Source organism: Arthrobacter sp. 05L428 (assembly GCF_056397665.1).
Genome location: NZ_JBFTNW010000001.1, coordinates 849,973 through 907,643, shown reverse-complemented (window position 1 = coordinate 907,643; position 57,671 = coordinate 849,973). Strand labels below are relative to the sequence as shown.

Below are 57,671 nucleotides of genomic sequence, written 5' to 3'. Positions count from 1 at the left end.
CGGGAGTTGATAATTCCAGGGCCTACCAAGACTCTCAATCGCGTCGGTAACGCGTTTACTCGAATCGCTGTCCCAGAACCGGAAAGTTGCCCGCGTCCGTTCTTCATATGTTGGACTTCTTATGAACGCGTTCTTAGCCATGATCAAAAGTTCGGCAACGACGTCATCTGGCGCGGTTACGCGAGGGCCAAACCCGTCCAACTGGTAATCGAAGTAACCTTTTCGGTAAACATGTCCGCCCTTGAATATATCGTCCCCATCGAACTGAAAGTGAACAACATTGGAGCCGGCAAACGCAGCGTCGAAGACTAGTGACGAGAAGTCAGAAATTACCACAGCGGATTCAGCCAATTCATCCTGGATTCTGACGTCCGAGTAGTTTACACATGAGACAAACGCAGGAAGCTCGAGCAGGCCAATTATTGCCGCGAGATTTGGATGTCCCAAGAACTTGACGGCTAACCCGTTATCTCGCGCCAACTTCGCTAGGTCAGGGCTTCGCAGCAGCGCCAACCAATTCAATCCATATTCTGTTGACTCAAAGTAGGCGGATTTTTCTGACGGCGATGACAAACGTGACAGCGCTTCGGTCATGTACTGCCTCCAGGTCGGCGCGATCAGAATCGTCCGGCGTTGGCCTACCGGGAAAGAATTCGCCATTCTTCGCAGCCGATCGTGTCGAGGGAATCCAGTCAGTTTAACCTCATCGGCAGACCACTTATATGGGGTTTGGTCACCGACTATCGACCTGTGCTCGGCGTTCGTCGCCGTAATCATGAGGGAGAGTCGCTTGCCATTTATCCATCTAGAGAGATCGTCCTTCGTGACTCCGTGCTGGAGAAAAACAATCTTCGCGTCCCCCCGGCCGAACCGATCGGGATCAATGGGGTACTGAATACTTCGGTCAGCATGTGACGAAATTTTGTATGCGGCGTTTAGGACAAGTAAAACCGCTTCTTCGCTTCCGTACGCAACGAGGCGGAAACCCTCGTCCCTAAGCCTATTCCAATCCGGGCTGTCGGCAGCAAGCAGGAACCATGCGTTGATATCGGGCCGTTCATGCATCAGGTAGCGGTACAGGTGTTCAGCGTTGTCGTCAGCACGGTCGATCCTGTCCATCAGGACCCATGCGTCTCGATACAGGCTGCTGGACGGCTCTGACGCTGCCTTTGCGATTAGAGATTGGTCCAGGATGATAGGATCCCGGCCCGGCAATTTCCGCGCCTTGCGAACGGCGAGACGCCGGGCCACGCCCAAAGCGGCTCCGGGGACGGACGCCTGGCTGAGCATCGCGTGGAGCCTCAGTTTGCTCATCGCCTGCCCCGCTCTTGTCGTTAGCTCTTCCAGGTGTGGCCGCGCCGGCGCGCTGCTAGGACTTCTGTTTACTTTCGCTGAGCCGTTAGGCCGAGCGGTCAGTTCCGACTTGAGGCTGCTTTTCGCCAAGAAATTTCCCCGCTGTGGGACATTCCACTTGGCAGTGAGGCGCGCTCGTTCTCCGTTTAGATAAACGACGGCCCGTCCCAAGGGCAAGGTGAAAACGCGTTCCTGGACTAGGACTCTTCCGAAGAGTGCATGGTCTATGGTCTTCACGGCAATGGGCACCACAGTGCGACCATCCACTCGAAATTCCTCCAGAGGCTGTCCGCCACCAAACATATAGCTGAATTTCGTAGTCTTGCGACTCGAGTTGTCTCCCCAATTGATTACTACCGGGGTCGGCTCCATTGGCGTCTTATAGTGATGCAGCAAGATGTTGTGGAAGACCCAGCCTTGACTCACTGCGGCAAAATTCTCGATCGTCTCAACATCAATGAGCGACATAATCTGGTCGAGATTCGTGTGGATAAGGCGCTGGAGCTCCTTAGTGATGGTCCCGGTACCGCTGTGCATGGCCTTGTCTGCGATGTACATCCAGACCAAATCGTATAAAACCATGGATTGGGCCCAAGCAGGAACATTCCCTAGATTCTTTTGGACACCTTGGAGGAGCCCCAGATATCCGAGACGAGGGACCTCGTCATAGGCGCGGGGATCGCTCCATGTCCCTTGTACCAGCGACGTCCCGTTGGATCGTTTTCGGTAGAAGTATCGGGCGGTTGCAACAATTCCTACGATCGGCTTGGGCACCAGCGAAAGGTACAGGCCGATGAAATTTGCGTCTTCAAACTTGGGTCGTATTTCCTCATCGAATCGAAGCCCGTGTTTTTCAATTACGCTTCTCTTGAGAAAGACAGTCCCGCCAGACAGATGGACGTGGTTGGGATCTTCGTCTAAGTCGACCAACCGATTCCCATGTCTGAATTTCCAGTCAAGGGGATGCGTATTGGTTGTCCGAATAGTCCCGTCCGCATGTTCGACAAGTCTTGACGTCAACATTTCCGACAAGGAATTACTGTCACTTTCCAGGAAGTGCGATACTTCAGCAAAGTATTCAGGATGGAGGATGTCGTCGGGATCGCAAAAGGTGATCCAGGAGTTTTTGGCGTGGCTTAGACCCACATTACGCGCTGAACCCGGGCCCCCATTTGACTTGGCGAATACGCGGATAACATCCGGGTACCTGGACCTCCAGGATTCGGCAATGCTTCGAGAAGCATCTGACGATCCGTCGTCAACAACAATGATATCCAAATCCTGGATTGGATACGATTGAAGCCGTATAGACCTAAAAAATGCATCCACGTAATTTTCAACGTTGTAGAGCGCCACAATGAGTGAAAATATACCTTTTGCCATGGTGTCCTTCGAATGGATTACTTTTATCGTACGGTTCAACTCAGCTTCTCTTCCCCTGATCCGAACCGGCAGCCCCTAGGTCGGTCCAGCCGGACGGGGAGCCCGTCGAGATAGGCGTCAGGAACTGCGTCCGCCCTTTCGATGCGATTCCCGACGGATACCACTCAGCAATTAGTTTCAAAATCCGCTCCCCCGCAAATCCGTCATCCCGGGCGGCGAAGCTAAGCCTCAGCTGTCGCTCGGGTTGTCCGAAGGCTCCTGAGCTTTCAACTCCCGGATCGTGAGCCAGCTGAACGAGCAGACTCTTCATGTTTTGGTGGAGAGGCCGAGGCGCGACTTGGTCCAGCCCCATGTATAAGCCGCGGACTTTCTCACGGTAATCGGCCAGATCAGGGGCAAGGAGGTGAATCGGCTTACCTGTGAGGCTGTAATCGAACATGAGAGATGAGTAGTCGGTGACAAGGCAATCGGAGGCAACCATGAGCTCGTTGATTTCAGGATAATCAGTCACGTCGATCGCATTCGAACCAAACTCGTCCTTTCTCTCCGCAACGATGTTGTGATGCGATCTGATAAGGAAAACTACTGAGTGTCCCAAGCTTCTCCGTGCAAGCTCCAAGTCAAGATAACTGACCGTGGTGTTCCCGTCGCTAGCATTGCGGGCGTTGTCGCGCCAGGTCGGTGCGTAAAGCACCGCCTGCTGATCAAATTTGAGGCCGATCCTGTCGCGGATTTGGTCCCGTTTCTGGGACAGATGTGCGACCAGGGAATCATTGCGGGGGTAACCTTCCGAAGCGATTCTGCCGTCGTAACCAAAAGCGGAGGGGAAGACTCGCACTGCGTGTTCGTTCTGTGCCAGGAGCAGGTCCCATTGCTTCGCTTCGCGTGACATGAGACGCCGATAGCTGGGACTGATGGAGTGCTGCGGAGCGTCGAGTCCGATCTTCTTCAGAGGCGTTCCGTGCCACGTTTGGACGTAACGTTGCCCAGGTCTCTTCCGGAAAAAGTGGGGGAAGTTGTGGTTATTGACCAGTACCGAGGCAGTCTCCAAAGCGTGGAACCAGCGCGGTGAGCCGATGACCACTGGAATTGCGTAGGCAGGAACCGGTACGGAGTGGTCAATGATGGACCAATAGATCTTTCCCTCGAAAGCCGAGTCGTGAAGTGCATCCGAAATGCCCCGGGGGCTATCCGTGCAACTCTTTCCCCCGAAGCTCTCGAAGAACATGGCCTTCTCCAGACCGTGACCGCCGGCGGAATATCGTTTCCGGAGGATCTGCTGTCCGTACCGGCTGCGGTCCTCCGGCGCTATCGGCGGACCGATCCTAACCGCAAAATGGCCGGACTCAGTGCGGTATGCCCGGACAGCGGCGTGGCGCGTCAGGCTTTCACTGGGAAGTGCGCCCGCTGCCTCCAACGTGATCGGGATAGGCGAGCCATGGTCTCCGGCACCGCCTGCGCTCTTTACCGAGCGGAGACTATAAAAACCGGATGGCGGCGCCGGAGTAGAGTCACCCCAAAAGTCCCGGGCTAACGGAAAGACAACTGTGGCCGTGCCCTTCCGGTGGTCCACGTCCGATTCAAGATGCGTCAAAGTAAATTTTGTGGTCGCAAGACACACATCGGGGATGCTCTCCGCTTCCCGACGATTCGTTGGTGGAATCGCGAGCTCAACGAAGATCTTTTCCTGCTCGGCGTCGAGCCTAAAGCTGCTGACCCGCAACTTGGAATGAATCTCGGGCTCGTCCGCGGGGACGTCGACGATGATTGACCCCGCAAAGGATCCCTGGGTTACCAACAGACGCAATTTCAACGGTCGCCCGGCAGATGGCACTCCCACACTGAAGCCACAATCTGCATGGCTGGCGGTCGGGTCAGGGGCGGCAAAGTCTATTTGCTCGCAGCTCCACGGCCTGACTGCGTTCAGCTGAGTTTCCTGGCCGTCCCCATGAACCATGGAAACCGAAAGTTCTCTCGGAAACTCGCGGTGATTCAGCCCTTCGATAAAAGCGAACCCCTCGATAGCAAGGCCATCGTCGGCGCTCCGCCGTACGCGGCTGACGCTGCCCCGGATTTTCAGGTGATCTGGAGCTACTCCGAGTAAGTCATGACCGATCTTGGTGTGTAGCTGCTTCAGGACTTCTGGTCCGGCGAAATAGCCGGCCTCTTCTGCAAGAACGGGATAGATACTCCCGTGATCAACACGATCCAAGACGAGCGTCTCGACGTCTCGTCGATTGTTCGCAACCGCGCAGAGGATCAGTAGTCGTGGGTAAACCTCAAGCTCCCGAATTTGATATGGGGCGCACTGATTAGAGAGCCAGACGACACATGCACGTAGCAGTGACCAGTACTCTTCGTCCTTTCGCGGGACCATTTCAAAGTATTGAAGAAGATCTACACCGAGAGCCCGTAGAAACCATTGCCGTTGGACCGACTCCGGAGCGTGCTGGTTAAGGAGTTCCGTAACATCCTGAATTACTTGCACCCTGTCACGGAGGTCCTCAAGGCGTTGCTTTCCCTGTGTGATGGACGATCCATCCGCTCTAATACGCCACCGGTATACCTCCTCAGGCAACACGTCAAAGGAGGAAGCGCAAACGTACGCCCGCGCCGTCGTCTCCTGATCCTCGTAGAGGAGGTTTTCTGGGATCGGCTCTACTTTGGCGCGCCAGAACTCCAAGCGATATGTCTTGTTCCACAGAAATACGTCATGGATTATCTCGGGCATCTCGTGCAAGGAGATACCGATCCGCCGCTCCGCGTGCAGTGTGTCCGACATTGCCACCCTGAGGCGCCGGCCACCCTGGAGGCGCGTGTGGCCACCGACAACGAAATCAGAACCGCTGGCAGCAAGATTTCCTACCATGGTTTGGTAGGCACCTTGAGGAACGAAATCGTCGGCATCGGCAAAAGCCAGAAATTGGCCGGCCGCGTGTTTTACCGCAAAGTTGCGGGCCTTCCCGTTTCCCCCGTGCTGGAGCTCAAGGATGCGGACGCGTCGGTCGAACTGAGCATAGCGTCGGGCGATCGAGAGCGTCTCATCCGTCGAGCCGTCGTCGACTAGCAAAATCTCTAGATAGGGATAGCTTTGCGTAACGATGCTGTCCAGCAATGTAGGTAGGTATTCGGCCACGTTGTACATGGGCACGACAACGCTCAAAAGACCGTGGTTCTTGCTCCCGGAGCGACGGTTCATGAGCCGAAGGATCCGCGCTCTAACGGCCGGGTGGGACCGGGACGCGGTCTTCCGTAGCAGGTCTTTGAGGTTGTATGACTTGAATCTTTGGGCCATGGACAGATCCGATTTCACGTCAGCTCCAACTTGCTGAACCGCCATCGCGCCAGAAGCCGCGGGTATCAATAATCTTTTTGCCGGCAAGGCTCGCGCGATCAATCTCGCGGAATTTATCATGGTCCACCAGCAACACAACCACGTCGGCCGCTTCAATCGCAGCCTCAGCCTCCACGAGTCTGATGTTTTGGAGCGTCGTCAAGGCAGAGGGAATGCCATCCGAGTGCGGTGCTGCGACGAGGATCCTTGCTCCCGGGGCGGACTCCCCCAGCCGTCGAACAATGTCCAGCGCTGGAGACTCTCGCGTGTCATCAATGTTGGCCTTGAACGCTAATCCCAACGCCGCAATTGTTGGGCTGGATATACCCGATACGGCGTCCATTACCTGTGCAATGACATGGCCAGGTTTTGAGTCATTGACCTCACGTGCGGTGCGGATGAGCCTCGAGTTCGCCCTATCGGCGGCGACTATGAACCAGGGGTCTACTGCTATGCAGTGACCACCGACACCGGGTCCAGGGTTGAGGATGTCCACCCGCGGGTGGTGATTCGCGAGCTCAATGAGGTCCCACACATTAATGCCCAGATTGTCACTAATAACGGACAGCTCGTTGGCGAACGCGATGTTCACATCGCGGTAGGCGTTCTCGACCAGCTTGGCCATCTCTGCCGTTGCAGCGTCACTCAAATGAATCTTGCCCTGGCAAAATACGCTGTACAGTGCGGCTGCGGCCGAGGCGGCCTCGTCAGTCAGCCCTCCGACTATCCGGTCGTTGGTGACCAACTCGATCATGATCCGACCCGGCAGGACGCGTTCCGGGCAGTGGGCGAACATCACTGCCGGACGACCGGCCGCACCATCAAGGCTCAGATCCGGGCGCAGGTCCAACACGAAGTCGGCGAGCATGGCAGTAGTTCCGGGAGGCGATGTGGACTCCAGAATGATCAACTCACCGCCGCGCAGCATCGGGGCAATGCCCTGAGCCGCAGCCCGGACAAACCGCAGGTCCGCTGACTTGTCGTCCGCGAACGGCGTGGGAACTGCCACTATGTAGGCGTCAGCGGCGGGTGTCGTGGTTTGGGCGACCAGCGATCCTTGGCTGACAGCTCCGGCCACATGGATTCCGAGATCCGGCTCGACGAACGGGACCTTACCCGCGTTGACTGCGTCAACGACACGGGAGTTGAGGTCAACGCCAGTAACGGAGAGGCCGTTCGCGGCAAGGATGGCTGCCGTGGGAAGGCCGATGTAGCCCAAGCCAATCACGGCAACGTTCTTGATCGTGGAAACGGTGTCGCCAGGCTTAAATGTGGATGTGGTCATGTGGTTCCCCAAAAAATCGTAGGCTTCCGGAGGCCATCAACTGGGCGTCGCTGACTTGCCAGGTGTGTTGTGAGCCCCCGCGGACTTGGAGGTAGTTAAACCGGTCCGACGAATAGGTGGTCATGCCCTGCTGCTGGGCCGTTTGAAGAAATGCAGTGTCTTCACCGAGTGACAACGGGGCAAAGGGGTTGTCTAAGAAAACCCGCCGAGGCGCCATGATCGTGGGCCCCATGACAAAGTCTGTGTAACGGTGCTCCTTGTCAGCAAAACGGACGATGTTGGCCTGGGACTGCTGGAGGTGCACATAGTGCGCCTGCTTGCCAACGATGTCCGCGCCGGAGAAGTTGAGCGCGAAAAGCTGATCGCTGAGATACTCCGGCCCGTAGCTGTCGTCATCATCCATTTTCGTGAGCACCTCGCCGCCAGCGGCGGCCGCACAAAGGTTGAGGCACTCCCCCAGCGACACGTCACGAGGAGCGCTCAGGACGACAGCGTTCTGTAGACCAAAGGTCTCCCTCAGCTCTGAGAGCCGCTTCTCTGGAATCTCAAAACCGTGGGTCAGCATCACGAGTTCGGTCTGAACTCCCCGTTGTTCGGCCAGAGTTCGGAAGACGTGCTCAATTTGCTGGGGCCGTATGGTGGGGACGAGAGCCGAAATGCTGGGCCGGGATGGCGTCTTGGCGCGCATCGGCAGGACGTGGCCCAGGATGTGCTCGGCTCGGTGGGAATAGGTATGCGCCTGCCATATCTTGCGCTGTGCCAAATGCACCGTGCGGTCATTAAGTTCAGGATTGTTCACCAGTGCCCTGGTGAGCTCGGCAGCGTGCTCACGGTCCACGGCGACAGGTACTTCCCGTTCGCTAAAGAACTTTCCTATGGCCTGGCTCGGGGCAGTAATGACTGGTGTGCCGGCTGCACTGATCTCAAAGATCCTGCGGGCGCACATACTGTCCGAGTCCACGACGGAGTTGACGTTGAGGAAGACCTTGTAGGCCTTGTAAGCGTTGAGCATCTGGACGTAGCTCAGCGTTCCCACGACGCGGGTGCTCAGTGGCGCGGGAAATTGGTAGCGAACATCTCCGCCCAAGCGTCGCGAAAAAATCTCAAGTCCTAGCGGCATCCTGGCTGAGGCATCCATGGCGCCGCCAAGGAGGTAGTCCATTTGCTGTTGGCGTTCAGGGTACTTGTGCGAAAAGTACATGCCGGCGAAGGCAACGTCTCTGCTGTGCCACCCACGGCGCGGCCTCACCGGATTGTGTACCGTCGGCTGGGCGGCGAATGAGAGCACGTCGATCCGGTCATGACCCAGGTCCGCTTTGTACTGTTCCACGCGGCCGGAGTCCGACGTGAAGACGTGATCGAACAACTTTGCTGCTGGGAGGAAATCCTCGTAGTGCGGCGGATCTTCTTTGTTCCAGAAGACTGTGGGAATCCCTTGCTCCTTGCACCATTGAAGCAATTCCCTGAACGTCGTGGCGGGACCGTGGGGGCCGGCGATTTTTCCACGCCATAGACCGTTGTTGCCCGTCCAGGCTGACTCGACGAACAGGAAGTCAATAGTGAGTTCGCTAAGGTCCTGACGCCATGAATTGGGATGGACGGAGTGAGTCGACCATTCGTATCCGAAGGCAAGCATGGAAAAGTCGTCCAATATCACGGCGGCCTTGATGTCCCCGCGCCTTGGGTCCAGCCCGGGGGGTGCGGCCTCGGCAAACGACAGCCTGCGCCTACTCCCCCGACCGGTCCAGCCCCCTTCTACACCCTCAACGTTCCGAGGAGCAGCGAAACCGCGCTCGACCAATTGGCGTTTGCGCCAGGTAACCACCTGCTGCATGCCACCCTTACGGAAGTGCCAAACAGCGCTTCGTAGATCCTGCGTGACGCCCACTAGCCGCGGACCCTACGTGAGGTTCGTTCGCGGACCTCGGTTGCTACCAGAACGGCCTTGGCGTCGTCCAAGATTTTCGAGGCAGAGTTGTTATTTCCCTTTGAGAGGTGCCTAGTGAAGTCCTGGTAAGCCTTGATGGCCGCCGCTGGTTCCCCATCCATGATGAGATCCCCCTTATCAAGCCAGATAACGCGAGTGCACATATCGCTGATGGTCTCGAGGCTGTGGCTTACTAGGAAGACGCAGCCAGCCTGAGCCCGGAGTTCGTCCATACGGAGCTTGCTGCGGTCCGCAAACTGCGCGTCCCCAGTATTGAGGGCTTCGTCCACCAAGAGGATCTCGGGGTCCACAGCGGCGGCAATGGCAAAGCGAAGGCGCGATGCCATGCCCGAGGAATAGGACTTCATCGGCAGGTGAATGGACTTCTCGAGACCGGAAAGCTCCACGATGCTGTCAAACTTGTCATCCGCTTCGGCCCGGCTCATTCCCATGGCTAAGCAACCAAGAATGACGTTCTGGTCACCGGAAAGGTCTTGTACCAACGCTGCGTTGACACCGAGCATAATTGGAGTGCTTGAGGCGTACACACCGCCCGACGTCGGCTTCGATTGACCGCTGATGATCTTCATGAGCGTGCTCTTACCGGAGCCGTTTCGGCCAATAATGCCCACCGATTCACCACGCTCAACCACTAGGGACATCTCGTTCAGCGCATGAACGGTAACCAGACTGGACTTAGGCACAGCACTGCGCAGGAAGCGCGACCTAAATCCCTCCCGCGGCCGCTCCACGGACTCGCTTGACGCAACCCGATAGCGCATTTGCACGCTGTCGACGACGACGCAAGGATGGCCGTCGATGTAGATGGCCTGATCATCCGCGTCCATACGATTCCTCACCTTTCCAGAAATACACGAGGCCAACAGCCAGGGCGCCAAGAGCCCAAACGGCAAGAATTGCCCACGACTGCCATTGCGGAACCCTGGCGTAGAGCACACAGTCGCGAATGATGTCGATCACGTTGAAAAGCGGGTTGAGCTTGATGAGGCCCAATATCTGCGGGTGCGTGACAAAACGGTCGTAGGTGTAGAAGATCGCCGACAGGTACATCCAAGCCCTCAGGGCAAACGGAATGAGATGCGTGATGTCGTTGATCCGGGAGATCATGCGCGCGAGTATCAGCCCGACGCCTAGATTGAAGAGGGCCTGCAACAGGACTGCTGGAATGACCAGCAGCCAGAGCCATGTGATCTCCTCAGCCGGCGGAAGAACCACAGTGATCAGCAGCATAGCCAGGAACAAGGGCACCGCTGACAGCAATTCCCGAACATTCGCGCCGATCGGCAGGGCTGCCCTGGGAAAGTTGAACGCTTGTACTACTGACTTGTTGTTGCGGATGGACCGGGCGCCTGAAGTGATGGCTCCAGAGCTGAATTGAAAGGTGAAAATACCAATGACCAGGTACCCGACGAAATTCTTGATGCCGCCGCTGGTGTGCAACAAGAGTCCGAAGATCAAGTAGTACGTCAGCCCGTTGAAAATCGGGTTCAGCAGCAGCCAGGCGCTTCCGAGGCGGTCGCGCCGCGTGCCACTTTGAACCCGGGCCCGCGCATCGTAAAAGATGAACTGCCGGAAGTCCCACAGCTGTACGAGGTAGTCGAGGAACCCGGGCCGGGAACCGACGCGGGTAAGCCTGCGCATGTCCACGGACAGTGGCTGGACGGCCGTCTGGTCCTGCGCCGCTTCGGTATCGGTGGACACTACGTCGTTCTCCTCATTTTTCACTTAGCAGCCCACTGTAGGCTGCCGCCAGAGCTCGCGCGTTCGCTGCCCAAGTCCTGGTTCCAAGCACTTCTAGCCGTCCGGCACGCCCCATACTGCCACCGCGCGTTGGATCCGCCAGGAGGGACTCCAACGCCGCTGACAAGGCCGGCGCATCGCCAGCCTGAACCAGCGAGCCGCTGACGCCTTCCTGCACAATCTCCGCCAGCGCGGGCAGCCTGCTGGCCACCACCGGGCGGGCACACGCCAATGCCTCCACCGGTTTCAGGGGCGTCACGGACCGGGTCACTTCCAGATCCTTGCGTGGCACCACAAAGATGTCCAAAGCCTGGTGATAGCGCACCGCCTGATCGCGCGGTACCCGCCCGGTGAAGATGATGCGGTCGCCAAAGCCTGACTCGCGAGCTTGAACCTCGAGCGCGGGGCGGGAGACACCGTCTCCCACAATCAGCAGCTTGAGGTGCGGAAATTGAGGAGCCAGCAATACAAAGGCCTCAATAAGGCCGTCGAGGCCTTCATAGGCTACCAAACTGCTGACTGTACCGATGTACTGCCCGCTCTCGTTGAGCCCTAGCTCACGGCGGGCGCTGCCGGCATCGAGCGGCTCCTTAAGGAAGTCACCACCGACAGCGTTTGGCGCAATCAGCACCTTTGCTTCCGGGATTCCGGCGGCCACAATGTTGGCCTTCATGGCACCACCCAAGGTCACCACGAGGTCGGCATCCCGCATGACCTCGGCCTCCCGTTCCTGGAACAGCCGGTAGCGTTCGCTTTCCTTGGCCGCCGGGCCACGCGTCGAAGCCCAGGTGTCGGCAAGTTGCCCGCGCACCTCATACACCCAGGGAATGCCCACGGCCCGGGCCACGGCGCGGACCACTAGGGCGTTGACGTAGTGCGTGGTGGTATGCAGCACGCTGGGCTTGAATTCCAGCACGATGTCCAGCAGCTCTTCGGCCTGTTGCTGCAGCCGCGCATCCACGGTTGCTGCCAGCTTTGCCGGAAGCAACCGCCGGTATCGGACACCGTCCACCACATCGAACGGCTTCGCGAATATCTTGCCGACCTGGACCGGGTACCCCAGCCTGGTCACGGCCAGCACGTCCCAGCCCGCAGCCTGCTGAGCGGCAAGGATGGAGTGTGACCGCTGCGCGTACCCGCTGGCTGTGTGCGGCAGGGAGTTGGTTAGCAGGTGCAGCGCGCGGCCCGGGACGGGACTGTACTCCACGCCGTCGAGTACCGGTGCCGCGCCGTTGAGGACGCTCAGCTCGGCTGCCAGCCGGGACCGCTGACCACGGCGTGCCCGACCGTCACCCGCCAGGACCTCGACGGCGTCGCTGACTGCGCCGTCGTACCAGAAGCGGCGGGCACGGGAACCGTCCAGACCCGGCGCGCCTTCCGCGCGGCCGAGGAAAGCATCGGCCACGGCAGGCAGCTGGGCGGCGAGGGCGACGTCGGCGAGCCGGCGGGCGCGCTCCCCCGTCGCTGCGGTTGCTGCGGCGAGGGACAGCCGCCGCTCAACGTCGGCGCCGGCTCCGCTCAACAGGGCGGCGAGGAGGACCGGAATAGAGACGGAATCCCGAGGAGCGAGACGGGTGACCGCCGCGGAGAGCGGGGCCACCAGACGCGCCGACAGGCGCCTGCTCAGCTGCAACAGCAGTAGCAGTGGATCGTCGGTCAGGTGGCTGCTGGCCACCCCTGCGGCCAGTCGGAAATTGCGGTAGAGCTGGGTCATCGGGAAGAGACCGTCTCCCGGTTGAGCAGTTTCTCGATCAGTCCCATGTACCGGTCCGCCAGCATGGAATAGTCGGCGTGTTCCTTGACCCATTGCCGGCTGGTGTCGTCCCGCACCAGCCGGGAACGGTCTGCCGCCAACTCGCGCCACAGTTCGGCCACTGCCTCCGGACCGCTGGCCACAATGTCGCCCGCCTCTGCATCTGCGACAATTCGCGCGGCTTCGCCAATCACGATTGCCGTGACGTGGCGGCCAAGGGACAAGACCTCGTAGGTCTTAGACGGCACGGTCGTTTCGAACGACTTCCAGTCATCCCTGAGCGAGACGATGCAGGTATCGGCCGCGGCATAGCGCGCCATCACGGCCGGCCCGTGCAGGGACGGGTGGAAGGTCACCGGCGCGTTCAGCTCGCTGGCCAGCTTCTGGAGCGCCGGCTTTCGTGTCCCGTCACCCACCAGGTGCAGGTGCATGGAGTCCCCCACCAGCGCACTGGCACGGATCACCACCTCCAGCCGCTGACTCGCGCCATGGTTGCCTAGGTACAGGGCCTCAAAGGTCTCGCGTTCCGGCTCCGGTGGGGACAGCACCGGGATGGTGTCCACATGCAACCCGTTGCTGACCGTTGCGACGTTTTTGATGCCGCGTCCGCGCAGCGTTTCGGCGAATCCCTCGGTGACAGTTACTACAAGGTCGGCACGGTGCTGGATGAAATCAACGGCCACCTCAACCAGGCTCTTGACCCGGCCCTTCACCATGCGGGAGTCGCGGGCGAGGTCCGGCCACGCGTCGCGCATTTCGACGATCAGGGGAGCCCGGCGGAGGCGGGCCAGGAGATACCCGGCGGCGAGGATAGGCAGGCTCGGCGCGGTGGCGATGACGACGTCGGGCCGCGGCGTGAAAAGTCCCACCGGAACAGACATGGCGGCGGAGAAGCAGTGATCGATGAACCGTGTCAGCTGGGAATTTCCGTGCGGCAGGTAGGGGACGCGCCGGATCTGCTCAGAGAACTGGCCCTTTTGCCGCCGGAACGCACGGCCTGCCACCTTGGCAGGAAGATCGCGCCGTCCAGCCGGGGCGTGGGCAACCGGCGTGATCACGTCGATATCCCAGCCGGTGGCGCAGAATTCCTTCAGCAGGGCCGTCCAGCGGCGCTGGGGCGGGCTGCTCTCCGGCCAATAGGAATGCACCAACAGGCTGACGCGAAGCGGCCGGTTCGCTCTCTCAGGAGTTTCGGACGGGTTCGGGCGGACTTCCTGAGCCACCTTAACGTGCGCCCTTCGAGGTCGCCCGGCCCCTCGCGCCCAAGGCGCGGAAGTATGCAAGGCCAGCCGCCAGCAGGACCAGGACGGTTATAAGCTGCACGCCGAAAGGGCTGCCGGTCGCCGCGGTCACTGCTGCCTGGATCACCGGGGAGGACTGGATCACCGGGTCCGCCTTTTCAGGCTCCGGTGCCGGCGTCTTGGAAGGTGCGGCCGACGCCGGCGCGGCTGAAGCGCTGGCCGACGGAGTCGCCGTCGTCGTTGGCGTGCTTTCCCCGACGGTTGGTGCCGGGTCCGCTGGCGGAACAACCGGAGCCTCCGGAACGGGCACTTGAACCGCCGGTGCCGGAGGCGGGATGATCGGTGCTGCCGGTGCCGGGCCGGCGGGCGGACGTACCGGCGCCGCCGGGGCGGGCGCCTGCGACGACGGCGCGGGGACTGGCGCCGGGGCCGGAGCCGGGGCGGGATCCGGCGCGGGGGCAGGATCCGGTGCCGGAGCGGGCTCGGACGGCGCCGGATCCACGATCACGATGGGATCGGGGGCAGGTGTGCCATCACCTTCCGCGTAGGCGGGGGCGGAACCCAGGCTGAGGAAAAGCGCCGCGGCGGCGCCGAAAGCCGCAGTCTTCAGAGTGGTCCGGTAACCACCGCAGCGTGAAGTGTTCAAGTGTTCCCCCAAAGCAAAATCCTGTTCGGTACGTCGTAAGTTCAGCGCCGTACTTTACGTCGGGGCCGCATTTCTGAGTCGGCACCGAGAGCATCCTACCGGTTTCCCGGCAATTCCCTGAACAATAGCGCGTCGTTAGGAACCCGAGCCGATGGACTTGACGAAACTGCCTAGGGTGTCCCCGCGCAGGGCGGCGGCGACCTTGGCGATGGCGGCATCGTCCCGCAACACGATGGATTGGCCGTCCGCAGAGGTCCCGATTCCCGAGGTCGGCAGGGTGAAACTGGCCACGTCTGCAGTCCGGACAGCGCGCAGCCCCACCGCCAGGGAGGCCACCGCAGCCGCGTCGAGAGACTTGTCCACGCTGACGTACGGCGAGACGGTATCCACCAGGCTGCTGATCCTGACCGGATTGGTCAGCGTCTCCGCCGTGAGGAACTTTGACATGAGTGCCTTCAGGAATAGCTGCTGGTTCTTGACGCGCTGGTAATCGCCGTCGCTGAAGGCTTTGCGCTCCCGAACGAACGCCAGGGCCTGTTCGCCGCTGAGTTGCTGCTTTCCGGCGGCAAACGAGAACTCTTTGGTATTGAAAGCCGTTGGCACGTTGACGTTGACGCCGCCCAGGGCATCAGTCATTGCCTTGAACCCTTCAAAATCGACCACAGCGACGTGGTCGAGTCGGGTATCGAACATGCCTTCCAGAGTCTGGACGACCAGGGGAATGCCGCCCAGTGCCATGGCGGCGTTCATCTTTGCCTCGCCGTGTCCGGGAATCTGCACCCAGGTGTCGCGCATGATGGACATCATGTAGATGTTCTTGCGGTCCGCGGGGATATGCACCCACATCATGGTGTCCGAGCGCTGGTCCGAGGGACCGCCGGCTTCTGCGTCGCCGAGAGTTGCGGCGCGGCTGTCGCTGCCGAGCAGCAGCAAGTTTACGGCGTCGGTCTTGGTCTCGGCCGGGCGCGCAGATTCAGCCGGAAAGGCCTGCTCGATTTTTTGCGACTTGGAGTTGAAGCTGTTCGCCAGATTGTAGGCGTAAACCCCGGCACCAACGGCTACGACGAGAAAGAACGCCACGACGCCCAACAGTACGTTGCGCGCAGTTTTCTTCTTTTTGGTCTTCGTCCGGGACCCCTGGGCGTCCTCGTAGGGAACCTGGTCTTCAGTTTCAACGGGCATGAATGCGTCCCCAACTCTTGTAACAGCGAACAGAAATTGCTCGGCCCATTGTGCCACGGACTCGTGAATGTTCCGGTCTCAATGGGCGCTCGGGCCGGGATAGGCTGGATGGATGCAGCAGCTCCGCCCGCACGGTTCCCTTCGTCCGCTTCGCCTTCTGGCAACCGCCGCCGCAGCCGGGCTCGTGCTCAGCGCCTGCTCCCCCGTCGTCGACGTCACGCCTGCCAAGGACGCAGCGAACGCCGCCTGCGCACCCATGATGCTGGCGCTGCCGGACAGCCTTGGCGATGCGAAACTGCGGAAGACCAACAGCCAGGCGACGGCGGCGTGGGGCGACCCGTCCCTCGTGGTCCTGCGCTGCGGCGTCAACGTCCCCGGCCCCACCACCGACCGCTGCGTCAGCGTCAACGGAGTCGACTGGGTGATCAAGGAAGGCAACCCGGTGTGGACGCTGACCACGTTCGGGCGCGAACCCGCCACGGAAATCCTGATGGACCCCAACAAGATCAGCTCGGCCACCGTGCTGGCGGAGCTCGCCGCCCCGGCCGCGAAGATCAAGGCAAGCCGGAAATGCGTGGGCCAAGAGGACCTGCAGAACCTGCCGACCGGAAAGTAGCGACCCAGGCGCTGGGCCCACGCCGGCAGGGTTCCCTGGCCGAAGCGGAGCGAGATCAGGGCGCCAGTGGGGATTAGCGCAGGCCGGTCTTGCGGTGCAGGGCCAGATAGATCAGCTCGTCGATCAGCTCCGCATAGCCCAGCCCCGAGGCCTTCCACATCTGCGGATACATGCTCTTCGGCGTGAAGCCGGGCATGGTGTTGATCTCGTTGATGATCAGTTCGCCCTCGGGCGTGTAGAAGAAGTCCACCCGGCTCAGGCCTTCGGCGCCGACGGCGTCGAAAGCGACCGCCGCGAGCTCGCGGACCCGGGCGATGGCCTCGTCGGGGAGGTCGGCCGGGCAGCTGAGCGCGGCGGCGTCGTCCTCCACGTACTTGGCGTTGAAGTCGTAGAAGTCGTGGCCGCCACCGGCAACCGAGATTTCGCCCGGCATGGATGTACGGGGCGCATCGGTCCCGCGACCTTCCAGCACGGCGCATTCAATCTCGCGGCCGACGATGCCGGCCTCGATCACCAGTTTGGGATCGTGTTCCCGGGCAGCCTCAATCGCGGCGTCCAGTTGATCGAGCGAATCCACCTTGGAGATGCCCATCGAGGAGCCGGCCCGCGCGGGCTTGACGAAGACCGGGAACCCGAGCTGGTCCACGCGCTTGCGCACCAGCTCAGGGTCGGTGAGCCACTGCCGGTCCGTCACCGTGATGTAGGGACCCACACGCAGTCCGGCGGATTCGAAAACCACCTTCATGTAGTGCTTGTCCATCCCCACCGCCGAAGCCAGGACGCCGGCGCCCACGTAACGGGTGTCGGAGAGCTCCAGGAGACCCTGGATGGTGCCGTCCTCGCCAAACGGCCCGTGCAGTAGCGGAAAGACCACGTCCACCGAGCCAAGCTCCTGCGGGACCTGGTTCGGGGAGGCCACAATCAGCTGGTGTTCTCCGCTGATCTCGGCCAGCGTCACGGTCTGGTCCGACGGCGCCACTTCCGGCAGTGAGGAGGCGGAGAGCGACCAATCCTTGGTGTCTCCCGAGGCCAATACCCACTGGCCGGTCTTGGCAATCCCGATTGGGATCACCTCGTACTTGGTCTGGTCAATCGCGCCGAGGACACCGGCCGCCGTGACGCAGCTGACCGCGTGCTCGCTGGAGCGGCCGCCGAACAGCACCGCCACCCGGGGCCTGGACCGGGCGGACCGGGATTCTGGAGTCAAGTTCATTTCCGACACTCTTAGTAATCGCCTTCGGATTTCAGGTCCCGGGACAGCAGCAACGGTCCCAGTTCGTCTACGGACAGTTTTCCGGCCAGCACCGCGACGACGGCGGCGGTGATGGGCATCTCGACGCCCAGCTTGCCGGCCAGTTCGTGCACGGCCTGCGCCGATTTGATGCCTTCGGCGGTCTGCGTCATTTCGGCCGTGACCTGCTCCAGGCTCAGGCCGGTGCCCAGCAGCCGTCCGGCCGTGTGGTTCCGCGACAGCGCGGACGAACAGGTGGCGACGAGGTCGCCCAGGCCCGCAAGACCCGCCATGGTCCGGGCTTCGCCGCCGAGGGCCAGCGTCAGCCGGGACGTCTCGGCGAGGCCGCGGGTGATCACAGAAGCCTTGGTGTTGTCGCCCATCTGCTTGCCTTCGCAGATGCCGACGGCCAGGGCAATGATGTTCTTCACGATGCCGCCGATTTCGACGCCCACCACATCCGCCGTCGTATACGGGCGGAAATAGGGTGCCGTGCAGCTGCGGGCCATCCAGCCCGCCGCCGCAGCGTCCGAGCAGGCCACGACGGACGCCGTCGGCTCCTCCCGGGCAATCTCCATGGCCAGGTTGGGACCGGAAACCACGGCGACGCGTTCTGCGGGGATGGCCAGCTCCTCGCAGATCACCTCGCTCATCCGGGCATCCGAGTGCAGCTCCAGGCCCTTCATCAGCGAAACCACCAGCGCGCCGGGTCCGATCAGGTCCTTCCATTCGCGCAGCTGGAGGCGCAGGGTCTGGGCAGGGACGGCCAGGACCACAAGGTCGGCGCCGGCGAGGACCTCGGCCACGTCGGTGGAGGCGGTGATGCTGGCGGGCAGGGCGATGCCTTTGAGGTACTGCTCGTTGCGGTGCTCGCTGTTGATCTGGTCCACGACGGCGGCGCGGCGGCCCCAGAGGCGGATGCCGCGCTCGACGCCGGAGGCGGTGGCCGCGTCGGCGAGGATCTTCGCGAAGGTCGTCCCCCAAGATCCGGCCCCGAGCACGGCAACACACGTGGCGGAGTCAGTGGCCTCCGTGGCGGGGAGCTCCACCGTCATTTGGCACCGTCCGTGGCGCTGCCGCTGTCCGGGGTGGTTTCCGAGGCCGCGCCGGGCTTCCCACCGCGTTCGATGAAGCGCCCATGGGTGGACTGGTTGTGCGCCGAAGGGTCCCAGCGCACCAGCGGCGGCTGTCCGCCGCGCAGGGTTGCCAGCAGTTCGGTGATGGCGTCCATGATCACGTTGGTTGCCTCGGTCAACGTCGCTTTGTCCAGGGGCCGTCCGGCGAAGGCACTCAGGTCCACCGGGTCACCCACCAGCACGCGCGAGGTCTTCCGGGGAAACACGTGGAAGCGCTTGGCATAGCGCGGAAAGACTTCATGCGCTCCCCAATGGGCCATCGGGACCACCGGGATGCCGCTTTCCAGCGCCATCCGGGCAGCACCGGTGTGGCCCTTCATTGGCCACAGCTCCGGATCGCGCGTCAGCGTGCCCTCGGGGTAGATGATGATGGCGCCGCCCTCGTCCACGACTTCCTTGGCGACCTGCAGCGAACGGTTGGCACCCGCCGTCGACCGCTCCACCGGCACCTGCTTGGTGTTGCGCAGCACCGAACCCAGTACCGGGACCTTGAACAGGCTGCCCTTGGCCAGGAAGTGCGGCATCCGGTTCTGGTTATAGAGCATGTGCCCGATCACCAGCGGATCGATCTCGGTGCAGTGGTTGGGCGCGGCAATGAAACCGCCGGCGGGAAGTTTCTCCAGCCCCTCCCACTTCTTGTTCATCAGCAGATTCATGACGGGCCGGACAATTCCGGCCACGATGACAAAGGTGATGTGGCTCTTGGCCGTTTCCTTCACGTGGTCCCCGCTACCGGGCCGACGTGATGTCGAAATCGGCGCCCAGGCCCGCGAGCTTCTCGGTGAAACGCTCGTAGCCGCGGTTGATGATGTCGATGCCGGTGACCCGCGAGGTGCCGGTGGCGGCCAGGGCCGCGATGAGGTGGCTGAAGCCGCCGCGCAGGTCGGGCACGTCGATGTCGGCGCCCTTGAGCTGCGTGGGGCCGGAGATGACGGCGGAATGCAGGAAGTTGCGCTGGCCGAACCGGCACGGGACACTGCCAAGGCATTCGCGGTGGACCTGGATGCTGGCGCCCATCCGGATCAGGGCGTCGGTGAAGCCGAAGCGGTTCTCGTACACGGTCTCGTGCACGATCGAGACGCCCTCGGCCTGGGTGAGTGCCACCACCAGGGGCTGCTGCCAGTCGGTCATGAAGCCGGGGTGCACATCGGTTTCCAGCACCAGCGGGTTGAGCTTTCCGCCGGGGTGGTAGAAGCGGATGCCGTCCTCGCCGATGTCCATGCCGCCGCCCACCTTGCGGTAGGTGTTCAAGAACGTCATCATGTCGCGCTGGGTGGCGCCTTCGACGAAGATGTCGCCGCGGGTCACCAGGGCGGCGGAGGCCCAGGACGCGGACTCGTTGCGGTCGGAGAGGGCCCGGTGGTTGTAGCCGCCCAGATCCTGCACGCCCTCGATCCGGATGGTGCGGTCGGTCTGGACGCTGATGATGGCGCCCATCTTCTGCAGCACGGCGATGAGGTCCACAATTTCGGGTTCGGTGGCCGCACCCGAGAGTTCGGTGATGCCCTCGGCCCGGGTTGCGCTGAGCAAGACCTGTTCAGTGGCCCCAACCGACGGGTAGGGCAGCGCGATCTTGGCGCCCTTGAGGCCGTTCGGGGCGGAGATGTGGATGCCGCCCGGGCGCTTCTCCACGACGGCGCCGAACTGGCGCAGCACGTTGAGGTGGTAGTCGATCGGACGGTCGCCGATCTTGCAGCCGCCAAGGTCCGGGATGAAGGCCTCGCCGATGGCGTGGATCAGGGGTCCGCAGAGCAGGATCGGGATGCGCGAGTCGCCGGCGTGCGCGTCGATGGCCGTGTGCGAGGCCGTCTTGGCGTTGGTCGGGTCCAACGTCAGGTCCCCGGTGACCGGGTCCTTGTCCACCGTGACGCCGTGGAGCTGGAGCAGGCTGGTGACAACCTCAACGTCCTTAATTTCGGGGACGTTGCGCAACACGGACGGCTCATTGCCCAGCAGGGCAGCAACCATCGCCTTGGGGACAAGATTCTTGGCCCCCCGAACGGTGACGCGGCCGGTCAGCGGGACGCCTCCGCGGATTGTCAGAACACTACTCATTTACCAGTTTCCTCACGACTACTCGCCCCCAAATCCTTACAAAGGCTCCAGCTAAGCATAGGAGCTAGCGTTACCGATCTGAAATACGGCGCGGTTCAGGGCGGCTTGATCCACTCGTCCGCGGCTGACTGCCCTTCGCTCAGTTCGCCGTCGTTCCGGCATTGAGACGCGCTACTGCCGTCGACAACGCTGTGGCGAAACCGCACCACGCGGCATAGGGGGCAAGAGCCACTCCCGCGCGGCGGTCCAGACGGTATGTCCGCCGCACCAGATCGACGCTGCTCGCCGTCAGGACGGCGCACTCCGCCGCTGCCAACCATGGCCGGCGGGCGCGCCAGAATAGCCAGCTCCACGACGCATTGAGGACGAGATTGGCTGCCAAAGCGGAGCGGTATGCAGTTAGTTCCTGTTGCCTCGTGGCGCTGCCGGCGCCATCGGCCCCGTCGCTGCTATCCAGCGCGACGGCGGAGCTCACGGCGAGGTCCGCATAGAGTGCTGTCCACACGACCGGAAACGCGATGGCGGGCGGCTGCCAATCAGGTTTGCGGAGCCTCCTGTACCAGGCACCATCGGGGTCAGTCGCCACTCCACCGGCTGCCGCCGTCGCGGCCGTCGCAGCCGCCGTCCACACCACGGTCATGAGTTTCATAGCTACTCCTTCTTGCTCCGGGTCGCTCTCTGCGGGATGACCTCTCCGGGGCAAGGTCTCCCCCGGGCACGGTCTTCCCGTATGGCCGATGATACGTCCCTCGCAGGGACCGCTGGCTCGGCCACCCGCCACTCTGCACTAAAAGTGTCAGAGGTGGCCGATAGCGTGTTTTTATGGACGGCAAGCAAGGGCCCGACGTGGCTCTGACGGACAGCGTAACGGTCGCGGACCTTGCGCGGATCCTGGCCGGAATCCCCGCCCCGGCCAGCGCCGCGGCCCTCATCGACGAAACACGCGAGCTGGAGGACCTGAAGTCAGCCCTGGCCGCCCGGCAGGCCCGGGACGCCGTCGCCTTCGACCTGTCCCAGCGCCGCGAACAATCCCTGGCCGGCGTTCCGGCCGACCAACTCGGCACCGGCGTCGGCGCGCAGCTCGCCCTCGCCCGCCGCGAATCCCCCGCCAAAGGCGGGAGACTCCTCGGCCCGGCCAAAGCACTCGTCACTGAAATGCCGCACACCCTCACCGCCCTGGAAACCGGCCAGCTCAACGAATGGCGCGCCACCCTCCTGGCCCGCGAAACCGCCGTCCTGTCCCCCGCCGACCGGGCCGCCGTCGACGAAGAACTCGCCCCCGACGCCGAGACCTTCACCGGCGCCGGGGACCGCGCCATCATCGCCGCGGCCCGCGCCGCCGCGTACCGGCGGGACCCGCGCTCCATCACCCAGCGCGCCGGCCACGCCGAAACCGAACGCCACGTCAGCCTCCGCCCGGCCCCCGACACCATGTGCTACCTCACCGCCCTGCTGCCCGTCGCGGAGGGCGTGGCCGTGCACGCCGCCCTCACCCGGCACGCAGACGCTGCCCGGACCGCCGGGGATCCCCGTTCCCGGGGCCAGCTGATGGCCGACGCCCTGGTCGAACGCACCACCGGCAAAGCCGGCGGGATCAGCGGCATCGACATCCAGCTCATCATGACCGACCGCACCCTCTTCCAGGCCGACAGCGAACCCGCCAGCCTCCCCGGCTACGGCATCGTCCCCGCCGGGTGGGCCCGGAACCTGCTCAGAGACGCGGGCACCGGCACTGCGGACGCGGCCGGCGGCTCTAGCGACGAACGCGCCTTCGCCCTCTGGGTCCGCCGGCTCTACACCGCGCCGGCCACCGGCGAACTCGTGGCCATGGACTCCCGCGCCCGGATCTTCCCGCCAGGGCTGCGCCGGTTAATCCAGGCCCGGGACGACACCTGCCGGACCCCGTACTGCGACGCACCGATCCGCCACCTGGACCACATCATCCCCTGGCACACCGGCGGCGTAACCACAGCAGCCAACGGCGCCGGGCTCTGCGAAGCCTGCAACCACACCAAAGAAGCCCACGGCTGGAACGCACAACCACGCCCCGGACCCCGGCACACCCTCCAACTCACCACCCCCACCGGCCACAGCTACCACTCCACCGCCCCGCCGCTGCCGGGAACCGGCGTCCCCTGCCGGCCGCAACCGCGCTCCGGCGAGGACAGGGACACCATCGACCCTCCAAAGCCTCCGCTACAGGACAGAAAGCTCAGGCACCGGGCCAAGGCCATCATGGTCGTCCGCCTTGCGACGCGACAGGCTGCATGAAGTCGCCGCCCGGCCACGGCGTTGTCTGGTCATTTGCGTCCGTGGTTGGTCGAAGGCCACCTTGTCCACGGCAGGGGATGCTGGGCTATCGTGGGGCCATGCCAAGCCAACTAGCCACCATTGCAATCGACGCCGTCCGGCCAAAGGTGGTGGCCGACTTCTGGTGCGCCGTCCTCGACTGGCATGTTGTCGAAGACGATAGCGACATCATCAGCATCGCGCCCCGGGACAAGTCCCGGCTTTCCATCGATGTGATCGCAGTGCCCGAGAGCAAGACGGTCAAGAACCGGCTGCACTTCGACCTGCGGGCTGACGGTGTATCCACCGCTGAGGAGCTGGAACGCCTGCTCGCCCTCGGGGCGCGGCGCACGGACGTGGGCCAGGGCCCGGACGTGAGCTGGGTGGTACTGGCTGATCCCGAGGGCAACGAGTTCTGCCTGCTGTCCAGGACAGTCCAGGACGTCGAAGACTGAGGAATCGTGAGTGAGCCCTGGGCCGCTTACAGCAACGCAAAAGTGCCGCCGTCGGGTCTCACAACCCGACGGCGGCACTCGTATAACTGCAGCAACCGCCCCTAGGACAGCTTGGCTGGCAGCGTCGTGGGCTTGAACGCCGGCCTCGTGGCCTCGTAGGCCGTGATGTCTTCCTCGTGCTGCAGGGTCAGGCCGATGTCGTCCAGTCCCTCGAGCAGGCGCCACCGGGTGTAGTCGTCGATTTCGAACGGCGCGACCACGTTGCCGCATTCGACCGTTTTGGAGACCAGGTCGACCCTGACCGCGGTGCCGGGAGCGTTTTCCAGCACCTTCCAGATCAGTTCGATGTCGTCCTGCGCCAGTTCGGCGGCCAGTAATCCCTGCTTGCCCGAGTTGCCGCGGAAGATGTCCGCGAAGCGGGAGGACAGCACGGCCTTGAAGCCATAGTCCTTCAGCGCCCAGACGGCGTGCTCGCGTGAGGAGCCCGTGCCGAAGTCCGGTCCGGCGACCAGAACGGAGCCGGCGCTGAACGGTTCCTGGTTCAGGATGAACGCCGGGTCCTTGCGCCAGGCCGAGAACAGTGCGTCCTCGAACCCTGTCCGGGTGATGCGCTTGAGGTAGACGGCGGGGATGATCTGGTCAGTGTCGACGTTGCTCTGGCGCAGCGGGACACCGATTCCGGTGTGGGTGGTGAACTTTTCCATGGCGGATCCTTCGTGGCTGTGTGGATCGGTGCAGTCGGGGTGGGCGCTACACCGAGGCGGAACGGCGGCCAGCGGATGCGGACACAGGGTCCAGGTCCGACGGCGAGCTCAGCGTGCCGCGGACCGCCGTCGCCGCTGCCACGACGGGCGAGACGAGGTGGGTGCGTCCGCCCTTGCCCTGGCGTCCTTCGAAGTTGCGGTTGGATGTGGAGGCGCAACGCTCCCCCACCTCCAGCTGGTCCGGGTTCATGCCCAGGCACATTGAGCAGCCGGCAAAGCGCCACTCCGCACCGAAGTCGGTGAAGACTTTGTCCAGTCCCTCGGCCTCTGCCTCGAGCCGGACGCGGGCGGAACCGGGCACCACCAGCATCCGGATGTCCGGGTCCTTGGTCCGGCCGCGGATGATGTCCGCCGCCGCCCGGAGGTCCTCCATCCGGGAGTTGGTGCAGGAGCCTAGGAATACGGTATCGACCCGGATGTCCTTCATTGGCGTGCCGGCTTCAAGGCCCATGTACTGCAGCGCGCGTTCCGCGGCGGCCTTGGCGTTCTCGTCGCCGAAGTCAGCGGGCGAGGGCACCTTGGCGGACAGGGAAACACCCTGGCCCGGGTTGGTCCCCCACGTCACGAACGGTTCCAGCGTGTCGGCGTCGAGGTCCACCTCGGCGTCGAACGTCGCGTCGTCGTCGGTCCGCAGCGTGTTCCAGTATTCGACGGCGGCGTCCCAGTCCGCGCCCTGGGGCGCGTGCGGGCGGCCGTGCATGTAGTCGTAGGTGGTCTGGTCCGGGGCGACCAGTCCGGCGCGGGCGCCGGCCTCGATGGACATGTTGCAGATGGTCATCCGGGCTTCCATCGACAATGCCCGGATCGCGGAACCACGGTATTCCAGTACGTAGCCCTGCCCGCCGCCGGTGCCGATCTTGGCGATGACGGCCAGGATGATGTCCTTGGCGCTCACACCGGGGCGCAGCGTGCCCTCAACGTTAATTGCCATTGTCTTGAAGGGCTTGAGCGAGAGCGTCTGGGTGGCCATGACGTGCTCCACCTCGGAGGTGCCGATGCCCATGGCGAGCGCCCCGAAAGCCCCATGGGTTGACGTGTGCGAGTCGCCGCAGACCACGGTCATGCCGGGCTGGGTGAGGCCCAGCTGCGGGCCGACCACGTGCACGATCCCCTGCTCGGCGTCACCCAGGGAGTGCAGGCGGACGCCGAACTCCTTGCAGTTGTTCCGCAGGGTCTCGATTTGGGTCCGGCTGGTGAGGTCCGCGATTGGCTTGTCGATGGCCAGCGTGGGAGTGTTGTGGTCCTCGGTGGCGATGGTGAGGTCCGGCCGGCGCAGCTTGCGGCCGGCGAGCCGCAGGCCCTCGAAAGCCTGCGGGGACGTCACCTCATGCACGAGGTGGAGGTCAATGAAGAGGAGATCCGGCTGGGCGTTGGCGCCTTCGCCGTCCCCCTTGCGCACCACGTGTGCGTCCCAGACTTTCTCGGCCAATGTCTTTGCCACGGCCTGCTCCCTTCACTGCTGTTTTGCCGCGTGACTGTCTCTGTCGCTTCGCGACGGTCCCGTTCCGGCTGGTTGTTGATCTCCACTGAATCAGCACTGCCGTCAAATATGCCAGCGCAATGATTTGCATCTCAGATATTGAGACGGCAATATCATTACATGGACAATTCTAGTGGCGTCGGCGTCATCGATAAAGCGGCCCATGTACTCGACGCGCTCGAGGCCGGCCCCACCACCCTGGCGCAGCTCGTTGCGGCCACCGGGCTCGCGCGGCCTACGGTGCACCGCCTCGCGCTGGCGCTCGTCCACCACCGCCTGGTGAGCCGCGACATCCAGGGCCGCTTCGTGCTCGGCAGCCGGCTGGTCGAACTCGCCTCCGCAGCCGGCGAAGACCGGCTGATCGCTTCCGCCGGTCCGGTGCTGATGCAGCTGCGCGACGCCACCGGCGAGAGCGCCCAGATCTTCCGCCGCCAGGGCGACTGGCGCGTCTGCGTCGCCTCCGCCGAGCGGCCCATTGGCCTCAGGGACACCATCCCGGTCGGCACCCAGCTCTCCATGAAGGCAGGCTCCGCCGCCCAGGTACTGCTGGCCTGGGAAGACCACGACCGCCTGCTCGAAGGCCTCCAGGCCGCCCGCTTCACGCCCACCGTCCTGGCCGGAGTACGACGCCGGGGCTGGGCGCAGAGCCTCGGCGAACGCGAGCCGGGGGTCGCCTCAGTTTCGGCGCCGGTCCGGGGCCCGTCCGGACGGGTGATCGCCGCCGTCTCTATTTCCGGCCCGATCGAACGCCTGACCCGCCAGCCCGGCCGCCTGCACGCCGAGGTGGTCTGCAACGCCGCCCGGGTCCTGACCGAGGCGCTGCGCAAGACCAACGACTGACGCCCCCTGCGCGGGGGAACGCTGGACATCGCAGTTAGGCTGTGGCCATGAACAGCTATGCGGTCTTCCTCCGCGGCGTCAACGTGGGCGGGATCAATATCAAGATGGCCGAGCTCAAAGAGGCCCTCAAGTCACGTCCGTTTTCGGCCGTGAAAACACTTTTGGCCAGCGGCAACGTGGTGCTGGCCAGTGAGCTTCCGGCGGCCGGCGTGAAAGCCGAGTTCGAGGCCTGCCTCCGGGAGACTTTCGGCTACGACGCCTGGGTGGTGGTGCTGGAAGCCTCCCGGGTTGCCGAACTCGTCGACGCCTGCCCCTACCCGGCGGACGACACCGCGACGCACAGCTATGTCACCCTCTCCTCTGATACCGGGATACTTTCCGAGCTGTTCGATGCCGGCAGCGCCCTCGAGGGGGTGGAGCTGACGCGGCTGGGGCCCGAGGCCGTGGCGTGGCTGGCTCCCGCCGGCGGCACCCTCGACAGCCCCTTCAGCAGGCTCTCCGCCAAGGCCAAGTACAAGGCCAGCACCACGACGCGCAACCTGCGGACCCTGGTCAAGGTCCGCGACGCCGCTGAACTCCTGGCGACTGGCTGAGCGGCTGACTGTCTGAGCGGCGTCAGCCTGCCGCGGATTTCAAGGCGGCGTTGAAGGACTTGAGCCTGCTGATCTCCAGTTCCACCGGATCCACCACCAGTTCCTCCGCGACGGCGGCGACCGCGGTCTGGAGCCGCTTCCTGGCGGCCGCCGCACGGGCGCGCGCCGCGGCGCCGGCAATGAATCTTGCCGCGAGGGCCAGCACGATGCCCAGCAGCACTCCCCCGGCCACCATGATGGTGGGGACGGGCCAGCCCTCGATTCGCGGAATCTCCGGCACGGGCAGCTGGAAGTAGCCCAGCGCGGCCAGCACCCCCAGCCAGCCCAGGCCGCCGAGCGCAACGAGCAGGCCCAGCCACTGGACCACGTTGAAGGCGGTCCACCACCAGGAACTGCGCCCGGCTTTAAGATCAGTGCCGGCGATCGCCTGGTCCAGAGCGTCCGGTAGCTGCTCTCTCCCCTCGCGGGCGGCACCGCGGATGACCGCGCGCCAGGGCCCCGGCGCGCCGTCGGACGCGGCGTCGGCAAACTCCCGCACAGCGGCGTCGGTGCGGGCCCGCTCCGGGGCCCCGGCCGGCGGCAGCGAGGTACGATTCAGCTCCGGGCGCGCCTGGGTCCGTCGCAGGTTCAGCCGCCGCAGCGGATCGGGCCGGAACCGGACCAGCCAGCGCGTCACCGGCCAACCGGTGCGGCGCGCGGCTTCCTGCCGGTAGGACCGTGCCACGGCGTCTACCACCAGCGGCACGTTTGCGGCGACGGCCAACTCCCCGGCCAGCCGCTCCCGGGTGGACCCCTTGACGCCCGCAGCCTCGCCCGCACCCGAAGCCTCGGCAAGCCGCGCGGAGGCCCTGTCGACATCCGCGGCGAGCCTTTGCGAGAGCGCCAGCCGCTGCATGACCACCTGGCGGATGGCGGCCCGGACCTTGTCCACGCCGGTGCCGACAACGGCCGAGGCGCCCAGCACCTGGACTTTGCCCAGGCCGTCCCGCGCCAGGATGCCCTTCAGGGATTCCAGCACCGGCCGGACCTCATGTTCGGGCAGGCGGTCCACCTGGTTGAGCACCACGAGTGTGACGGCCGCGTGCGAGGCCAGCGGGGCCAGGAAGTCATTGTGCACCGCGGCGTCGGCGTACTTTTGCGGATCCAGCACCCACACCAGGACGTCCACGAGGCCCACCATGCGCTGCACGATCTCCCGGTTTTCGGCGCGGGTCGAGTCGAAGTCCGGCAAGTCCAGCAGAATCAGCCCGGTGGTCTCGTCGGCGAATCCGGGGACCGCCGCGGCGTGGTGCCGGGTACGGACGTCCAGCCAGTCGAGCAGTCCGTCGCTGCCCTCGGCACCCCAGATGCCGGCCAACGGCTCGGAGGTGGTGGGGCGCCGTGCCGCTGCGGTCGCGATTTCCTCGCCGCTGACAGCGTTGAAGAGCGATGATTTGCCGCTGCCGGTCGCGCCGAAGAAGCCCACCACGGTGTGGTCAGCCGAGAGCGAGCGGCGGGAACTCGCCCGTTCCAGGACCCCGAGCACCTCGGCCAGCGTCTCCTCGGGCAGGGCGCCCGCGGCGAGCTCCCGGGCCTCATTGAGGGCTTCCAGCCGGCGGTGCAGCTGCGAGGCCTGCTTGGCGGCGGTGTGGCGGTTCATGCCGAGGCCGCCAGCCGGCCGAGCGCAGCGGCCTGCTCCGCGAGGATCGCCGAAGGCACTCCGTCGGGCACCTCCAGCCGTGCCAGGAAGCGCTGCTGCTCTGCCTGCAACAGCCGCCGGCAGCGCACCTGCAGGTCCTCGCGCGCCGTCTTAGCCAGCCGGCGTACGGCATCCTCGCCGAAGACGGCTTCAAGCACGCGCTGGCCCACGACGGCGGTTCCGCCGGCCACACCGATCTCCAGGCCGGTCAGGCCCGCGGTCATCGAGAAGACCACGATCATCAGTGCCGCGCCGAGACCGTTGATGCCAAAGGAGAGCCAGCGTGCCTGGCTCCGTTTGCCTTGGCCTTCGGTCCGGATCAGCTCCATCAGGCGGCCTTGCCAGGCCCGGATCTCGGCGGCCACGGCGTCGGCGAAGCCCTCGCTGGTGCCGGAGAGGTCGTCGGTGCCCAGAAGTTGGCGGCCGGCCGGGTCGGAGCGCCAGCGCTGGTCGGCGTCTTCGGCGGCGTTGGCGGCCTCGTCAAGGATGACAGCCTGCAGGCCTGTTTCGATCGCAGTTTCCACCCGCACGGCCGGGGTGGGTTCGCCCCGGAAGAAGGCGCCCATCCGGTCCCGCAGCCGGCCTATGTTCTGCTCCATGACGCGGAAGAACTCGCCGGTGCCCACAAAGTCCTGCCAGCGGGCAAGGACTTCACCGCGCAGCAGGGCGCCGTCGCGGGTTGCGTCGAGGATCCGGCCGACGGCGTCCTCGTACGCGCTGCTGGCGTCCGTGGCCAGCAGCCCGGCAGCGCGGTGCTGGGCGGCCACAGCGTCCGCGACGGCCTCGACCCGGCCGCCCAGCGCCTTGACCGTGCCGTTGAGCGTCCGGCGGGCAATCGCCGCGCGGCCGGCCGCGTCGGCGGCAAGTTCCTGGAGCCAGCTGCGCAGCGGCGCGACGGCGTCGACGGGCAGCATCCCCATGGCGTCCAGCGCCACCTCGGGCACGACGAAGAGCCGCGCGGAACCCAGGCCTTCGCGGCTGAGCATGGCCTGGAGATCCGCGCTGACCTCCTCCTCTGCCGCCGCCGGCACGCGGTCAAGAACGATGGCCACCATGATTTCGCGAGAGGCGGCGTCCAGCAGCAGGCGCCAAGGGACGGCGTCGGCGTAGCGGTTGGCAGTGGTGACGAACACCCACAGGTCGGCGGCCGCGAGGAGCTGGCCGGCGAGCCGGCGGTTGTCATCCGAGATGGAGTCGACGTCGGGGGCATCCAGCAGAGCGATGCCTTGCGGGACGGCCGGGTCCGCGGCGAGCACCAGGGAGGTGACGGCGGCGGCGTCCGGGGTGGGGCCCGCCTGATGTGCGGGCAGCGGCGCGGCGACCACCGTTCCGCGGATTCGGCTCAGGCTCGGCAGCACGCGCTGGTCCTCGAACCATTCGGCGTCGCCGGGGTGGTGCAACAAAATGGGCTGGCGGGTGGTCGGGCGGATCGCCCCTGCCCGGGTCACCGGGTGGCCCACCAGGCCGTTAACCAGCGTGGACTTGCCCGCGCCGGTTGAACCGCCGACGACGGCGAGCAACGGCGCATCCAGGCTGCGGTAGCGGGGCAGGATGTAGTCATCCAGCTGGGCCAGGACTTGGAGGATGTCGAGCCGCGCGGTATCGGCCCCGGGCAGCGCCAGGGGCAACGACACCGTGGACAGTTCCCGCCGGACCGCCTCGAGCAGCTCGACGGCGGCGCCCTGGCGTGCGGCGGGGGTCTGCGGTCCGGGGAGGCCGGTGCTTTCGTTGGAGCTCACTGCATCATCATGCCAGTTGGGCCGGGCGGGGCAGGGCCGCCGGCGTCCAGGAGGTTGGTCGCGGCAACGAAAAACGGCCCCGGGCTGATGCCCGGGACCGTTTCAATGGTGACCCCAGCGGGATTCGAACCCGCGTTACCGCCGTGAGAGGGCAGCGTACTAGGCCGCTATACGATGGGGCCAGGTACTTCCAAACAGCATCTCTGCCATTCAAGCCAAGTCAGTATTTCATAAACTCGGCGCGTGTTCCAAATCGGCCAAGCCGCTTCGGAACCCCTGATTCACCGCGGGAATCCGCGGATTATTCAGAGCTGGGATACCAGGACTCGAACCTAGAATGACGGTACCAGAAACCGTAGTGTTGCCAATTACACCATATCCCAATGGAACTTTCGGGCCGGTTCCGCAGGTCCAAACCCGCGCTCCCAGCGCCTCAGCACGAGTAATTACTTTACCCGAGAGTTTTCCCTTGCACAAATCGGTGGCGCCGCCTCGGCCCGCACCGCCGCCAGCACCCCCTCCCGACCCTTCCAAGCCTCGCTTTTTGGGATTCATCCGCAAAACCCTTGCCAATCCGGCTCCGCCAAGTTTACGCTCGGTAAGTTACCAACGAGTAACAAACCCCTCCCCCACTCAATTGCGGGCAGAATAACGGCCAATTTTGGATGTTAGCTGCATCACAGTTGCGGGGGGCCGGCAGCAGAGCCGTTGCCGGCGAGATCGTCGAGAGGAACAACCCGTGTCACAGAGTCGTGCCGCTACCGTCCCAACCCGCACCCGGGCGCAACAGATCGCCATCGCCATCCTGGCCCTCCTGCTGATCGCGCTACTGGGGTTCTACACCCTGGTAACCGGACGCATCACGGACGGATCCGCGAGGCTCAATGACGGGGCCGGACTGGCCTCTGCCGGGGCACAACAGTTGAAGGATGGCGCAGGCAAACTTGCCACCGGCGCCGGACAGGCCGACGTTGGCGCCGGCAAACTCTCGGACGGCGCCGCGAAGATCCCAGGTCGGGATCGCGGACAAGCTCGCCCCCGGCGCGGAGAAGCTGCAGGCCGGAGCCCAAAGCCTCGCCACCGGGGCCGTCAAGATCCAGACGGACGTCAACAACAAACTGGCACCCGGCGTCTACAAGGTGGACGACGGCGCGCAGAAGCTTGCCGCCGGGGCGGTGCAGCTCTCCGCCGCCCTGACTCCCACCGCTTCCGGCACGGCGCCGAACAACCTCGCCGACGGCGCCACCCAGCTCGACGCCGGGGCGGCCAAACTGGCCGACGGGACAGGCCGCCTCGCTGCCGGCGCCACTCAGTTGAAAGCCGGGACCGACCAGCTGAAGGCCGGTACCAACCAGCTGAAGGGCTACCGCGGAGCGAACAACAATCCTGAAGCCGGCACCGGAACCGCCGCGCTGGCCCAGGCGCTTGAGCTGCTGCAGGCGGCCGCCAACGACCCGGTCCAGGGGCTCGTGCCGCTGGCTGTGGTCAAGGACAAGATTGCGAAGATCCTCGCCGGCGCCCAGCGGCTGGATGCCGGCGCGTCCCAGCTCCAAGGCGGCGCGGGCCAGCTCCAGTCCGGCGCCGGCCAGCTGGAGGCCGGGAGCGCCCAGTTGAACACCGGCGCGGGCCAGCTCCACGCCGGAACCGGGAAGCTGACGGCCGGATTCGCCACCCTGGCCGGCAAACTCAACAGCCGCGATCCCAACAGCCCCGGCGTCGTCCTGGGCACCGAACTGCTGGCCGCCGGCACAGCCAAGATCCGGGTCGGCATGGACGGCGTTCCGGGCGATCCCGAACACCCCGGCCTGCTCAAGGCCACCGCCAGGATGACCGATGGAACCTCCCGGCTGGCGGACGGCACGCAGGCGCTGCACACCGGAATTGCCGGGGACCCCGCGGATCCGGCCAACCCCGGCCTGCTGAAGGGCTCCACGGCCCTCGCCAGCGGAGCATCGCAGCTCTCCGAGGGCAGCACCAAGCTGGCCTCGGGCTCCACCCAGCTGTCCACCGGCGCCGGCAAGCTCGCCGACGGGAACGCCCGGCTGGCGGCAGGCACCGGAACGCTGTACTCCAGCGCAGCTGCGGTGTCGCCGTCGAACATGATCAAGGCTGACGTGGCAGTGGCCCTGGGTCTCGTGGCGCTCCTCGGACTGGGCGCCGTGGGCGCCTACCTGGCGCTGCGGAACCGGCGACTGGCACAGGAACGGCGTCTCGCGCAGGAAGCGGCTTAGCCCGTCACGCAGACGGCCCCGCCGGAGGATTGGGTCCTCCGGCGGGGCCGTTTCGTTGTGGCGACAGGCGCCGGCAAGCTCACGCCAGCAGCTCCAGCAGCGAACCGATCTCGCGCCCGGAGAAGCCTGCGGCGGGCTCCCCGCCGCGGTTCAGCCACACGCCCAGCAGGCCCGCCGCCGTCGAGCCTTCCGCGTCGAGAAGCCGGTTGTCGCCGACGTACAGCGTTTCGCCGGCCCCGGTTCCGAGCCGGCGCACTCCTTCGAGGTAGATCGCGGGATCCGGCTTGGGCACGCCGACCGTGTCCGTGCCCACGAGGACGCCGATGCGCCCCAGCCCGGCGGCGTCAAGCTTCACCCGCTGGTAGTCGTGCACATTGTTGCTCACCGCCCCGTACGGAACGCCGGCGGCGTCGAGCGCGTCCAGCAGCGGCGCCACGTCGTCAAAGGCACGGATGTAGCTGTGCTGGCGGCTGGCGTAGGAGCTCACCCAGTGGTGGGCCTGCTCGCCCTCCTCGAGTTCGACGCCGAAGTGCCCCAGCGCGGCCCGGCCGCGCAGCAGCCGTTGTTCGTTGAAGCTCAGTTCGCCGGCCAGGTAGCGGTCGTAGAAATGGGTCGTCTCCCGCGTGAAGATGCGCCCGAACCGCTCCCAGCCGGCCTCATCGAGACCGGGAAGGAGGTGTTCGCTGACATCCCGCAGGGCGGTCGTCATCGCGAACTCGAGGTCCACGAGGGTGTCGTCGATGTCGAACAGCACCCCGCGGATGCCGTCCAGACCGGCGGCGAGGATCCCGCTCCCGGACCCGGACCCGCCGTTCATCAGCCGCGGAACGCGCGCAGGCGGGCCAGGGACGAATCCTTGCCCAGGATGACCATGGACTCGAACAGCGGCGGCGAGATCCTGCGCCCGGAGATGGCCGTGCGGACCGGGCCGAACGCCAGGCGCGGTTTCACGCCCAGGCCTTCCACCAGGGCCTCCTTGAGGGCGGCCTGGATGTTGTCCGCGGTCCAGTCGGCCACGGGTTCCAGCGCTGCCAGGGCCGCGTCGAGCACCTCGGTCAGGTTCTCCGGGAGGCCCTTGCGGGCGTCGTCGGCGACGTCGATCGCGTCGTCGGCCTTGAACAGGAAGGCCAGCATCTCAGGCGCTTCGCCGAGCAGCGAGATGCGCTCCTGGATCAGCGGCGCTGCTTCCGCGAGGATCTCCTCCTCACGGGCGCTCAGCTGCTCCCCGACCAGGCCGGCGGACTGCAGGTAGGGAACCAGGCGGCCGCGGAAGTCCTCCGGGTCCAGCATGCGGATGTGCGTGCCGTTAATCGCTTCGGCCTTCTTGATGTCGAAGCGGGCCGGGTTGGCCAGCACGTCATTGACGTCGAAGTTTTCGATCAGCTGTTCAACGGTGAAGATGTCCTCGTCCGCGGAGAGGCTCCACCCCAGCAGGGACAGGTAGTTCAGCAGGCCTTCGGGAATGAAGCCGCGGTCCCGGAGCAGGAAGAGGTTGGACTGTGGGTCGCGCTTGGAGAGCTTCTTGTTGCCCTCCCCCATGACGTACGGCAGGTGCCCGAAGACCGGCAGGTAGCTGGCGACGCCGATCTCCATGAGCGCGCGGATCAGGACGACCTGGCGGGGCGTGGAGGAGAGCAGGTCCTCGCCGCGCAGCACGTGCGTGATACCCATCAGGGCGTCGTCGACCGGGTTGACCAGGGTGTAGAGCGGCGAGCCGTCGGCACGGACGATCACGTAGTCGGGGATGCTGCCGGCCTTGAAGGTGATATCGCCACGGACCATGTCGGTGAAGGTGACGTCCTCGTCGGGCATCCGCACGCGCAGCACGGGCTTGCGCCCCTCGGCCTTGAACGCAGCGAGCTGTTCCTCGGATAGGTTCCGGTCGAAGTTGTCGTAGCCCAGCTTGGGGTCGCGGCCGGCGGCGCGGTGGCGGGCTTCGACTTCCTCCGGGGACGAGTAGCACTCGTAGGCGTAGCCGGCCTCCAGGAGCTTGGCCACGACGTCCTTGTAGAGGTCCAGGCGCTGGGACTGGCGGTACGGCTCGTGCGGGCCGCCCACTTCCACGCCCTCTTCCCAGCTGATGCCGAGCCACTTGAGCGCCTCGAGCAGCTGCTGGTAGCTCTCCTCCGAGTCGCGTGCCGCGTCCGTGTCCTCGATGCGGAACACGAAGGTGCCCTTGGTGTGCTTCGCGTGGGCCCAGTTGAAGAGGGCCGTGCGGATCAAGCCGACGTGCGGGGTGCCGGTCGGCGACGGGCAGAACCGGACGCGGACCGGGGTTTCGGCGGTGACTTCACGGGTCATTTCCGTGGTGGCGGTGCTGGAGGCGGCGTCGGGCGCAGAAGGAGTAGTCATAGTGGTACCAACTTTACCGCGTGCCCGCCGTCGGATTCCGCTGCGGAAACGGACAGCCGCACCGTGGGTCCACGGTGCGGCTGTCCGAAATCGGCGCGGTTTGTTCCGCGCTGGGCGGTTAGCGGCGGACCACCGGGTTGGAGAGGCGGCCGATGCCCTCGATCTCCACCTCGAACCGGTCTCCTGCCTTGACCAGGCCGACGCCGGCCGGGGTGCCGGTCATGATGACGTCGCCGGGGAGCAGGGTGAAGGCCTGCGAGACGATGGAAACGAGTTCGCGGACGCCGCGGATCATCTGGCTGGTGCTGCCGTCCTGGCGGAGCTCGCCGTTAAGCCGGCCCTGGATCTGCAGGTCCTCGGTGTCCAGTTCGGTCTCGATCCACGGGCCCAGCGGCGCCGAGGTGTCGAAGCCTTTCGCCCGTGCCCACTGCAGATCGGTCTTCTGGACGTCCCGGGCGGTGAGGTCGTTGCCGCAGGTGTAGCCGAAGACGACGTCGTCGACGCGCTCCTCCGGGACGTCCTTGCAGATCCGGCCGATCACGACGCACAGCTCGGCTTCGAAGGAGACCTCCTCGGAGAACTCCGGCAGGATGATCGGATCGTTGGGGCCGATCACCGAGGTGTTGGGCTTGAGGAAGAGCAGCGGCTGCGCCGGCACCTCGTTGCCGAGCTCGCGGGCGTGTTCCACAAAGTTGCGCCCGACGCCGATGACCTTGCTGCGCGGGATGATCGGGGCGAGGAGGCGGACGTCCTCCAGCTTGTGCTTGACGGCGGTCCGCTCCACACCGTGGAAGAAGGGGTCGCCATTGATGACAGTGACTTCCTCACTGCCGGGCTGGCCCTCAACAATGCCGTACATGGGATCAGAATCGACTACAAACCGGGCGATACGCATGGTTCCTAGCGTACCGTCTCAGGCGGCAAGGCCCGGGCTGCTCGTTTCAGGAGGGGCCATGTGAGCGCAGGTAATCGAGTTGTGCGGCGACGGACAGTTCCGCCGCGGGCCGGACAGCCGGGTCGACGGCGGCGTAGACGGCGTCGGCCACTTCTTCGACGCCCGCCTCCGCTCCGAGCCCGGCGAGGGCGGCGCGGATCTGGGCCAAGCGGTCCTGCCGGTGGTCCCGGTAGGCGCGAACGATGCTGTCCAGCGCCGGAAGCATGGGGCCGTGGGCGGGCAGGACGGTGGCCGGACCCAGGCTTTCCAGCCGGTCCAAGGACTCGAGGTAGTCCCCCAGCTTGCCGTCGGGGTAATCCAGGACGGTGGTGCCGACGCCTAAGATCGTGTCCCCGGTGAGGACGGCGCCGTGGGCTCCGTCCTGGGGCAGGTGGAAGCAAACCGAGTCGGAGGTGTGGCCAGGGGTCGCCAGCACACGGATTTCCACCCCGGCGGCATGCAGCACCTCGCCCTCCCGAAGCGGCTCTCCCCCGTGGCAGTGTGCGGGGTCTGCGGCGCGGACGGGGGCTCCGGTGAGTTCGGCGAAGCGTGCCGCGGCCGCGGTGTGGTCGGCGTGGCGGTGCGTAATGAGGATCAGTTCGACGGCGCCGTACTGGGTCAGTTCGCGCAGGTGGTCTTCGTCGAGGGGTCCCGGATCCACCACCACGACGCCGGCCGAGCCGGGTGCCGCCACCACGTAGGAGTTGGTGCCGTGCAGGCTCATCGGGCCCGGGTTCGGGGCAAGGCGGAACCGCGTCAGCTCGGTGCTGCGGACCAGGGCGCGGGCATCATCGGGAATCACTCTTCCATCTTCCCACCGGGGACGCTCAAAGGAGCAGCAGGACGACAATGACGGCGGGCAGAAGGGCCTCGGCGAGGGCGCTGGCCCAGAGCCGGCGCTCGGACAGGACCAGAATGATGCCCAGCAGGACGTGGCCGACGGCGGTGAATAACAGGAGGGTTCGGCCAGCCGCCGGCTCCGCACCGGTCAGCATGAGCGCACCGATAATCGCGCCCACGCCCCAGATCATGTTGTAGAAGCCGAGGTTGAAGGTCCACATCCGCACCGCCGCGACGTCTTCCGGTTCGATCAGGAAGAGCCGGTAGAACCGCTGGTCACGGAAGAAAAACGACTCCAGGATGCCGACGGCGATCAGGACGATCCCGAAAACGATGCCCAGAACCTGTATCAGCCCAGTCATGGCTCCAGTGTGGCGCTGCGGCCGGCAGGAAAACAGGGACTTCCGGACCTTAAGGGTGTGTTGGCTGGCGGCCGCAAACTGCGGCGGCCCGCACCCGAAGGTGCGGACCGCCGTCGTACTTGTTGCTGCGGGCTACGCCAGGCGGGTCAGCCAGCCGTGCGTGTCCTCCACGGTCCCGGTCTGGATGCCGAGCAGCTGCTGGCGGATGGCCATGGTGGTCTCGCCGGCCTTGGCGTCCTCGGAGCCGATGAACTCGGTGTCGTCCTTGAGCACGCCGATCGGGGTGATGACGGCTGCGGTGCCGCAGGCGAAGACCTCGGTGATCTCGCCGGAGGCGACGCCGTCGCGCCACTCATCCAGGGTGATCTTGCGCTCGGTGACCTCGCGGCCCATGTCCCGGGCGACCTGCATCACGGAGGAGCGGGTGACGCCCTCCAGGATGGTCCCGGACAGCGCGGGGGTCACCAGCGAGCCGTCCTTCATCACGAAGAAGACGTTCATTCCGCCGAGTTCCTCGACGGCGTTGTCGTTGAACTGGTCCAGGAACAGGACCTGCTTGCAGCCGTGCGCCTCGGCTTCCTGCTGCGCAATGAGGGAGGCCGCATAGTTTCCGCCGCACTTGGCGGCGCCGGTGCCGCCGCGGCCGGCACGGGCGTATTCGCGGGAGATCCAGATGGAAACCGGCTTCAGTTCGCCGCCGAAGTAGTTGCCGGCCGGAGAGGCGATGACGCGGAACGACACTTCGCGGGCAGCCCGGACGCCCAGGAAGGCCTCGGTAGCGATCATGAAGGGGCGCAGGTAGAGGGCCTCGCCGTCGCCGGAAGGAACCCATTCCCGGTCCACGGACACGATCTCGCGGATGGCGGTAAGGAAGTATTCCTCCGGCAGCTCCGGGAGGGCGAGCCGGCGCGCAGATTTGTTCAGGCGCGCGGCGTTGGCTTCGGGCCGGAACGTCCAGATGGAGCCGTCGGCGTGGCGGTAGGCCTTGAGCCCTTCGAAGATCTCCTGGCCGTAGTGAAGGACCGCTGCGGAAGGATCAAGCATGATGGGACCGTAGGGTTCGATCCGCGGATCGTGCCAGCCGCCTTTGCCCTCGGCGTCGACGCTGTAGTCGACGATCGCGGTGTGGTCGGTGAAATGGTCGCCGAATCCCGGGTTGGCCAGGATGGCTGCACGTTCTTCAGCGGACTTCGGGGTTGCCGAGAGCCGCTGGCTGAATTCGACGCCATGGGCAGTCTGGGTCATGGTTCCTCCACGGTCGGCTGCCTGGTGTATGAACGTGGTTCATCCTCGGACCACGGCAGCATTTTGGTGATTCGCAACAAGCTTACGCCCGGGTGTCAGAGGGCGGCGGCGATCGCGTCGCCGATGGCGGCGGTGCTCCGGTAACTGCCGTCCCGGCTTTCGACGTCGGCGGCCACGGCCGCCTCGATCTTCCGTGCCGCAGTTGCGTAGCCCAGGTGGTCCAGCAACAGCGCTGCGGACAGGATGGCCGCGCTGGGGTCGGCCTTCTGCTGGCCGGCAATGTCCGGCGCCGATCCGTGGACCGGCTCGAACATGGACGGCGCGGTGCGGTCCATGTTGATGTTGCCCGAGGCTGCGAGGCCAATGCCGCCGGTGATAGCGGCGGCAAGGTCGGTGAGGATGTCACCGAAGAGGTTGTCCGTGACGATGACGTCGAAGCGCGCCGGGTCGGTGACCATGAAGATCGTGGCAGCATCCACGTGCAGGTAGTCGTGGCTGACCTCGGGGAATTCCTGCGCCACTGCTTCCACGGTCCGCTTCCAGAGGTGCCCGGCGAAGACCAGGACGTTGTGCTTGTGCACCAGGGTCAGCTTCTTGCGCGGGCGCTCGTTGGCGCGGCGGAAGGCATCCCGGACCACACGCTCCACACCGTGGGCGGTGTTCAGCGAGACCTCGGTGGCCACCTCGTACGGGGTGCCTGCCCGCAGCGTCCCGCCGTTGCCGACGTACGGCCCCTCGGTGCCTTCACGGACCACGATGAAGTCGATGTTGCCCGGGTTCGCGAGCGGGCTGCCGACGCCGGCGTACAGCCGGGAGGGGCGCAGATTCACGAAGTGGTCCAGGCTGAAGCGCAGCTTGAGCAGCAGTTCGCGTTCGATGATCCCGGAGGGGATCCGGGTGTCGCCGGGGGCGGCTCCCACCGCGCCAAAGAGAATGGCGTCCCGGGTACGGAGGTCGGCGAGGGTTTCTGCCGGCAGCGTCTCCCCCGTCTCCAGCCAGTGCTGGGCGCCGAGCTTGTAGTGGGTCTGCTTCAGGTCGATGCCTTCGGCGGCGGCGGCCTTCTCCAGGACCTTTAGCGCCTCGGCCGTAACTTCCGGGCCGATGCCGTCGCCGGGGATGACTGCGAGATCAATCGTGGATGCGCTCATGTTTTCAGGGTAGCCAAGGCATCCACATGCTGGTCAAATTGTCTCAATATTCGGAAGGGTGGCGGGGGATCCTCAGCCGGCCGCAACCGGGGACGCGACCACGGTCACGTTCTTTCCCCAGAGGTCCCCGGTATAGCAGGAAATCAGCACCAGTCGATTGGGGACGACGGACCAGATGGGGCTGTCCTTCAGGCCCGACTTGAGGTAGGTGGTCACGGAATCCACCTTGTAGGTGATGACGCCGGTGGCCGTCTGTACAGTCAGTTTGTCGCCGGGTGCGGCCATGGTGCTCAGGTGGTTGAAGGGCGCGTCGACGCCCTGCCAGCTGTGGCCGACGACGTAGGTGGTGTTTGTCGACCCGACACCTGGCACACCGAAGGGGGTGAGCCAGTAGCCGTCCATGGTTTCGGGAGGAACGATGCTCTGGCTTGCAGCTTCACTCTGGCTTGGCTGCAGGGGATGAATCACCACGTCCATCCGCGCTGCGGGATAGGAAATGCGCTGCGGGGCGGCCGCAGCCGGGCCCGGCACCGGCGGGGCGGTGCGTCGGACGGCCGCCTTGGGGGCTGCTTTTTGTGGAGCAGAGGAGGTGGGACCAGGGGCGGACGGAACCGGGCTTTGCGCTGCTGCGGTGGCCGTAGGAATGGGTCCCGCTGCGGGCCCGGCGGCGCCGCTACCTCCGGCATTGAGACCGAAGGCCGCGTAGACGAGCCACGCCGCCAGCAGCCCAACGATGCAGGCGACCAGCACCAGTTTGTCCCGGCCCCCCAGCAGCAGTCCACGCGGTGCCGTCTCGACGGAATGATCGGCATTACGGCGAAGGGCCATGAGAGCTCCTGGTGCAGTGCTTGCTCGAGGGCAATAGCTGTGCGGGCCGGCTGCACAACGGCAACCGGCCCGCATCTTTCCTAGCAGTTGGCGTTACCGCTCCGGACCATGCCCCGGAGCAGGGCCGTTGCGGCCCCCGCTGTCAGGAGTCCGGTCAGCACGGCGAGCCAAAGCGGAATTCCGGCACTGGGAGTGCCGGCCACCGCCGTCTGGACGTTGAAGCCCATGTTGACCACGGGAGCACCCTGGGCCGCGCCGGTCGGCGGTGCCACAGGCTTCGCTGCGGGCGGCGCTGCGGGCTTCACAGCCGGCGGGTTCTTGGGCTCGTGTGCCGGCGGATCCTCACACTCGTCCTTGTCCCACTTGCCCGGCCAGTCGCAGTCATCGCCGTGGTGATGACCCTTGTCGCCCTTGTCCCACTTGTTCGGCCAGTCGGCGCGGTCTCCCCTGTCTCCATGGTCGCCCTTGTCACCGCGGTCGCCCTTGTCCCACTTGTTCGGCCAGTCGGCGCGGTCGGCCGTGTCGCCATGGTCGCCCCTATCCCACCTGCCCGGCCAGCCGGCGTGGTTTCCCTTGTCGCCACGGTCACCCGGCTCGCACTTATCGTCCTTGCCGGGCCAGTTTGCGTGGTCGCCGTGGTCGCCCTTGTCGCCCTTGTCACCGTGGTCGCCGTGCTCGCCATGGTCGCCATGGTCGCCCTTGTCGCCCGGCTTGTGCGAGCCGTCCGGCTTGTCACCCGGCTTGTGCGAGCCGTCCGGCTTGTCACCCGGCTTGTCGCCCGGCTTGTGCGAGCCGTCCGGCTTGTCACCCGGCTGGTGCGAATTGTCTGGCGTTCCGCCGTTTGCCGGCGGGTTGGTCACCGGAACGGTCGGAGTCTCTGGAGTCCCGCCGTTGGCCGGCGGATCGGCCACTGGCGGGATCGTCACGGGCCCCGGCAGGGGGTCCGGCTTCTCCGAGTTGTCCGGCGTACCCGAGGCCACGGGCGGGATGGTCACCGGACCCGGCAGCGCATCCGGCGCCCCCGCGTTGTCCGGTGCCCCCGCGATGTCCGGTGCGCCCGGGTTGTCGGGCTGGCCGGCGCCAGGCGCCTGGCCAGGGCCGCCCGTGCCGGGCGAGGATGTCACTTCCCCGCTCCCGGTGTCACCGCCGCCGACAGCAGCGGCGTTGGCCGTGCCCGCTGAACCCAGCAGTGCCAGACCTAAGATCCCCATTGTTGCGATAGTTCGTCTCATTTTTGGTTGCTCCATCACGAGTCGACTTTCGATCTGACGGCACCCAGCGGAGCAACATCGGCGACCGGGTGTGCGAGTCCCCGGTCTGGAACATTGAGGGTGAGTGATGAGTTACTCCCCCAAGGGCTTCATCAGACCGCTAACGCCGTAACCGTATGCCGGGGCAACTCGGAGAGTCCCGAGTAATCTCTGCCCGCTTTCACTCCCGGAGCACCCGTTACGAAAGGGAAACTACTTGGGCGCAAAAAAGCGAGGTGACAGTTCACCGCGGTGTTCCGGGCGAACACTGCCGTGAACTGTCACCTCGCGGGGTGGTGCGGGGGATCAGTTGGGGCTACGCCTCTGCGGGCTCCTCGTACTTGGGAAACACCGGGGCCGGGGCAGGCAACGGCGTCCCGGCCTCGATCGGGGTCTCCAGCGCAGCGAAGTCGCGGGCTTCCCCTTCGGACTGGCCCAGGCTGTCAAGGATGGCCGCGGCCGCCGTCGGCATGACCGGCTGGGCGAGGATGGCGACGATCCGCAACACTTCGAGGGTGACGTACAGAACGGTGTTCATGCGTTCGACGTCGGTCTTCCGCAGCACCCACGGAGCCTGCTCGGCGAAGTAGGCGTTGGTGTCGCCGAGCACGTTCCAGATGGCTTCGAGCGCGCGGCTGAATTCCTGCTTCTCGAACGCTGCGCGGGCGATGCCCAGCAGGCCCATGGCCTGGCCCAGCAGTGCGGCGTCCTCTGCGCTGAAGCCGGCCGGGACCGGGACGCGGCCCTCGCAGTTCTTCGCCACCATGGACAGGGAACGCTGCGCCAGGTTGCCGAAGTTGTTCGCCAGGTCCGAGTTCATCCGACCGACAATCGCGTCGTGGCTGTAGTTGCCGTCAGCGCCGAACGGCACCTCGCGGAGCAGGAAGAAGCGGACCTGGTCCAGTCCGTACTGCGCCACCCAGTCAGCGGGCGCCACCACGTTGCCCAGCGACTTGGACATCTTGATGCCCTGGTTGTGCAGGTGGCCATGGATCATCACACGCTTGGGCAGTTCCAGCCCGGCGGACATCAGGAATGCCGGCCAGTACACGGCGTGGAACCGGGAGATGTCCTTGCCGATCACGTGGACGTCGGCGGGCCAGTACTTCCGGAAGCTCTCCGAGTCCGTGTCCGGGAAGCCGACGCCGGTCAGGTAATTGGTCAGCGCGTCGACCCAGACGTACATGACGTGGTCCGGGTTGCCCGGCACCGGCACACCCCATTTGAAGGACGTCCGGCTGATCGAGAGGTCCTCGAGGCCGCCCTTGACGAAACTGATGACCTCGTTGAAGCGGCTGTGCGGGGCGCCGAAGTCCGGGTGGTCCGCGTAGAGGGCCAGCAGCCTGTCCTGATAGGCCGAGAGCTTGAAGAAGTAGCTCTCCTCCTCGGTCCAGGTCACCTCGGTGCCGGTTTCGGAGGCGTAGCGGAGGCCGTCTTCACGGACCTCGGTCTCGTCCTCGACGAAGTAGCGCTCGTCGCGGACCGAGTACCAGCCGGCGTACTTGGAGAGGTAGATGTCTCCGTTGGCTTCCATCCGCTGCCAGAGCGCCTTGGCCGCCTCGTAGTGGTCCGGGTCCGTGGTGCGGATGAAGCGGCTGAGCGAGATGCCCAGGTCATCGCTCATCTGGCGGAACGCGGCCGAGTTGCGGTCGGCGAGCTCCTTGACCGGGATGCCTTCCTTTTCCGCCGTCTGCTGCATCTTCAGGCCGTGCTCGTCGGTGCCGGTCATAAAGAACACGTCATAGCCGTCCAGCCGCTTGAACCGCGCCATCGCGTCCGTGGCGATGACCTCGTAGGCGTGGCCGATGTGCGGCACGCCGTTGGGGTAGCTGATGGCCGTGGTGATGTAGAACGGGGTTTTTTCGGAAGGCGTCACGTTATTAACCTAGATCAGTTCGGTCAGGGTATCGCTCTGGCGGACAAGTTCGTGGTCGTGTGAAGCAACCAGGACGGCGATGCCGTCCGACGTCGTGTCCTTGAGGATGCTGATGATGCGGTTGGCCGAGGTGCGGTCCAGGCTCGCGGTGGGCTCGTCGACCACCAGCACGCGGGTGCCGAGGATCAGGGCCCGGGCGATCGCGACGCGCTGGCGTTCGCCGCCGGAGAGCTGGGCGGGACGGTGGCGCATGCGCCGGCCCAGGCCGACGAGGTCCAGGAGGTCCTTGGCCATGTCGCGGCGCTGTTCCACCTCGCCGTCGGGGACGGCCGGCAGCAGCACGTTCTCCAGCGCGCTCATGCCGTCTATCAGCGCGCCGCCCTGGTCGACGTACCCGATCAACGCCCGGCGGCGGTCGGCGATTTCGTCGTCGCCCATGGTTTCGAGCGAGTCGCCTTCCCAGAACACCCGGCCCGACGTCGGCAGGGTCAGGCCCGCGCCGACGGTCAGGATGCTGGTCTTGCCCGAGCCGGAGCGGCCGGCGACACAGTGCATTTCGCCGGCGTGCAGCGTCATGTTGAAGTCGTCGACGACGTTGACCGCCTCCGCGCCGCCCTTGCCGCCGCCGTAGTGGATGGTGATGTTGCTCAGTTCCAGCGGCGTGGCGTGGTCCGCGGCCTTCACGATCGTGTTGGCGCGGGTCTGGTGGCCGCCGTTCCCGGTGCTCTCCGGCATCCGGTTCCGGGCCGCCCTGGTCAGGTTCAGCTCGTTAGTCATTGGACCACTTTCGTTGCAATCGGAATCCAGCAAAGTACAGCCACGAGTCCGGCGATTCCGGCCCAGAGTGCGGCATAGGGGGCGAGGAGCAAGCCAATGCCCAGGGCGCCAAGGACACCCAGCGGCACGGCGATGGCTCCCACCATGGCATTTTCGAAGAAGCGGACCTGGCCCAGCATGTCCGGGTTCCAGCCCATCGCCTGCAGGATGCCGAGGTACTGGCGCTTGGCTCCCAGTTCGAAGCGTCCGGTGACCATGGTCAGCAGCAGGCCCACGGCGACTCCGGACACGCCCAGGATGATGCTCGGCATCGCGATACTGGCCGCGGCCAGTCCGCTGAGGGCGCTGGCGCCCGCGGCACGCGGAATGTCGATCAGCAGCGCGGCAAGTCCGCCCACCGCGGCACCGAAGACGCCGACGGCGACGGCGAGGGAGCCGGTGTTGAACTTGTTGGTGCTCAGCTGCCTGCTGGCGAAGGTCAGCGGCGAATCGACGGGGATGAGCCGTTCATCGTGCTGCGGTTCCTGGTCGATGACCTCCCGGTGCCGCAGCTGCTGCGCCGCGAAGTAGGCGGCGCCGCAGTAGAGGACCAGGACCGAAGCGGAGACGACCGCGGTGGCAGGGTTCCAGCTGAGCAGGCTCAGGGCGATCCCGGCGACGGCCAGCAGTGCCGCGCCGACGCCGAACTCGGCGAGCACCCAGGACCGGATCTTGCGTTGCGTCCAGCCCATGGCCCGGAGCGTTCCGGCCTCGCGGCGGCGCTTGCGGACATAGCTGACGGTGGAGGCGCCGGTGAGCAGGGCGGCCCCGCACAGGGTCAGGAAGAGCAGGGTGAGGTTGGTGCCGGTCAGCGAGCCGGAGACCGCGTCGGCGGCGTCCTGGCGAACCCAGGACTGCTGCACGGTGCCCAGCGGCGACTCCTTGCCGGCGTCGTCCTTGGAGTAGCCGGGCACGAAGATGCTGGCGTCCTCGCGGGCCGAGCCTGCAACCACGGTCGCCTGCAGGCCCATGTCGCGGATCTCGCTGGCAAGCTTCTCGACCTCGGGCTGGGCCTGCTTCCAGCTGCCGTCGACCTTGGCACGGACGCGCACGGCGTCGATCACGGAGGCGTTCTTCTCGTAGCCGCGGGCCGCGGCCAGGCCGTAGTAGTCGGTGATGGCGCCGGCCGACTGGCTGACCAGGCCGGTACCGCTGAGTGAAGGCTTGAGGGCGGTCTTTTCGACGTCCTTGCCGTCGGCGTCCTTGGTCAGGGTGAACGGGGTCGGGTCATAGCCGCCGAGCGGAAGCCGGTTGACGTCGCCGGCCGCTTCCTGGACCTTGGCTGGATCGAAGGTGCCGTAGACCATGGCCAGCGGGGTGGCGGGCTTCTTCCCGGTCGCAAGGTTTTCGCGGTAGGAGCGCTCGTCGACCGGGGTGCGCTGCGTCTGGTCCACCGGGGCGTCGTTGGCGCCCTTCTCCGGCAGCCGGTTGACGGTGACCCAGTCGCCCGGGACCGCGGACTTGTCGACGGCGCCGTTGCCGGCCGTCTTTCCGTCCTTGTACTTGGGCGCGGCGGCGAAGTCGGTGCTCCAGGTCGCGGGGTTGTAGAGGCCCTGGCCGAAGCTGCCGGTGTCGCCGAGCAGCTTGGAGAGGTCCTTGGATCCGGGCCACTCCAGGGCGAACGGGGACTTGGAGACGAAGGGAAGGTAGTCCTTGTCCAGTGAGCGGGTCACGGTGCCGACGTCCTTGGTGACGTTGCCGGCGTCGTCGATTTCCTCGATCTTGACGGAGTACTTGAGGTCAAGGGAGGTGCCGGACCGGACGATCAGCGGAATCGCCTGCGAATCGTCGGTCAGCTGACCGGCGCGCTTGGCCTGCTGGTACTGCGTCATCAGCGGGGCCCAGTACTTCAGCTTGACGCCAAGGAAGTCGGGGCCCTCCTTGAGCTGTTCCATGCTGATGCCGCTGGTGAAGAGGCTTTCGAAGTGGCGGCCGATCGCGCCGGCATTGCGGGCGTCGGCCGGGGGCGCCTTCTCCAGCGGCGCGAGGAAGTCGCCGGAGCCGCCCAGGAGCGCGCGCTCCGAGACCGGATCGACGGCGACGACGGACTCGGTCACCTGCGGGGCCAGCGGCAGCGAAACCGAGAGGTTGAACAGGTTGTGCTCCGAGCCGCCGGCCGGGGCGGGGAACTTGATTCCGGTCTCGCCTTCCGGGCCCGCGATCCGGACGTTCTTGCCTCCGGCCACTTCCTCTTCGATGAGCTTGGCCCTGCCGAGGGAGCCCTCGGCGGTCGTCTTGAACAGGGTCTGATCGGACGTGCCGTCCGACTTCACGGCACTGGCGGTGAGGCGGTATTTCTTGGCCGTGTCGCTCAGGACAGACTCGGCGGCGGGCCACTTGGACGGATCGGTGGCGCTGGGGTCACCGGCGGTGCCGGCCAGTCCGGCGTTGTAGCCGAGGTAGTCGGTAGCGTCGAGGCGCGGGGTTTCGAGGTTCTGCGAGACCCGGGAAACGAGGCTGATCGGAGCCGCGACCGAGGTGCCGGAAAGCTTGCGGATGGAGTCCAGCTGTTCGAAGCTGATGCCGCCCTGGCCGGTGGCGATTTCGGGCTGCATGAGCCCGCCGTTGTCGTCGGCCTTGGCCTGGACGAGGACGTCGTAGAGCCCCCGGGAGTTCTGGTCAACGGTGCGGTTCAGCGCGGCCTGCGACTGGCCCTGCACCAGCACGGACAGGCACATGGCCACGATCAAAATGGACGCGGTCAGCAAAAGCACTCTGCTTCTGATGAACCTCTGGACGGCGTTCATTGGGCTCCTGAAAGCTGGATTGCGTGCGCACACCGCTGTTCATTCCGCGCGGAAATGAAGGCGTCCCCGGCCGGGTGTGCAAAAGTAAAGGCCGGTCTGCCGGCCAAATCCGAAAATCGGACCTAGCCATTGTACGCAGACCGGCCGCTCATTCGTGGCCGCCTGCGACGGTGTTGCCGCCGCAGGCGCCCACGCTGGGGACCTAGTCCTCGAGGTCGACCTCGCGGACCATATCGGCGCCGATTCCGGCCTTGATCGCTTCCAGCACCTGCTGCGGCACGGAGCTGTCGATGGTCAGGAGCGCAAGCACCTGGCCGCCCTCCGCCTGCCGCGCCACCTGCATGCCGGCGATGTTGATGTTGTTCATGCCGAGGATGTGTCCGATCGTGCCGATCACGCCCGGACGGTCCGAATAAGCCACCACCACGAGGTGTTCGCTGATCGGGATTTCGACCTCGAAACCGTTGATTCCGACGAGCTTCTGGATCTGCTTGGGCCCGGTCAGCGTGCCGGCCACCGAGATCTGGCTGCCGTCGCTCAGGGCCCCCCGCAGGGTCAGGACGTTGCGGTAGGACTCCGTGTCCGGGGTGGTGATGAGCCGGACGTTGATCCCCCGCTGCTCGGCGATCACGGGCGCGTTGACGTACGAGACCTGTTCGGTCACGACGTCGGCGAAGATGCCCTTGAGGGCCGCGAGTTCGAGGACCTTGACGTCCAGCGAGGAGATTTCGCCGGCCACCTCCACGTCGAACTGGGTCAGCGAAGCGTGGGTCATTGCGGTGAAGATCCGGCCCAGCTTCTCGATCAGCGGGATCCCGGGGCGCACGTCCGGGGCAATGACGCCGCCGGCTACGTTCACGGCGTCTGGCACCAATTCGCCGGCGAGGGCCTGGCGGACGGACTTGGCAACGGAGACCCCTGCCTTTTCCTGGGCCTCGTCGGTGGACGCGCCCAGGTGCGGGGTCACCACGACGTTGTCGAGCTTGAAGAATGGCAGGTCGGTGCTGGGCTCCTTGACGAACACGTCGACGCCGGCGCCGGCGATCTCGCCGGACTCCAGTGCCGCGTACAGGGCTTCCTCATCCACCAGGCCGCCGCGGGCGACGTTGACGACGTACGCGCTGCTCTTCATCTTCTTGAAGGCCTCCGCGCCGAGCATGCCGACGGTCTCGGGCGTCTTGGGCATGTGGATGGTGATGAAGTCCGACTGGGCCAGGAGCTCGTCCAGGGTCACCAGCTGCACGCCGAGCTGGGCGGCGCGGGCGGAGGTGATGTAGGGGTCGTACGCGAGGATCTTCGTGTCGAAGCCCTTCAGGCGGGCCGCGACGAGGGCGCCGATCCGGCCGAGGCCGATGATGCCGATCTTCTTCTCGAAGAGCTCCGTGCCGGTGTACTTGGAGCGCTTCCACTCGCCGTCCTTGAGCGCGGCGGAGGCCTGCGGGATGTGGCGGGCGAGGCTGAGGATGTGGCCGACGGTGAGTTCGGCGGCAGAGACGATGTTCGACGTCGGGGCGTTGACCACCATGACGCCGGCCTGGGTGGCGGCCTTGATGTCGACGTTGTCCAGGCCCACGCCGGCGCGGGCGATCACCTTGAGGTTCTTCGCGGCGGCGATGGCCTCGGCGTCCACTTGGGTGGCGGAGCGGATCAGGATCGCGTCGACGTCGGCGATCGCGGAGAGCAGCTGGGAACGGTCGGCTCCGTCGGTCTGGCGGATTTCAAAGTCCGGGCCGAGGGCCTCGACTGTGGCGGGCGAAAGTTCCTCAGCGAGGAGTACGACAGGTTTGGTGCTTGTCACCGGTGACCTCTTTAGCTCTCTTGTATTCAGGTGGGGATTTTGGTGAAACGTCGGTGGTGCAGATGTTGCGGGTGGTGCTGAACGCAGGGGAGCCGGACCCCGGTGCGGGTGTCCGGCTCCCCTGCCGGCCAGTTGCCTTAGCGGGCCACTGATCCTTCGGTGTAGTCGTCTTCGTTCTTGATCCAGGAGAACAGCTTGCGCAGTTCGCGGCCGGTGGCCTCGATCGGGTGGTCTTCACCCTTCTTGCGCAGGGCCTTGAACTCGGGGGCTCCGGCGTCCTGGTCGTCGATGAAGCGCTTGGCGAAGGTGCCGTCCTGGATGTCCTTGAGGACGGCCTTCATGTTTTCCTTCACCTCGGGGGTGATAACGCGCGGGCCGGAAACGTAGTCGCCGTATTCCGCCGTGTCAGAGACGCTCCAGCGCTGCTTGGCGATACCGCCCTCGACCATCAGGTCGACGATCAGCTTGAGCTCGTGCAGCACCTCGAAGTAGGCAACCTCGGGCTTGTAGCCGGCCTCGGTGAGGGTCTCGAAGCCGTACATGATCAGCTGCGAGGCGCCGCCGCAGAGCACAGCCTGCTCGCCGAAGAGATCGGTTTCGGTCTCTTCGGTGAAGGTGGTCTCGATGACGCCGGCGCGGGTGCCGCCGATCGCTTTGGCGTAGGACAGGGCCAGTTCCTTGGCCTTGCCGGACGCGTTCTGCTCGACGGCGATCAGGTCCGGCACGCCGCGGCCTGCTTCGAACTCGCGGCGCACGATGTGGCCCGGTCCCTTGGGTGCGACGAGGGCGACGTCGACGTCGGCCGGCGGCTTGATGTAGCCGTAGCGGATGTTGAAGCCGTGTCCGAAGAACAGGGCGTCGCCGGCCTGCAGGTTCGGGGCGATGTCCTCGGCGTAGACGTGGCGCTGGACCTGGTCCGGGGTGAGGATCATGATGAGGTCTGCTTCGGCGACGGCGTCGGCGACGTTGAGAACGCGCAGGCCCTCGGCCTCGGCCTTGGCGCGGGACTTGGAGTCTTCCTTCAGGCCGACGCGGACGTCAACACCGGAATCGCGCAGGCTGAGGGCGTGGGCGTGGCCCTGGGAGCCGTAACCGATAACGGCGACGGTGCGGCCCTGGATGATCGACAGGTCGGCGTCGTCGTCGTAGAACATTTCAGTCACTGGGGTGTCTCCTTTGAATGGATTCTTTGGTGTTGTCTGTGGAAATTCAGGGTATTGCTGTGTTGCTGCAGGCTTGGCACGGCCGCTTAGGCGGAGCGCAGGGCCCGGTCGCTCATGGAACGGGACCCTCGGCCGACGGCCAGGGTGCCGGACTGCACGATTTCGCGGACGCCGAAGGGCTCCAGCACCGAAAGCAGTGCGGTGAGCTTGTCGGGGTGGCCCGTCGCCTCAATGACCACCGACTCTGTGGAGACGTCGACCACTGAGGCACGGAACAAGTCGGCTGCCTGGGTTACCTGCAGCCGGGTTGCGGCATCCGCACGTACCTTGACCAGGATGTGGTCGCGCTGTACGGAAGATTCGGGGGTGAGCTCGACGATCTTAATCACGTTGATCAGCTTGTTCAGCTGCTTGGTGACCTGTTCGATCAGCTCGCCGTCGGCGTCGACGACGACCGTCATCCGGGAGATGCCCGGAACCTCGGTCGGGCCGACGGCCAGGGAGTTGATGTTGAAGGCGCGCCGGGCGAAGAGGCTGGCGACGCGGGTCAGCACACCGGGTTTGTCTTCGACCAGAACGGAGAGTGTGTGGCGGGTCATGTTCAGTCCTCTTCTTCCCAGTCCGGGGTCATGTTGCGGGCAACCTGGATCTGGTCGTTGCTGACTCCGGCGGGAACCATCGGCCACACCATGGAGTTAGGGCTGACGACGAAGTCGATCACGACCGGGCGGTCATTGATTGCCAGTGCCTTCTGGATGGTGGCGTCGATGTCCTCGTCCCGTTCGCAGCGGAAGGAGGCGCAGCCGTAGGCGTCCGCCAGCTTGACGAAGTCCGGGATCCGGACGGTGTCATGGCCGGTGTTCAGGTCGGTGTTGGAGTAGCGGCCCTCGTAAAAGAGGGTCTGCCACTGGCGCACCATGCCCAGCGAGGAGTTGTTGATGACCGCCACCTTGATCGGGATCTTGTTGATGGCGCAGGTGGCGAGTTCCTGGTTGGTCATCTGGAAGCAGCCGTCGCCGTCGATCGCCCAGACCACGCGTTCCGGCTCCCCCACCTTGGCGCCCATCGCGGCCGGCACGGCGTAACCCATGGTGCCGGCGCCGCCGGAGTTCAGCCAGGCGTGCGGGCGTTCGTACTTGATGAACTGCGAGGCCCACATCTGGTGCTGGCCGACGCCGGCGACATAGACGCCCTCGGGGCCGGTGAGGGCACCGATCCGCTCGATCACGCGCTGCGGTGCGCTGAGGCCGTCCTCGGGTTCGGTCCAGCCGAGCGGGTAGGTCTCCTTGAGGTTGTTCAGGAAGGCCCACCAGTTGCCGAGGTCCGGGGTGCCGGAGGCTTCGAACTGGAGGCGCAGGGCATCACTGAGCTCCGGGATGATCTCCTTGACTGAGCCCACGATCGGCACGTCGGCGGTGCGGTTCTTGGAGATCTCCGCCGGGTCGATGTCCGCGTGGATGACCTTGGCGTTCGGGGCGAAGGACTTCAGGATGCCGGTGACCCGGTCATCGAAGCGCGCACCGAGCGTGATCAGCAGATCGGATTGCTGCAGCGCGGTCACGGCGGACACCGTGCCGTGCATGCCTGGCATGCCGACGTGCTGCGGGTGTGAGTCCGGGAAGACGCCTCTGGCCATCAGCGTCGTAACCACGGGGGCGCCGGAGAGTTCGGCGAGTTCCCGCAGTTCCGCGGATGCGTGGGCCTTGACCACGCCGCCGCCGACGTACAGCACCGGCTTTTTGGCGGCCGCGATCAGCCTGGCGGCTTCACGGACCTGCTTGCTGTGACCGCGGACCACCGGCCGGTAGCCGGGCAGGTCGATCTTGGGCGGCCAGGAGAAGGTCATCTGGCCCTGCTGGGCGTCCTTGGCCACGTCCACGAGGACGGGGCCGGGACGGCCGGTCGAGGCGAGGTGGAACGCCTCGGCCATCACGTGCGGGATGTCGTTGGGGTCGGTCACCAGGAAGGAGTGCTTGGTGATCGGCATGGTGATGCCGACGATGTCCGCCTCCTGGAAGGCATCGGTGCCGATGACTCCGCTGGAGACCTGCCCGGTGATGGCCACCATCGGCACGGAGTCCATGTGGGCGTCCATGATGGCGGTAACGAGGTTGGTGGCACCGGGGCCCGAGGTGGCGATGCAGACGCCAACCCGCCCGGTGACCATGGCATAGCCTTGCGCGGCGTGGCCGGCTCCCTGTTCGTGACGGACCAGAATGTGGTTCATTTTGGAGGCCATCAAGGGGTCATAGGTGGGCAGGATCGCGCCACCGGGCAAACCGAAAATGTCCTGGACGCCGAGTTCTTCGAGCGAGCGGACGATTGCTTGCGAGCCGGTCATCACCGTCGGGGGTACGACGTTGTTCGGCCCAAGGACGGGAGAGGCAGCAGCATGCTCGACGCCGGCGTCTGCCGGGCGTTCGATGCGTTCCGGAGCCTTGTGGGCTCCAGCGGACTTTGTGGCCATCAGCGAGGGGCTGATCGGCGATCCTTTGCTCATCGGACTCTTCCTTTGGTGGATCTACTGTGATCGTGGAACTACGGGTAATAAAAAAACCCCTCAGCCTAGGCGGCTCTTCGAGGGGTTTGCGCGTGACGGTTCGTTACCAGTCGGGCTATGGAGCCACGCGCTTGGTAAGTACGACGGAGACGCCTGAAGTGACGCCAGCGGTAACGATCTCGATCATGAGTTCAGTTTTCCCTCTGAGCAAGACAGGTGTCAACGAGCCAAGCCCCTGTCTCACGATGTGGACTCCATTGTCCACTTTTTGAACGCCTCTCCCAAGTAGCTCGCATTAGTTGTCGTTATGGGGCCCCATAACGACAACTAATGCGAGCCAGTTGGGCAGGTATTACCCGCAGTAGGCGCCCGTGGAGGCGCTGTGGACGAGCTTGGCGTACTTGGCAAGCACGCCCTTGGTGAACTTGGCCGGCAGCGGCTCCCAGCCCACCTTGCGCGCTTCGAGCTCGGCGTCGTCCACCAGGAGGTCGAACGTCCGGGCCCCGATGTCCACTCGGATCCGGTCGCCGTCCTTGACGAAGGCGATGGGGCCGCCGTCGACCGCTTCCGGTGCGACGTGGCCGATGCACAGGCCCGTGGTTCCGCCGGAGAAGCGGCCGTCCGTGAGCAGCAGGACATCCTTGCCGAGGCCTGCGCCCTTGATCGCGCCCGTGATGGCGAGCATCTCGCGCATGCCCGGGCCGCCCTTGGGGCCCTCGTAGCGGATCACGACGACGTCGCCGGCCTTGATCTGGCCCTTGTCCAGTGCGTCCAGGGCGCCCTGTTCGCGCTCGAAAACGCGGGCGGTGCCTTCGAAGACGTCGGCGTCGAAGCCGGCGCTCTTCACGACGGCGCCTTCCGGAGCCATCGAACCGTGCAGGATGGTGATGCCGCCGGTCTTGTGGATCGGGTTGTCCATGGCGCGGAGCACCTTGCCGTCCGGGTCCGGCGGGTTGATCGAGGCGAGGTTCTCGGCGACGGTCTTGCCGGTCACGGTGAGGCAGTCGCCGTGCAGCAGGCCGGCGTCGAGCAGGGCCTTCATGATGACCGGGACGCCGCCGATCTTGTCGACGTCGGTCATCACGTAGCGGCCAAAGGGCTTGAGGTCGCCCAGGTGCGGGATCCGGTCGCCGATCCGGTTGAAGTCCTCGAGGCTCAGCTCGACCTCGGCCTCGCGGGCGATGGCCAGCAGGTGCAGCACCGCGTTTGTGGAGCCGCCGAAGGCCATGGTCACGGCGATCGCGTTCTCGAACGCCTTCTTGGTCATGATGTCGCGGGCGGTGATGCCAAGGCGCAACAGGTTGACGACGGCCTCGCCGGACTTGTGCGCGAAGACATCGCGGCGGCGGTCGGCCGAGGGCGGGGCGGCGGAACCCGGAAGGGACATGCCCAGGGCCTCGCCGATGCAGGCCATGGTGTTGGCGGTGTACATGCCGCCACAGGCGCCTTCGCCCGGGCAGATGGCCCTTTCGATGCGGTCGAGGTCCTCGCGGCTCATCTTGCCCGCGGCGCAGGCGCCCACAGCCTCGAAGGCGTCAATCAGCGTGACTTCCTTCTCGGAGCCGTCTTCGAGCTTGACCCAGCCGGGCATGATCGAGCCGGCGTACAGGAAGACGCTGGACAGGTCCAGGCGGGCGGCCGCCATCAGCATGCCCGGCAGGGACTTGTCGCAGCCGGCCAGCAGTACCGAGCCGTCGATCCGTTCGGCCTGCATGACGGTCTCGACCGAGTCCGCAATGACTTCGCGGGACACCAAGGAGAAGTGCATGCCCTCGTGGCCCATGGAGATGCCGTCGGAGACGGAGATGGTGCCGAACTGCATCGGGAACCCGCCGCCGGCGAAGACGCCTTCCTTGGCGCCCTGGGCGAGCCGGTTCAGCGAAAGGTTGCAGGGAGTGATTTCGTTCCACGAACTCGCCACGCCCACCTGGGGCTTTGCGAAGTCGTCGTCGCCCATGCCGACCGCCCGGAACATGCCGCGCGCGGGCGCGGCGTGGATTCCGTCGGTAACGACCCGGCTGCGGGGCTTGATGTCCGGCTTGGTCTCTGTCGCTGTTTGGGTGTCCTCACTCATGGCTCAAAGTCTAGGGCTCCGCCGTCGGCAGCAACGAGCCGGACTGGCTCATTAAGTGTAAAACCGGGAATATTTCGCCCAAATAGTGGACGGTTGTCTCACCCCTTGGACTCCGCGGCTCGTTCGGCTCAAATGCTGTGAGCCGCGTCACGCAGCTCGGGGGCTTCGGCGACCGCCTGGGCCTCCGCCTTCAGCAGCATGAGTACCTGCTGGATAGTGGTCCGGGCGGCGGCCTCGGGACGAGCCAGGGCCACGATGCTTCGGCTGGCCTTGACGCCGCGGAGCGGGCGGAGCACAAAGCCTCGCCCCTGGTTCTTCAGGGCGGTGTAGCGCGGCAGGAGGCTCAGCCCGTGCCCGGCACTGACCAGCGCCTCCAGCACCCGCAGGTCCGGGAAGAGCTGCGCCCGCAGGGCCGGGGAATCGGCCTGCATCTCGATTTGCCGCAGGACGGTATCAAAGGGGAAACCGTCGGGCACGCCCATCCAGGGGAACCCGACGACGTCCTCGGCGCTGAGCGTCGCCTTGCCGGCCAGTTCGTGGTCCGCCGGCACCGCCACGTCCAGCGGTTCCTCTATCAGGGGGATCACCTGGAGGCCCTGGCGGGCGAAGACCTCGGGTCCGTCCACGCTGTGGGCCAGGACAATGTCGTAGTCCGCGGCCAGCGCGGCGAAGCCGGCGACGCCGGGGTCCTCGAAATGCGCCTCGAAGCGCAGTCCGTCGATCTCCTTCACGCGGTGCAACAGTCCCGGCAGGAACATTTCCGCGGCACTCGGAAAGAACGCCGCCTTGATGTGCGTCTGCCAGCCGAGGCGGTAGGTGTCGATGGTTGCCTCGGCGCGGGCCATGGCCGTGGAGACCTCCGCAGCGGCGCCGGCCATGGCCAGCCCTGCCTCAGTCAGCCGCACTCCCCTGCCGGACTTCTCCACAAGCACTACACCGAGTTCGTCCTGCAGGGTCTTGAGCTGTTGTGAGACTGCGGAAGGCGTTACCCGCATGGCCTCGGCGGTGGCCCCCACGGTGCCGCGGTCCGCCAGCTCGCGAAGAATCCGCAGTCGCTTGAAGTCCATGATGCGAGGCTACACGGGGCCGGTCCGGAACGCTGGACAGCCGCGTCGGGCCGGACGTAACGTCAAACAGCGGCAACCTTGCCGCCTGGACAGAAGGATTCGGCTATGGATTGGATTATCTGGCTCATCGTCATCGTGGTGATTGTCGGCGTCGTGTGGTGGCAGCTGAACCGCAACAATGCCCGCAGTGGCGCTGGAACCCCGACGTCCACCGGGTCCGGAGCCTCGTCGAGGGCTGCCGAGGACCGGGCAAGCCACGACGGCGCCCTGTCCGGCGGGCCCGCCGCCGCGTCGGCCGCCGCGGCCGCGACCACAGGGATGCCTTCCGCCGCCGGATTTGGCAACGCCGAGCCGCAGCCGCCAACCACCGCCGACGACGACGCGGCGGGTGCGCAGGCGGGGAGCACCACAGCCGAGGGAGCTCCCAAGGAGGACGCGCCCGCCGAGGGCGGCACCGCAGCGGGCAGCTCCGAGTGGGAGACCCAGTGGTCGGAGACGCCGCCGGCCGAGACACATGCCGCCACGCACCACGACCTTCCGCACGGGGGCCACGGCGAACACCTGGCCCACGGCGCCCACGCCGAAGCGCCGGAAGCACACACCCCCGTGCACCACGCCGAATACACCGAGCCACACGCCCCCACCCTCCCCGGCGCGGAGTCCGCCGCGGCCGAGGCTGCGGAACTGGAGACGGCGCAGGCAGCATCATCGGCCGCACTCACCGAAGGCTCAGCCAGCCACACCGCGGCGCCCTCCGGGCATCTGGCCGTTGAGCAGCCGTACGGCGAGGGATCTGCCGCGCCGGCCGCGGATGGAAGCGGCCCGGAGGGCTTCACCGTCAAGGGCAACGCCTCCTCGATGATCTACCACGACGAGACCAGCCCCTCCTACGAGGAGACCCGGGCAGAAGTCTGGTTCCTTTCCGCCGCCCATGCGGAAGCAGCGGGCTTCCGGCCGCCCCGCCGCTCCCGGCTGTAGCAATGCAGCGGCGGTCGCCGCGGCGAGCGGCGCGGGCAGCGGCGGTGGCGGTACTGGCTGCGTCCCTGGCCGCGGCCGGCTGCACCGGCAGTCCACCCGCTCCCCCGCCGCCCGCCAGCAGCCCGCCCGCCAGCAGCGAGCCGGCTGCCAGCAGCCCACCCGCCAGCAGCGAGCCGGCTGCGGGCGTCCTGAGAGTTGCCGGCCGCATCGACGCCGGGCTGACGCTGCCCTGGTCTGTGGTCTTCCTGCCGGACGGCACTGCCCTTATCTCGGAACGGGACAGCGCGCTGCTAAAGTCCGTGCCGCCAGGCGGCGGTCCCGCAGCGACGGTCGGCAAAGTGCCCGGCGTCAACCCCGGCGGCGAGGGCGGACTGCTGGGGCTGGCCCTTTCTCCTCAGCTTGCGGCCGGCCGGTATCTATACGCGTATTTCACGGCCGGGCCGGACAACCGGATCGCCCGCTTCCGGCTCGCTGGGAACGGCCTCCCGGATCTGGGCGCCCCCGAAACCATCTTCACCGGAATTCCCAAGGCCTCCACACACAACGGAGGCCGCATCCGGTTCGGCCCCGACGGGTACCTCTACGTCGGAACCGGCGACTCCCAGCGCCGCGACCAACCCCAGGACCGCAACGCCCTCGGCGGCAAGATCCTGCGCCTCACCCCGGACGGGAGACCCGCTCCCGGCAACCCCTTCGGCTCGAACCCCGTCTACAGCCTCGG

At 65.6% G+C, this 57,671-nt stretch carries 44 protein-coding genes, 2 tRNA genes and 1 pseudogene (2 of these 47 only partly in view); 9 read left to right on the top strand and 38 right to left on the bottom strand.

Going from position 1 to position 57,671, the window contains the following annotated elements; genetic code table 11:
- The 9 genes from AC1DH3_RS04230 to AC1DH3_RS04190 all read right to left on the bottom strand — a co-directional run.
- Positions 1–2,736, bottom strand: partial view of a bifunctional glycosyltransferase/CDP-glycerol:glycerophosphate glycerophosphotransferase gene (locus tag AC1DH3_RS04230; protein WP_476908656.1) — the 5' portion only. The gene continues 30 nt to the left of window position 1, outside the view; only the first 2,736 of its 2,766 coding nucleotides appear in the window; it begins with the start codon at positions 2,734–2,736; its stop codon lies off the left edge, out of view.
- A gap of 40 nt (positions 2,737–2,776) precedes the next feature.
- The gene (locus AC1DH3_RS04225) at positions 2,777–5,935 is read right to left on the bottom strand and encodes a bifunctional glycosyltransferase/CDP-glycerol:glycerophosphate glycerophosphotransferase (RefSeq protein ID WP_476908655.1); all 3,159 of its coding nucleotides are present in this window, start codon (positions 5,933–5,935) and stop codon (positions 2,777–2,779) included.
- 115 nt (positions 5,936–6,050) lie between these two features.
- A complete protein-coding gene (wecC, locus tag AC1DH3_RS04220) occupies positions 6,051–7,355 on the bottom strand; it encodes a UDP-N-acetyl-D-mannosamine dehydrogenase (protein ID WP_476908654.1) in 1,305 nt (434 codons plus the stop codon).
- A complete protein-coding gene (locus AC1DH3_RS04215; protein WP_476908843.1) occupies positions 7,336–9,012 on the bottom strand; it encodes a glycosyltransferase family protein in 1,677 nt (558 codons plus the stop codon). Before AC1DH3_RS04215 ends, wecC begins: the two co-directional genes overlap by 20 nt.
- A gap of 230 nt (positions 9,013–9,242) precedes the next feature.
- Positions 9,243–10,130 (bottom strand): ABC transporter ATP-binding protein, encoded by an 888-nt coding sequence (locus tag AC1DH3_RS04210; RefSeq protein WP_476908653.1) that lies wholly within the window; start codon positions 10,128–10,130, stop codon positions 9,243–9,245.
- A complete protein-coding gene (locus AC1DH3_RS04205; RefSeq protein ID WP_476908652.1) occupies positions 10,117–11,004 on the bottom strand; it encodes an ABC transporter permease in 888 nt (295 codons plus the stop codon). Before AC1DH3_RS04205 ends, AC1DH3_RS04210 begins: the two co-directional genes overlap by 14 nt.
- Positions 11,005–11,017: 13 nt before the next feature.
- Positions 11,018–12,757, bottom strand: coding sequence for a glycosyltransferase family 4 protein (locus AC1DH3_RS04200; protein WP_476908651.1), 1,740 nt, complete (start codon positions 12,755–12,757; stop codon positions 11,018–11,020).
- Complete coding sequence (locus AC1DH3_RS04195) at positions 12,754–13,944, bottom strand: glycosyltransferase family 4 protein (protein WP_476908842.1); 1,191 nt, start codon at positions 13,942–13,944, stop codon at positions 12,754–12,756. The genes AC1DH3_RS04200 and AC1DH3_RS04195 overlap by 4 nt, the downstream gene beginning before the upstream one ends.
- A gap of 874 nt (positions 13,945–14,818) precedes the next feature.
- Entirely contained in the window at positions 14,819–15,922 is a 1,104-nt protein-coding gene (locus AC1DH3_RS04190) for an LCP family protein (protein WP_476908650.1), read from the bottom strand.
- 55 nt (positions 15,923–15,977) lie between these two features.
- Here AC1DH3_RS04190 and AC1DH3_RS04185 point away from each other — a divergent pair, with 55 nt between their 5' ends.
- Positions 15,978–16,481 carry a DUF3515 family protein gene (locus AC1DH3_RS04185; protein ID WP_476908649.1) on the top strand — a complete coding sequence of 168 codons (504 nt, stop codon included), beginning with the start codon at positions 15,978–15,980 and terminating at the stop codon, positions 16,479–16,481.
- 73 nt (positions 16,482–16,554) lie between these two features.
- On the opposite strand, the gene AC1DH3_RS04180 is transcribed toward AC1DH3_RS04185, so the two are convergent.
- The 5 genes from AC1DH3_RS04180 to AC1DH3_RS04160 all read right to left on the bottom strand — a co-directional run bounded on the left by AC1DH3_RS04180 (position 16,555) and on the right by AC1DH3_RS04160 (position 21,552).
- On the bottom strand, positions 16,555–17,694 hold the full coding sequence (locus AC1DH3_RS04180) for a D-alanine--D-alanine ligase family protein (protein ID WP_476908648.1): 1,140 nt from the start codon (positions 17,692–17,694) through the stop codon (positions 16,555–16,557).
- Between the two features lie 11 nt (positions 17,695–17,705).
- Positions 17,706–18,767 carry an NAD(P)H-dependent glycerol-3-phosphate dehydrogenase gene (locus AC1DH3_RS04175; RefSeq protein ID WP_476893643.1) on the bottom strand — a complete coding sequence of 354 codons (1,062 nt, stop codon included), beginning with the start codon at positions 18,765–18,767 and terminating at the stop codon, positions 17,706–17,708.
- The gene (locus AC1DH3_RS04170; protein WP_476908647.1) at positions 18,764–19,567 is read right to left on the bottom strand and encodes a lysophospholipid acyltransferase family protein; all 804 of its coding nucleotides are present in this window, start codon (positions 19,565–19,567) and stop codon (positions 18,764–18,766) included. The genes AC1DH3_RS04175 and AC1DH3_RS04170 overlap by 4 nt, the downstream gene beginning before the upstream one ends.
- A gap of 10 nt (positions 19,568–19,577) precedes the next feature.
- Positions 19,578–20,903: a UDP-N-acetylglucosamine 1-carboxyvinyltransferase gene (murA, locus tag AC1DH3_RS04165; protein ID WP_175323955.1), complete on the bottom strand. Its 1,326-nt coding sequence runs from the start codon at positions 20,901–20,903 to the stop codon at positions 19,578–19,580.
- A gap of 139 nt (positions 20,904–21,042) precedes the next feature.
- Complete coding sequence (locus AC1DH3_RS04160) at positions 21,043–21,552, bottom strand: TspO/MBR family protein (RefSeq protein WP_441417454.1); 510 nt, start codon at positions 21,550–21,552, stop codon at positions 21,043–21,045.
- A gap of 173 nt (positions 21,553–21,725) precedes the next feature.
- Here AC1DH3_RS04160 and AC1DH3_RS04155 point away from each other — a divergent pair, with 173 nt between their 5' ends.
- The gene (locus AC1DH3_RS04155) at positions 21,726–23,174 is read left to right on the top strand and encodes an HNH endonuclease (protein ID WP_476908646.1); all 1,449 of its coding nucleotides are present in this window, start codon (positions 21,726–21,728) and stop codon (positions 23,172–23,174) included.
- 98 nt (positions 23,175–23,272) lie between these two features.
- Positions 23,273–23,647, top strand: coding sequence for a VOC family protein (locus tag AC1DH3_RS04150; RefSeq protein WP_476908645.1), 375 nt, complete (start codon positions 23,273–23,275; stop codon positions 23,645–23,647).
- Between the two features lie 101 nt (positions 23,648–23,748).
- Here the strand turns inward: AC1DH3_RS04150 and leuD are convergent, their stop codons facing one another.
- Entirely contained in the window at positions 23,749–24,351 is a 603-nt protein-coding gene (gene leuD, locus AC1DH3_RS04145; protein ID WP_476908644.1) for a 3-isopropylmalate dehydratase small subunit, read from the bottom strand.
- Positions 24,352–24,397: 46 nt separating this feature from the next.
- Positions 24,398–25,852: a 3-isopropylmalate dehydratase large subunit gene (leuC, locus tag AC1DH3_RS04140; RefSeq protein WP_476893369.1), complete on the bottom strand. Its 1,455-nt coding sequence runs from the start codon at positions 25,850–25,852 to the stop codon at positions 24,398–24,400.
- Positions 25,853–26,011: 159 nt separating this feature from the next.
- Between leuC and AC1DH3_RS04135 the strand changes: the two genes are divergently transcribed.
- Together AC1DH3_RS04135 and AC1DH3_RS04130 are read left to right on the top strand one after the other, a co-directional pair.
- Positions 26,012–26,731: an IclR family transcriptional regulator gene (locus AC1DH3_RS04135; RefSeq protein ID WP_175322958.1), complete on the top strand. Its 720-nt coding sequence runs from the start codon at positions 26,012–26,014 to the stop codon at positions 26,729–26,731.
- 47 nt (positions 26,732–26,778) lie between these two features.
- Positions 26,779–27,324 carry a DUF1697 domain-containing protein gene (locus tag AC1DH3_RS04130; protein ID WP_476908643.1) on the top strand — a complete coding sequence of 182 codons (546 nt, stop codon included), beginning with the start codon at positions 26,779–26,781 and terminating at the stop codon, positions 27,322–27,324.
- Positions 27,325–27,346: 22 nt separating this feature from the next.
- On the opposite strand, the gene AC1DH3_RS04125 is transcribed toward AC1DH3_RS04130, so the two are convergent.
- The 4 genes from AC1DH3_RS04125 to AC1DH3_RS04110 form a co-directional block, all read right to left on the bottom strand.
- Entirely contained in the window at positions 27,347–28,963 is a 1,617-nt protein-coding gene (locus tag AC1DH3_RS04125) for a GTPase (RefSeq protein WP_476908642.1), read from the bottom strand.
- Entirely contained in the window at positions 28,960–30,741 is a 1,782-nt protein-coding gene (locus AC1DH3_RS04120; protein WP_476908641.1) for a dynamin family protein, read from the bottom strand. Before AC1DH3_RS04120 ends, AC1DH3_RS04125 begins: the two co-directional genes overlap by 4 nt.
- Positions 30,742–30,847: 106 nt before the next feature.
- Positions 30,848–30,923, bottom strand: a tRNA-Glu gene (locus AC1DH3_RS04115).
- A gap of 129 nt (positions 30,924–31,052) precedes the next feature.
- Positions 31,053–31,124, bottom strand: a tRNA-Gln gene (locus AC1DH3_RS04110).
- 356 nt (positions 31,125–31,480) lie between these two features.
- Between AC1DH3_RS04110 and AC1DH3_RS04105 the strand changes: the two are divergent.
- Both AC1DH3_RS04105 and AC1DH3_RS04100 read left to right on the top strand, forming a co-directional pair.
- Positions 31,481–31,714 (top strand): annotated as a pseudogene (locus AC1DH3_RS04105) (hypothetical protein); the annotation flags it as partial.
- On the top strand, positions 31,671–32,972 hold the full coding sequence (locus AC1DH3_RS04100; protein WP_476908640.1) for a hypothetical protein: 1,302 nt from the start codon (positions 31,671–31,673) through the stop codon (positions 32,970–32,972). The pseudogene AC1DH3_RS04105 and the gene AC1DH3_RS04100, both read left to right, overlap by 44 nt.
- A 79-nt stretch (positions 32,973–33,051) precedes the next feature.
- On the opposite strand, the gene AC1DH3_RS04095 is transcribed toward AC1DH3_RS04100, so the two are convergent.
- The 18 genes from AC1DH3_RS04095 to AC1DH3_RS04010 form a co-directional block, all read right to left on the bottom strand.
- On the bottom strand, positions 33,052–33,789 hold the full coding sequence (locus AC1DH3_RS04095; protein ID WP_441417443.1) for an HAD family hydrolase: 738 nt from the start codon (positions 33,787–33,789) through the stop codon (positions 33,052–33,054).
- Positions 33,789–35,324: a glutamate--tRNA ligase gene (gltX, locus tag AC1DH3_RS04090; RefSeq protein WP_476908639.1), complete on the bottom strand. Its 1,536-nt coding sequence runs from the start codon at positions 35,322–35,324 to the stop codon at positions 33,789–33,791. Before gltX ends, AC1DH3_RS04095 begins: the two co-directional genes overlap by 1 nt.
- Positions 35,325–35,442: 118 nt before the next feature.
- A complete protein-coding gene (locus AC1DH3_RS04085) occupies positions 35,443–36,219 on the bottom strand; it encodes a fumarylacetoacetate hydrolase family protein (protein ID WP_441417441.1) in 777 nt (258 codons plus the stop codon).
- A 46-nt stretch (positions 36,220–36,265) separates the two neighbouring features.
- Entirely contained in the window at positions 36,266–37,060 is a 795-nt protein-coding gene (locus tag AC1DH3_RS04080; protein ID WP_476908638.1) for an MBL fold metallo-hydrolase, read from the bottom strand.
- Positions 37,061–37,085: 25 nt separating this feature from the next.
- Positions 37,086–37,460: a DUF1304 family protein gene (locus tag AC1DH3_RS04075; protein ID WP_476908637.1), complete on the bottom strand. Its 375-nt coding sequence runs from the start codon at positions 37,458–37,460 to the stop codon at positions 37,086–37,088.
- 132 nt (positions 37,461–37,592) lie between these two features.
- Positions 37,593–38,705, bottom strand: coding sequence for a branched-chain amino acid aminotransferase (locus AC1DH3_RS04070; RefSeq protein ID WP_476908636.1), 1,113 nt, complete (start codon positions 38,703–38,705; stop codon positions 37,593–37,595).
- Positions 38,706–38,800: 95 nt separating this feature from the next.
- Positions 38,801–39,853 carry a 3-isopropylmalate dehydrogenase gene (locus AC1DH3_RS04065; protein WP_476908635.1) on the bottom strand — a complete coding sequence of 351 codons (1,053 nt, stop codon included), beginning with the start codon at positions 39,851–39,853 and terminating at the stop codon, positions 38,801–38,803.
- A 72-nt stretch (positions 39,854–39,925) separates the two neighbouring features.
- Complete coding sequence (locus AC1DH3_RS04060) at positions 39,926–40,681, bottom strand: class F sortase (protein ID WP_476908634.1); 756 nt, start codon at positions 40,679–40,681, stop codon at positions 39,926–39,928.
- A gap of 80 nt (positions 40,682–40,761) precedes the next feature.
- Complete coding sequence (locus tag AC1DH3_RS04055) at positions 40,762–41,892, bottom strand: hypothetical protein (protein WP_476908633.1); 1,131 nt, start codon at positions 41,890–41,892, stop codon at positions 40,762–40,764.
- Positions 41,893–42,247: 355 nt separating this feature from the next.
- Positions 42,248–43,807, bottom strand: coding sequence for a methionine--tRNA ligase (gene metG / locus AC1DH3_RS04050; protein ID WP_476908632.1), 1,560 nt, complete (start codon positions 43,805–43,807; stop codon positions 42,248–42,250).
- A 9-nt stretch (positions 43,808–43,816) separates the two neighbouring features.
- A complete protein-coding gene (locus AC1DH3_RS04045; RefSeq protein WP_476908631.1) occupies positions 43,817–44,584 on the bottom strand; it encodes an ABC transporter ATP-binding protein in 768 nt (255 codons plus the stop codon).
- The gene (locus tag AC1DH3_RS04040; protein WP_476908630.1) at positions 44,581–47,370 is read right to left on the bottom strand and encodes an ABC transporter permease; all 2,790 of its coding nucleotides are present in this window, start codon (positions 47,368–47,370) and stop codon (positions 44,581–44,583) included. The genes AC1DH3_RS04045 and AC1DH3_RS04040 overlap by 4 nt, the downstream gene beginning before the upstream one ends.
- 202 nt (positions 47,371–47,572) lie before the next feature.
- Complete coding sequence (gene serA, locus AC1DH3_RS04035) at positions 47,573–49,168, bottom strand: phosphoglycerate dehydrogenase (protein ID WP_441417432.1); 1,596 nt, start codon at positions 49,166–49,168, stop codon at positions 47,573–47,575.
- Positions 49,169–49,305: 137 nt separating this feature from the next.
- Positions 49,306–50,331, bottom strand: coding sequence for a ketol-acid reductoisomerase (gene ilvC / locus AC1DH3_RS04030; protein WP_441417431.1), 1,026 nt, complete (start codon positions 50,329–50,331; stop codon positions 49,306–49,308).
- 86 nt (positions 50,332–50,417) lie between these two features.
- A complete protein-coding gene (gene ilvN, locus AC1DH3_RS04025; RefSeq protein WP_138768975.1) occupies positions 50,418–50,930 on the bottom strand; it encodes an acetolactate synthase small subunit in 513 nt (170 codons plus the stop codon).
- 2 nt (positions 50,931–50,932) lie between these two features.
- A complete protein-coding gene (locus AC1DH3_RS04020; RefSeq protein WP_476908629.1) occupies positions 50,933–52,831 on the bottom strand; it encodes an acetolactate synthase large subunit in 1,899 nt (632 codons plus the stop codon).
- Between the two features lie 352 nt (positions 52,832–53,183).
- On the bottom strand, positions 53,184–54,905 hold the full coding sequence (gene ilvD / locus AC1DH3_RS04015; RefSeq protein WP_476908628.1) for a dihydroxy-acid dehydratase: 1,722 nt from the start codon (positions 54,903–54,905) through the stop codon (positions 53,184–53,186).
- A 128-nt stretch (positions 54,906–55,033) separates the two neighbouring features.
- Positions 55,034–55,972, bottom strand: coding sequence for a LysR family transcriptional regulator (locus AC1DH3_RS04010; RefSeq protein ID WP_441417428.1), 939 nt, complete (start codon positions 55,970–55,972; stop codon positions 55,034–55,036).
- Between the two features lie 105 nt (positions 55,973–56,077).
- On the opposite strand from AC1DH3_RS04010, the gene AC1DH3_RS04005 reads away from it, so the two are divergent.
- Together AC1DH3_RS04005 and AC1DH3_RS04000 are read left to right on the top strand one after the other, a co-directional pair.
- On the top strand, positions 56,078–56,950 hold the full coding sequence (locus AC1DH3_RS04005; protein WP_476908627.1) for a sunset domain-containing protein: 873 nt from the start codon (positions 56,078–56,080) through the stop codon (positions 56,948–56,950).
- Positions 56,951–56,952: 2 nt separating this feature from the next.
- Positions 56,953–57,671, top strand: the 5' portion of a protein-coding gene (locus AC1DH3_RS04000) for a PQQ-dependent sugar dehydrogenase (protein ID WP_476908626.1). It continues 424 nt past the right edge of the window; 719 of the gene's 1,143 nt are visible here — the first part of the coding sequence; the start codon lies at positions 56,953–56,955; its stop codon lies off the right edge, out of view.

Coding starts and splice junctions, on each gene's coding strand:
- AC1DH3_RS04225 (WP_476908655.1), bottom strand. CDS start 5,935: ATGAACCGTCGCTCCGGGAGCAAGAACCACGGTCTTTTGAGCGTTGTC.
- wecC (WP_476908654.1), bottom strand. CDS start 7,355: ATGACCACATCCACATTTAAGCCTGGCGACACCGTTTCCACGATCAAG.
- AC1DH3_RS04210 (WP_476908653.1), bottom strand. CDS start 10,130: ATGGACGCGGATGATCAGGCCATCTACATCGACGGCCATCCTTGCGTC.
- AC1DH3_RS04200 (WP_476908651.1), bottom strand. CDS start 12,757: ATGACCCAGCTCTACCGCAATTTCCGACTGGCCGCAGGGGTGGCCAGC.
- AC1DH3_RS04185 (WP_476908649.1), top strand. CDS start 15,978: ATGCAGCAGCTCCGCCCGCACGGTTCCCTTCGTCCGCTTCGCCTTCTG.
- AC1DH3_RS04180 (WP_476908648.1), bottom strand. CDS start 17,694: ATGAACTTGACTCCAGAATCCCGGTCCGCCCGGTCCAGGCCCCGGGTG.
- AC1DH3_RS04175 (WP_476893643.1), bottom strand. CDS start 18,767: ATGACGGTGGAGCTCCCCGCCACGGAGGCCACTGACTCCGCCACGTGT.
- murA (WP_175323955.1), bottom strand. CDS start 20,903: ATGAGTAGTGTTCTGACAATCCGCGGAGGCGTCCCGCTGACCGGCCGC.
- AC1DH3_RS04160 (WP_441417454.1), bottom strand. CDS start 21,552: ATGAAACTCATGACCGTGGTGTGGACGGCGGCTGCGACGGCCGCGACG.
- AC1DH3_RS04155 (WP_476908646.1), top strand. CDS start 21,726: ATGGACGGCAAGCAAGGGCCCGACGTGGCTCTGACGGACAGCGTAACG.
- AC1DH3_RS04150 (WP_476908645.1), top strand. CDS start 23,273: ATGCCAAGCCAACTAGCCACCATTGCAATCGACGCCGTCCGGCCAAAG.
- leuD (WP_476908644.1), bottom strand. CDS start 24,351: ATGGAAAAGTTCACCACCCACACCGGAATCGGTGTCCCGCTGCGCCAG.
- AC1DH3_RS04135 (WP_175322958.1), top strand. CDS start 26,012: ATGGACAATTCTAGTGGCGTCGGCGTCATCGATAAAGCGGCCCATGTA.
- AC1DH3_RS04130 (WP_476908643.1), top strand. CDS start 26,779: ATGAACAGCTATGCGGTCTTCCTCCGCGGCGTCAACGTGGGCGGGATC.
- AC1DH3_RS04125 (WP_476908642.1), bottom strand. CDS start 28,963: ATGAACCGCCACACCGCCGCCAAGCAGGCCTCGCAGCTGCACCGCCGG.
- AC1DH3_RS04100 (WP_476908640.1), top strand. CDS start 31,671: ATGGCGCAGGCAAACTTGCCACCGGCGCCGGACAGGCCGACGTTGGCG.
- AC1DH3_RS04095 (WP_441417443.1), bottom strand. CDS start 33,789: ATGAACGGCGGGTCCGGGTCCGGGAGCGGGATCCTCGCCGCCGGTCTG.
- gltX (WP_476908639.1), bottom strand. CDS start 35,324: ATGACTACTCCTTCTGCGCCCGACGCCGCCTCCAGCACCGCCACCACG.
- AC1DH3_RS04085 (WP_441417441.1), bottom strand. CDS start 36,219: ATGCGTATCGCCCGGTTTGTAGTCGATTCTGATCCCATGTACGGCATT.
- AC1DH3_RS04075 (WP_476908637.1), bottom strand. CDS start 37,460: ATGACTGGGCTGATACAGGTTCTGGGCATCGTTTTCGGGATCGTCCTG.
- AC1DH3_RS04070 (WP_476908636.1), bottom strand. CDS start 38,705: ATGACCCAGACTGCCCATGGCGTCGAATTCAGCCAGCGGCTCTCGGCA.
- AC1DH3_RS04065 (WP_476908635.1), bottom strand. CDS start 39,853: ATGAGCGCATCCACGATTGATCTCGCAGTCATCCCCGGCGACGGCATC.
- AC1DH3_RS04060 (WP_476908634.1), bottom strand. CDS start 40,681: ATGGCCCTTCGCCGTAATGCCGATCATTCCGTCGAGACGGCACCGCGT.
- AC1DH3_RS04055 (WP_476908633.1), bottom strand. CDS start 41,892: ATGGGGATCTTAGGTCTGGCACTGCTGGGTTCAGCGGGCACGGCCAAC.
- AC1DH3_RS04045 (WP_476908631.1), bottom strand. CDS start 44,584: ATGACTAACGAGCTGAACCTGACCAGGGCGGCCCGGAACCGGATGCCG.
- AC1DH3_RS04040 (WP_476908630.1), bottom strand. CDS start 47,370: ATGAACGCCGTCCAGAGGTTCATCAGAAGCAGAGTGCTTTTGCTGACC.
- ilvN (WP_138768975.1), bottom strand. CDS start 50,930: ATGACCCGCCACACACTCTCCGTTCTGGTCGAAGACAAACCCGGTGTG.
- AC1DH3_RS04020 (WP_476908629.1), bottom strand. CDS start 52,831: ATGAGCAAAGGATCGCCGATCAGCCCCTCGCTGATGGCCACAAAGTCC.
- ilvD (WP_476908628.1), bottom strand. CDS start 54,905: ATGAGTGAGGACACCCAAACAGCGACAGAGACCAAGCCGGACATCAAG.
- AC1DH3_RS04010 (WP_441417428.1), bottom strand. CDS start 55,972: ATGGACTTCAAGCGACTGCGGATTCTTCGCGAGCTGGCGGACCGCGGC.
- AC1DH3_RS04005 (WP_476908627.1), top strand. CDS start 56,078: ATGGATTGGATTATCTGGCTCATCGTCATCGTGGTGATTGTCGGCGTC.